This window comes from Shewanella sp. 5S214, from assembly GCF_041439795.1.
Taxonomy (GTDB): domain Bacteria; phylum Pseudomonadota; class Gammaproteobacteria; order Enterobacterales; family Shewanellaceae; genus Shewanella; species Shewanella vesiculosa.
In genome coordinates, this window is record NZ_JBGOOV010000023.1 from 1 (window position 1) to 57,671 (window position 57,671).

The following is a 57,671-nucleotide window of genomic DNA, read 5'->3' on the forward strand; positions in this document are numbered from 1 at the left end:
AACCGATGACCTATACCTTGGCAAGGTATCGCTCTACCAACTGAGCTAATGTCGCATTTGTATCTCTTTACCGCTCTATTTAAAACTAGAACGTTGCAGCAAGAGGATGTTTCCCCTGACTGCGGAATGGCATTCTACCGTTTTAGCTCTGATAGTCAATCAATAAAAACAGATTTATTGCAACAAAATGACTGTTTGATGCATAAATCATCATTCTGATTAAATATATTACAAGGCGGATAAAAAAGCATCTCCAAAGAGATGCTTTCAAGACTACATACCTGGGTAAGTACTCAATAAACAGCGATATTAACTTTGCAAACCTTGTTAAACATCCACTGTCAGCAAACTTGGTACTGATTAAATATTAGTTTTTAGGTAGTGATAATGTGGTTAAGCCAAGCATTTTTTGCATAACGCCAACAACCTGGCAGCTATAACCAAATTCGTTGTCGTACCATACGTACAAAATGGCACGTTTACCCTCTGCAATCGTTGCTTGTGAATCGACAACACCTGCATAACGTGAACCCACTAAGTCACTTGAAACAATTTCAGTCGATTCAGTAAAATCGATTTGATTTTGTAACCCAGATTGCAATGCGACATCTTTTAAGTATTCATTCAGTTCATCACGATTAGTTTCGTGTTGTAAATTAACACTGATGATAGCCATAGAGACGTTAGGCGTTGGAACGCGAATCGCGTTACCGGTTAGTTTACCCGCTAATATAGGCAATGCTTTAGCAACAGCTTTAGCCGCGCCTGTTTCGGTAATGACCATGTTAAGCGGAGCGCTACGTCCACGGCGATCTGCACTGTGATAGTTATCAATTAAATTTTGATCGTTGGTATATGAGTGAATCGTTTCTACGTGACCATTTTCAATCACATATTTGTCATTAACCGCTTTTAACACTGGTGTGATGGCATTAGTTGTACAACTTGCCGCTGACACTATGGTGTCTAAATCAAGGATATCGTTTTCATTAACGCCGTAAACGATATTTTTAATCGCACCTTTGGCTGGAGCTGTTAATAATACTTTTGCTGCTCCAGGGCTCTTAAGGTGTAAACCTAAACCAGCTTCATCTTTCCAAATACCTGTGTTATCAACAATTAACGCGTTGTTAATATCATACTTAGTGTAATCAACTTCATCTGGTGAGTTAGCGTAAATGACTTGAATGTAAGTTCCATTGGCAATAATTGCGTTGTTTTCTTCGTCAACTTCAACCGAACCATTAAATGGTCCGTGTACTGAGTCACGACGTAATAAACTGGCACGCTTTTCTAAATCACCTTTTTTACCACCACGCAATACAATGGCACGAAGGCGCATTTTATTACTTTTACCAGTACGCTCAATGAGTAATCGAGCTAACAAACGCCCTATTCGACCGAAGCCATAAAGTACAACATCACGAGCTGGGGTGTCATCACCATGATTAACAGCTTCTGACAACTCCTGTGCCATATAAGCTTCGATACCACTTGCATCCTTGTTATCACGCCAGTAATTAATCGCTAATTTACCAATATCGACTCGGCAATGCTTGATGGCTAATTTGCTAAGTGCTACAACAAATGGGAAACTTTCACGAAGACGTAATTTTTCACCGACATGACGACGTACTAAACGGTGTGACTTAATGATTTCGATGGTTGATGCATTGAGTAGTGGTTTACCATATACCATAACCTCAATACCTTGGTTACGATACAACTTGCCAAGCAACGGTTGCATTGCTTCTGCCATTTCGAAACGTTCTTGCCAGCTTTGTAAATGTTTATCTGCGCTCATGTAGGGATCCTTTATCTCACTTTTCTCGTTTTTTCAGAAAGGTTTGAGTAACAAAAAGAAAAGACCAATAATTTAGTATATTGTATGGGGGTGGCCCCCTGTTGGTCGCCGACATTGTAAAGAAATACAGCCGATTTCGCTAGTAACAAATTTTCGGTAAATGTGTAATTTTATTAGACAATTTACCGCTCGGAGACGCTTTTGAGCCATAATTTTGTATTAATTACATCATTTACAGTTATCGGGGCCTGTTTTGGCCTTTTTGGCTGCGATAATGACCGAAACAGCGACCTTATTTGTAAAAATAATCCTGAACTTTGTAGTGATTTACACAAAGATAGTTGGTGCCGATTTGAGAAAGGTGACCTGATCCGCCACAGATATGCGTTAAAACAGAGCTCATCGCCTACAGGTAAACAACTTTACCAGCAACTTATTTACTTAGAGAAATACAGTAAATGCATCGAATTGGCTGCTGGTGTACAACATAAAATTAATACTGACCGAACCCGTGATCGAGAACGCGCTTTTGCGGTAAGCACTCAGACACTCAGCGAACTTCAAGAAACCACCCGTGCAAATAACGAAGTGCATTTAGCATTTTATCGTTGGATGCGTTTTAACGATCAAGCAGGATTGGCGATTGTAGAAAACACTTATAAGCAAGGATTGCTTGTCGATAACGATATCATTACTCAACTAGCAGCCTATTATGTGAGAGTTTCGCCTAATGATGCCAAAACGCTTTATTTGCATTTGCTTGCTACCACCAAGCCAGCAGATATTGATCCTGACTGGTTTTTAGCTCTCGCTTCTATTTACCGCCAACAACAAGATAGTGAAAAAGAATACCTGTTGACCAGAGCCAACTTATTGATCAGTGAAAACCAAGCTGATGAACAACAGTTATTAGCTATCATTAAGGGGGATCAAGCGCTTGCATCGACATTAGACAGTCAAGCCATTGAACTCGTCTCAGTGGTAATGAGCGAACAATTTGCCAATAGTCACAGTGAAGCATTATTAAAATAAGCTAGGATTGTGAACTTTGAATCCATTTTGTGGCTTATTAAATTTATTATTACTTACAAAACTGTGCTTAAAATATCTTCAAAATGTGCTAAATGTAAAAAAAATACGAATATTATTGGCTTAATTCGGCATATTTGGGTGATTTAACTTGATTATTACGGCCAATTTGGTAATTTTACAACCAGGCGAATGATATGCCACCAAATTATTTTAACTTGAGGGATATGAGATGACTATCCGTGTAGCAATTAACGGCTATGGCCGTATCGGTAGAAACGTTCTACGTGCACTGTACGAAAGCGACAAAGATTACCCAATCGAAATCGTTGCGTTAAACGATTTAGGTGATGCTTCTATTAATGCTCATTTAACTAAGTACGATACTGTACATGGTCGTTTCAACGCGAAAGTTGATCATGACGATGAAGCTATCTATGTTAATGGCGACAAAATTTTAACTTTCCAAGAACGTGACCCATCAAAGTTACCTTGGGCAGAATTAAAAATTGATGTTGTCTTTGAATGTACGGGTATTTTCACATCTAAAGAATCTGTGCAACCACACCTTACTGCTGGTGCTAAGAAAGTTATTATTTCAGCTCCTGGTAAGAATGTTGATGCCACAATCGTATATGGTGTGAATAACGATATATTAACTTCAGACATGACAGTCATTTCTGGTGCATCATGTACCACTAACTGCCTTGCACCTATTGCTAAGCCGTTAAATGATGAAATTGGTATTGAGTCTGGTTTGATGACCACTATCCACTCTTACACCAATGATCAACGTCTATCTGATGTTTACCACACAGATTTACGCCGTGCTCGCGCTGCGGCAATGTCGATGATCCCAACTAAAACCGGTGCAGCTGCTGCAGTAGGTTTAGTGGTTCCTGAGCTTATGGGTAAATTTGACGGTTTAGCGGTACGAGTGCCAACAATCAACGTGTCTTTAGTTGATTTAACATTCTTAGCCTCTAGAGATACCACTGTTGAAGAAGTGAATGCCATCATTACCCGTGCTTCACTAACATCACCAATGTCTGAAGTATTAGCGATTAATGAAGAGCCATTAGTGTCTATCGACTTCAACCATAATCCTTTCTCTTCTAATTTCGACGCTACACAAACTCGTGTTAACGGTCGATTAGTGAAAGTAATGTCATGGTATGACAACGAATGGGGTTTCAGTAACCGCATGTTAGACAACGCTGTTGCGTTAATGAACGCTAAGTAATTAAACTATAAATTAGCTCGTTAAGATCTAATTTAAAGTAAACTTAATAGCCTCGCATTTGCGGGGCTTTTTTATTTATTAAAAAGTTAGTTCATCGCTCGGGGATCCAAATAATACTGCAATTTTCTATTATCATTAAATTCATCGCCTACAATTTTATCAACACGCTAAAATCATACATACACTGTTAGCTTTTATATCCTATTACCCAATATCTATTGCTTATAAGTGACGAAGTCGAGTAGTACTAAATAAAGTAAGACAGATTCGACTCCCCTTCTATTTCAATTCGTTCACTAGTCTATTAATCGTACAAAATGGAATGAGAGTAATGAAATGAATTTAATTATGAGTAAAGATAAGTTATTACAACATAGAGCACAAAATTCGACCAATAGAGCCTTGTTTATTTTCTGTTTATAGCTGATATTTTAAATCATTAAATATTATTCATTTACAAAAAGTCAAAGGAATTAAAAATGGCGAGCAAATTTAATTTAACTATCGGCAACCGTATTATCTTAGGTATTGCCATTGTATTGTTTTTAGTCATGGGTACCGTTATTCCTTTCGTACTATCTGAATTCTCAGCCACTATCGATAGCGCCGAGCAACGCGAGCTACACAAGCTATATGAAACGGCTACAGCTGATATTGAATCAACAGGGAAATTGGCTCAAGCTTTAGCAACTGTCATTGCTAGCGATAGAGAATTACAAAAGCTATTCAGTGAGGGCAATAGAAATGAATTAGCGGCTAGAACTATTCCGCTTTTCGACTCATTAAAAACTAGTTATGGCGTTCGTCAATTCCAGTTCCACTTACCTCCTGCGACGTCCTTTTTAAGGGTTCACAAGCCAGAGGAGTTTGGGGATGATTTATCCTCTTTTAGACAAACCATCGTTGTCGCAAATCGAGACAAAAAAGCGGTTAAAGGACTAGAAAAAGGAGTCGCTGGGATAGGCATTCGCGGAATTATGCCGATAAATTATCAAAACAAACATATTGGCTCTGTTGAGTTTGGTATGTCTTTTGGACAAACATTTTTTGACGAATTTAAAAAAGATTATAACGTCGATATTGCTCTCTACACTGAGAAAAATGGACGATTTGAAGCTTTTGGAACCACAACAAAACCTAATAGTTTTTCAAATAATGCCGATTTAACGCAAGCATTTAATGGTGAAGTGCTTAATAGCCAGTCAACATTAAACGACACCCCCTATGCTATATACTTACGTCAAATAAAAGATTTTTCTGGTCAACCTATTGGCGTCCTAGAAATCGCAATGGATCGTACTCATAATACGAGTGCACTAAAGACAGTATCTTTAACTATGATTTTTGTAGGTATTATTGCGTTATTATTAGGGATAGCCATTGCTTGGGTGGTAAGTAGAAGTATTACAAAGCCAATTAATACTACCACTAACACGATGAATAATATTGCAGATGGCGATGGCGACTTAACCCTGCGTTTAACCGTTATCGGCAACGATGAAATTACTCAGCTATCCAAAGCATTCAACCAATTTGCTACCAAGGTTCATAGCACAATTACCCAAGTGATGTCAGCTACTCAGCTGCTTAATAACTCTGCTGAACGCTTATCTAATATTACACTTGAAACACGAGCTGATACCGTACAACAGCAACAGGAAACTGAGCAGGTTGCGACCGCGATGAATGAAATGAGTGCAACCGTTCAAGAGGTTGCACAAAATGCTACTCAAGCAGCTGATGCTGCCCAAAAAGCCAATGAAGCAACAGAAACGGGAAAACTTGTCGTCAGCGCAGTGTCATCAGAAATTAATCAATTAGCATCAGAAATCAACATTGCGACAGAAACTGTTTCACATTTACAAAGCCAAACAACAGCCATTGATAGTGTACTGGAAGTAATCCGCAATATTTCTGATCAAACTAATTTGTTAGCTCTGAATGCCGCAATCGAAGCTGCTCGCGCTGGCGAACAAGGCAGAGGCTTTGCTGTTGTTGCAGATGAAGTTCGAACCTTAGCAAGCCGAACACAGGCCTCAACCCAAGACATTCAAGCCATGATAGAACAATTACAAAGTGGTGCAGCGAAAGCAGTTCAAGTCATGAAAGAAAGTAGTAAGGTCACAGATTCTTGTGTAGCACAGGCAAATAATGCCGACCGAGCGCTCGATGACATTTTTGCAGCGGTCAATACTATCACTGAGATGAATATTCAAATCGCCAGTGCAGCAAATGAACAATGTGCGGTATCAAATGAGATTAATAAAAACATCAATAACATCAACTATATCGTTACTAAGACTACGGATGGTGCAATGCAAACAGCCAAGGCAAGCGAGGACCTTGCTGATTTGTCTAAGCAACTTAATACCTTAGTTGGGCAATTTAAAATTTAACAGAATACCGCATCACAACAATAACAATTGAGAATAAAAAAACCGACATGGAGTCGGTTTTTATCAGGCTAGTCATTGATTCGCAAACTTAGCTATTTACTTATGCGTTGCCCTTCACTTTCATATTCAATTCTTTGGCAAAATCGAGCATGCGAGTTAGTGGGATGAGTGCTTTGATGCGCAGTTCATCATCAACAAATATTTCATGATTAGTTTTATCGCTATCAACTAGTGAAGCTTCGATAGCTTGCAAGCCGTTCATGGCCATCCACGGGCAATGGGCACAACTCTTACAGGTGGCACCGTTGCCGCCGGTTGGGGCTTCGAGCAAGGTTTTACCTGGAGCAGCCTGCTGCATTTTATAAAAAATACCGCGATCCGTGGCAACAATAAAGGTGTCGTTGGCCATGGTTTGCGCCGCTTTAATCAACTGACTGGTAGAACCTACAGCATCAGCAAGCTCAACCACACTAGCTGGTGACTCTGGGTGAACCAAAATGGCTGCACCAGGATGCTGCTTTTTAAGCTCGCGCAATGCTTTAGCTTGAAACTCATCATGCACAATACACTCGCCTTGCCATAACAACATGTCGGCGCCAGTTTGTGTATTGATGTAGGAGCCTAAGTGGCGATCGGGTGCCCAGATAATTTTTTTATCTTGGCTATCGAGATGCTCAACAATTTCTAAAGCAATGCTTGAGGTGACCACCCAATCTGCACGAGCTTTTACTGCTGCAGAGGTGTTGGCATACACCACAACAGTATGATCTGGATGGGCATCGCAAAACTCATTAAATTGCTCAATCGGACAACCTAGATCTAACGAACAGGTTGCTTCCAGAGTGGGCATTAAAATGGTTTTTTCAGGGCTTAAGATTTTAGCGGTTTCGCCCATAAACTTAACCCCAGCAACAATTAATGTCTTTGCTGGGTGATCGCGACCAAAGCGAGCCATTTCTAAAGAATCTGACACACAACCACCAGTTTCTTCAGCTAATGCTTGAATTTCAGGATCGGTATAATAATGGGCAACAAGGACTGCATTTTGATCAATCAATAACTGTTTGATACGTGCTTTATATTGTGCTTTTTCAGCGTCAGACAACACGGCAGGTTTTGGCGGAAACGGATATTCAATAGTTTCAATTTTAGGTGCCGACAGACTCATACAAAGTTCCAATCGATTTACATTGTTTGTGTATTATACGAAAAAGCCACTTAAAACAAAAGGACGCGTTAGCGTCCTTTTGCATAAGATAGCTTAATCATTATTAACGCATGGCTAAGAGCATTTCTTGTGGTTGCTCTAGGTAGTGTTTCCATAAATTACAGAAGCGAGCTATGGTGCCACCGTCAATAACGCGGTGATCGCCAGACCAGCTAACTTGCATAATCTTACGTGCTTCAACTTCACCTTTGGCGTTAAATCGAGGCAGTATCTGTAACTTACCTAATGCCACAATCGCCACTTCAGGTTTATTAATGATAGGTGTTGCTATCGTGCCGCCTAATGCACCGATATTAGAAATTGAAATAGTCCCATCTTTTAAATCAGCTGGTGACACACGGCCGCTGCGTGCAGCTGTGGTTAAGCGTGAAATGTCAGCGGCAATATCTAAAATAGACTTATTTTGCACATCTTTAACATTCGGAACCAATAAACCCACTTTTGAGTCAACTGCCATACCAATATTATGGCGCGACTTATATGTGAGTTCAGTGCAATCAGCGTTTACTTGACTGTTCAAGATCGGAAATTCATTGATAGCTAACGACATGGCCTTCATAAAGAATGGCATCATAGTGAGCTTCACTTCGTCGGTTGAGTAGCGCTGCTTCATACTTTCACGCAAAGCAACCAATTCAGTTAAATCAAATTCTTCGCAATAGGTAAAATGTGGAATTGTCGATACTGACTCAACCATCATTTTAGCCATAATAGCTTTGACGCCTTTGATAGGTTCAACACGATCACTTGCTGAAGCAGGGCTAACTAATTGACCACTGACAGGACTTGTAACTTGATCAGCAGACGATGAAGCAGCATTTGTATTTGCAGCGGGTTGAGAGGCACTTGCACCTTGCTGATGACGTTCAATATCTTCTTTGTAAACACGGCCATTTTTGCCCGTACCCACTACAGTTGCGATATTTATATCGAGTGTCCGCGCCATACGGCGAACAGCTGGGCTGGCTAACGCTTTACCTTGGGCAACGGGCTCTAGATTAACATGTGGTGCAGCGGCTTGAGCTTGTTGAACCACGTCAACGCTAGCAGATGCACTATCAGTATCGGCTTCGACTTCGATGGAAAATAGAGGCGAATGCACTTTAGCAAGCTGACCCTTACGGTAATGCAGTTTAACTATTTTTCCGGCTTTCATCGCCGGAATTTGCACTAACGCTTTATCTGTCATCACATCAGCAATCGGTTGGTCTTCGACCACCATATCGCCTTCTTCTACCAACCAGTCAACTAGTTCACATTCAACAATTCCTTCACCAATATCGGGTAGTAAGAATTCTTCAATATTTGATGAACTTTTTGTTGTTGCAGCGACAGAATTACCCCGGTCAACAGGAGCGTGATTAGCCGATGTATCGTTAACAGCTTCTTTAACCGGAGTGACAGCAGCTACAGGAGTCTCAGACACACTAGAGGTGTCATCACCGTCCATCTCAACCGCATATAATGGCTGATGCACTATGGCTATTTCGCCTTTAGCGTAATAAAGCTTAGTGATTTTTCCGGCATGTGGCGCAGGAATTTGTACTAAGGCTTTGTCAGTCATTACATCAGCAATCGGTTGGTCTTCGGTAACCATGTCACCTTCACTGACTAACCAATCGACTAATTCACATTCCACTACACCTTCGCCGATGTCAGGTAAAATAAAATCTTTAATCATATCTTACTCCTAATAAGCAACTGTGGCCTTGATAGCTTCGAAGGTCTTTAACTCATCTGGCATGTATTCTTTTTCATGCACTAATGGATAAGGCGTATCTAAGCCGCACACTCGACAAATTGGTGACTCAAGCGATAAGAAACATTCTTGTTGGATCGTTGCGGCAATCTCGCCAGCAAAACCACCGGTTAAAGGGGCTTCATGGTTAATCAGTAAACGACCGGTTTTGGTGACTGATTTAGCGATGGTTTCAACATCCCATGGTGCGATAGTACGTAAGTCGATAATTTCACATGAAATACCTTCTTTTTCCGCTCGCTCACAGGCTTTTTCAACGATTTCCATCTGTGCGCCCCAAGCCAGGACTGTAATATCACTGCCCTGCTTAACCACTTGTGCTTTACCTAATTCGATAACGTAGTCACCGGCTGGCACTTCGCCAACAGATGCGCGGTATAAACGCTTAGGTTCAAAGAAAATAACCGGGTTTGGATCGCGAATAGATGCCAACAACAATCCTTTTGCTTGTTCTGGATTGCGTGGAATCACCACTTTTAGGCCTGGTGTTTGGGTAAAATAGGCTTCAGGAGATTGTGAGTGATAATGACCACCTGCTATCCCACCGCCATAAGGGGTTCGGAAGGTTAATCCACCCACATCAAATTGATTACCACTACGGTATCTAAATTTTGCTGATTCATTAACAATTTGATCGAATGCTGGAAAAATATAATCAGCGAACTGAATTTCAGCAACCGCAGTCATACCATAAGATGCTAAGCCATTAGCAAAACCTGCAATGCCTTGCTCTGTTAGCGGTGTGTTGAAACAACGATCACGACCAAACTGTTCTTGCAGACCAGAAGTCGCACGAAAAACGCCACCGAAGTGACCCACATCTTCACCAAAAATCACCATGCGCTCATCGGCAGTCATGGCTATTGATAACGCCTCATTGATGGCGTGTAACATATTCATTTGAGCCACGATTTAGAGTCTCCCTGCGCTTTTTGGATAGGCTTTTGGATACTTAGCGATATGCTCTTTCAACTCTTTAAGCTGTTTTCTAAGCGCTGGAGTTGGTTTATCAAGCACATCTTCGATAATTTCGTCGAGTTTCGGCACCGGCAACTTTTCAGCCACTTTAACTGCCGCTAACACTTCTTCGCGATAACGTTCAAATAACTTGGCTTCATCGGCTTCAGTAAGCCAATCTTTGTTGATCATCCACAATTTAAAACGTTTGACTGGGTCGTGCTGTTGCCATTTTGCTTCTTCTTCTTTTGAACGATATCCAGATGGATCGTCTGATGAAGAATGCGCACCCAAACGATATGTCATCGCTTCAATCAATACCGGAGCATTGTGCTCTAATGCGTGAGCTCGAGCTTGTTGCGTAGCGGCTAGCACTGCGAGCATGTCGTTACCGTCTACACGTATGGTATGCATACCGTAACCTACGCCGCGACTGGCAATACCGTTACCGGCAAATTGCTCTTCAGTTGGGGTAGAAATAGCATAACCATTGTTGCGACAGAAAAAGATGGTAGGAGACTTGAGTACTGCGGCCATATTCAAACCAGCATGGAAGTCACCTTCTGATGCAGCGCCTTCACCAAAATAACAAATGGCAACATTACGCTTGCCTTGTAACTTCATTCCATAAGCAACACCAGTCGCCTGCGGAATTTGCGTTGCCAGTGGTGACGAAATGGTTTGGTAATTGAGTTCACGGCTGCCGTAATGGATCGGCATTTGGCGACCTTTACCTAAATCTTTCTCGTTACTGAACATTTGATTCATAAATTGTTCAGTACTAAATCCACGATAACGCAATGAGGCGTGTTCGCGATATTGAGCCAAAATGACGTCGTCTTTATCCAGCGCTGCTGTGCTGCCGATAATTGAGGCTTCTTCACCGGTACAGGTCATGTAAAAACTAATTCGTCCTTGACGTTGCGCACCCAACATACGCTCGTCTAATACTCGTGTAAAAACACAGGTATCAAATATTTTTTCGGCCAGAGCCTTGTCGATTACTGGTAAAACCGCATTTTCATATGTGGTGCCATCAGCTTGCAAAATACGCAAAATGGGGATGTGCAATGACGCTTTGTCTAAGAAGCTGACACGGTGCACTGTTTCATTGGTCAGTGGTGCGTTGCTCATATTATGCTCTTGTTATTGTTAAGCCATGTTCAACATAAACATGGCTTTATTTATACTATGCGAGTAGACATTACGTTAACGTAAACTACCTATCAATACTTACTCTCACTGTAAACGTATTTTACTCACGATTGACATGTATATATTGCTTTACGACTATAAGATTGACTCGTTCGGTGCAGGTACTAAACATAGCACTGTACGCTGTCCAATGGGTACATTTGCATTCGGAAATACAATGGCCTCTTGTGGCTGTTCGACGGTGATCGCTTTACCACCTTCTGTCGCTAACACAGCCCCCAGAGTAAAGGCACTGAAGTTTTCTGCATCACCAGCAAAGCTAAATTCAAAGTCATCGAAATGTTTATTAATCGACCTAGACACCTTATACAAGTTGACCTTACTTGCGTCAAACTCAACAGGCGCTAACTGAGGCTCAGTAATCAGTTTTTCAAGCATAGTATGAGTTTGGTCAAAACGACTCATGTCGTTTTGACCAAATGGCATCACTTTTCCTAATTCAACGGTAAATGCATCTGCTTGAAATTGCTCTGAGGAGTAGTAGCTAAACGTAGTTGTCGGTTCATGATGGAATAATATGGTATCAACACCACATGCCGCCAAAAACATAATTTGCTCGCCGCTAAAAGCACGACCTGGACGGTATGGGTAAATGGCAAACTTTTCATGCTTTGAAGCACGGATTGCAGTATGTAAGTCGTAATGAATGCGTTGATTGTCGCTATTGGCATTGAAAAAGTCAGCCACGTATTGCTCTAACGCTTTAGCTCGATGGCGCTCTGGGTGAGTTAAACCCTCGCCCTTTGAATGCGCACCGCTAAATAGGCGATTCATGTTTTCATCAATAAAACGGGTTTTATTAATGATCGCAGCGGGATTACCGATTAAAAACATTACACGCTGCTTGGCCACTATACGTTGAGTCAGCAAATCTTTAATCAGTTGATTGCATATTTCAATTGGCGCAGTTTCATTACCGTGCACGGCACATGACAACACTATGTCTTTAGCGGCAGTTGTTGGCGTAAATACAATCACCCCAGTATCTAATACATCAACCCGAGTATGTTGGGCTAACATAAAGTCATACGCTGCTGGTAGTCGAGTCGGATTGGCTAAGGTATAGGCTAAAAAATCGTGGTTTATCATCAGGTCAGATAACACTATCAACTCCTTGTCTCATTATTATATGGCGTAGTTAAACTTGACGTAAACGGCTGTTAACTAAGATGCCTATTGCCACAGATTCTATCATAGCCAAAGACTATTTTATTGCAGGCATATGTTAGTTTTATTTATTAATAAAAGTTTGCTTGCAAAACATCACAATATTCAACACAATTACAGCCATCTAGACTTCTATAATATATTTTAAGGGTATGTCATGGCGTTAGCAACATTTGGTGCAGGCTGTTTTTGGGGTGTTGAATATTTTTTCCGTGAAATTGACGGCGTCAGTAACGCAACGTGTGGCTACATGGGTGGTAAAGACACTGCAACAACTTATAAAGAAGTGAAGACGGGTTCCACTGGCCATGCTGAAGTTGTCCAAGTTGAATTTGATCCTGAAGTGATCAGTTTTAACGACCTACTGGATGTGTTTTGGAAAAACCATAACCCGACCATGTTAAACATGCAGGGTGGCGACATTGGCACTCAATATCGCAGTACGATATTTTTTCACGATAAAGAGCAAAAAGCCCAAGCTGAAACCTCAAAGCTGGCATTAGCACGCAGCGGTAAATGGGGACAGCGTCATATTGTGACTGAAATTGTACCGATACAAACATTCCACATAGCCGAGGAATATCACCAGAATTATTTAGAAAAAAATAACCTACCAACTTGTCACTTGGTTTACTAATAGCATCGAGACAAATAGTACTTTGCTTATTATGTGATCAATCAAAATCACTGATATTTTTGAGTTTACGACACATTGTTGAAATAAGAGGGATGTCCTTATTTCAACAATGAAACAAAAATACACTATTCGAACAACGGCAGAGGATAGATTTTTTTGTTAGCATGTACATAATATTACTCATCGATGTTAAATCAATAACCCAGTCACACTATTAACTCTTATAGATATATAAATAGTAAATAAATAATCCAAGAGTAAAAATACTGACCGAAGAAATAATGTAGAACCACGCAAGTATTTTGTCTTTGCTTCGACTAAAGCGTTTTGTTGCTTCAATATTAACAAGAGAAGCATGACGTTTGAGGTTAGGCCAAGCGATAACCCCAGCGTATGCAACCATTCGTACACCTATACCTTTATCCCAAGCTGGGAGCTCTATCCCTTCTTTCAACATTTCTTGCTCAAGATGTTTAATAGTAATGCGGCCAAATAAAAATATGGCAATACCCCATATAAGCAATACAATAAAAAATAATACCGCCATCCAGCTTTCTGTGGATAGTTCTGCCATGAGTCCCCCTCACCCCTCACTCTTAGTCCTACAAATTCAGTGCTTGCGGCATAATTTTAACCAATTGAATCAAATAATAAACTTTCGCAATTAAAGCTCAGATAAAATTTAGAAACTTAACCATCAGATGTTGTTAACAGAGCTATTGCTAATCAAGACAAATGGGAGCTAAATGGTTAACTGTTACTTAGCGTAGTATTTTGTCGGGTTCAAGAAATAAATAAAAAACTATTAATACAATAAAAAAGCTAGCCACGGAAATAATATACAACCATGCAAGTTTTTTATCTTTTTCCCGGGTAAAGCGTTTAGTTGCCTCTATATTAACAAGAGAAGCATGTCGCTTGAGGTTAGGGAAAGCAATTATCCCTGCATAAGCCACAATTCGCGAACCAATACCTTTATCCCATGTAGGTGGATCTATTCCTTCTTTTGCCATTGCACGTTCAATATGCTTAACAGTAATGCGGCCAAACAAGAATGTTGATATACCCGAGATAAAAATATTGAAACACCAATAATAGCCATCCAATTTTCAACAGAAAGTTCAGACATCAATATCTCACTTATAAATTATTCAACCATGAACCTATGCAGTCCATTGATCAAATTAATCACCACTTTAGCTGCAAGATATCCAGTAGTACCAGTAGTACAAGAATAATTTTCAAATTAGTCTTCTGAACCATATAGAAAATAGGCTGTAAACATAATAGTAAAAAAAATAGCGCTAGAAACCTGAACGAATACAGCCAAGTACCAATCAAGTTTTCGACTTAAACGTCTAGTCGCCTCGATGTCGACAGTGGAAGCGTTTCTTTTTGCATTAGGGCGCATAATGATACTGGCGTATGCAGGATATCTCATACCGATACCTTTATCCCATTCAGGAGGTAATATCCCCTCTTTCGCCATCTCGCGTTCAATATATTTAACGGTAATTTGACCAAATAATAATATGGCGATCCCCCATATAAGAAATGACAGTCCGCCAATAATAGCCATCAAACTTTCTGTGGATAGTTCATCCATGAAAACCTCGATTATAAACTGCTTAAACAGTCACCTATATGATAGGACTCATTGGCTCCGAATTTCCAAGCCATAACCCATTTAGCCCCCCTCCAACCTCAATGGATGAACCAATAATAATCACTCAATCAAATCGGCTAGCTATCAGAGATGTATGAATAATAGATTGTTACCCCAATAATAAAAATAATAGCACTGGAAGCAACGTATAATGATGCGAGTTTTTTATCCTTTTTCCGCGTATGTCGTCTAACAGCTTCAAAATCGATAATTATTGGATTCAACTTTGGGAACACCATAATTAAGGAGTAAGTAACGATAATAGTACCTATTCCTTTATCCCAAACAGGCAGTGCTATACCTTCTTTCGCCATTTCGCTCTGAATATGCTTAACGCTAATGCGGCCAAATAAAAAAGTTGTAATACACCATATACAAAGAGCAATAAAAAATAATATTGCCATCCAACTTTCAGTTGATAGTTCTAACATAAATCCCTCGCAATAGGCCATTTAACCTGTCACCTAAATTAAAGGCTTTATTAGCTCCGAATATCCCAATCCCATTACCAGCCTTAGTCACCACAATACCAATTGTTATCGTCGTATCTAAATATTAACGCAACCAATTTTGCTAGCTATCAGGGCCGTATAGATAAGCAACAGTGAACATAAGAGTAAAAAACACAACACTAGAAATCTGTACAAATACAGCCAAATACCAGTCGACTTTTCGACTAAAGCGCTTGGTAGCTTCTATGTCAACAATAGAAGCATGCCTTTTAGCGTTAGGGCGCATGATAATACTCGCATAAGCGGGGTATCTCATACCTATGCCTTTATCCCATTCTGCCGGCAATATGTCCTCTTTTGCCATTTCGCGCTCAATATGCTTAACGGTAATTCGGCCAAACAAAAGTACAGCAATACTCCACATACAGAAGGTAATAAAAAAAAATATACCCATCCAGTCTTCAGTTAATAGTTCTGACATGAATACCTCCTTTACAGGCTATTAAGCCAATCTCCGATATTATAGGCTTTATTGGCAGCCCATTTCCCAGCAATATCTCCACCTTTAGCCGCTTCAACTCCAACCGTTATGGCAGCAGCGATAATAATGACCCATCCAACTGGCGTAGCTAGCATAGCAACACCTAGGCCTGCCGCTACGACTTGACCTCCCCCCCATAAACCTGCTGCAGTACCCATACCAAAACCGGCTGTTTCAACCGCGGCACGTTTTTGCCAATTAGCTCCAGCTAAATAATCAACATGTACATTGCCCGCACGGATCCCAGCATCAAGCACAATTAATCCTTTACCGAGAAGATTTGCTCCCATTTCAAAAGCGCGTAAATTTTGAAAATCAACTGTAGAGGTAAATTGAATCGGTTTTATGGACCTACCGCTTTTTGCTTTATTGATACCACGATCAGCATTATTGTAAACAGTACCTCTTTTGCTTTTGACCCGACCAATGTATTTATTGATTTCTGTCTGGAATTTTTGATTGAAGTCTTTCCCAAGTTCCCTTGCGTTTTGTTCTAACATCATCATTTGGGCTTTAGGATATTTTGCTTGTGCGCCTATTCTAACTTTCTCTAATGCATCTTGAAGTTTATGAGCGGCTTTAGCAAAGCTACTTAATCTTGTATCTAAAGCTGTTGATGCTGCACCTATGGCTCCGATGCTTTCATTGCGCACCATAGGTGCTAATTCAGCTTGATAAAAATCAGCGAGGGCTTGTAGGTTTTCGCCTCCAAACATATCATCCATCAAAGCAAGATTTCGTTTTGCTTGTTGCGGTAAAGATTGTATTTGACTAAGCGTGCAAACTAATTCAGGGCGTTCTTTTCGCCAATTAGAACCATTGCTAGCGCCATTACGCATAATAAATGGGGTGCCCGCAGAGACAAAGGCACTAATAATATGTGGGTTGTCTTGTTGAAACGTAGCAAAAGCTGGCTCGTTATTTGGGTTTACTGGATAGGTATTACTTTTGCTATAGCATAGCTCTATATCATTTGACATAGTTTAGTCCTTTAAAAAATCAATCCTATTGAAGCTACGATGAATCGTTTGAACTTCATTCCGTGAGTAATGTTTATATTATCATTAAAAAAAAACGATGTATAATTCTTTAAGTAATATAAGGCCTTAGCTATTAGCAATGTCGTTTCATTGGAATAAATGTTATTTTTCTGTTCCAAGATATGCTTTAAGTACAGCAATTATTCAGGCGCTATTTCAAAAAACGATTTTTTGAACACCAGTTATAATTTGTTCATAATAAAAATTTTTCATATCACTTATATTATTCGTCATTACTCATTTGGTGTATTTTCTCGTTGTGGTTACTTCTACCTAAGCAAATTATAACGATTGATTATTATATCGAATGAAGTTCAACAGGTGCTGGGTAGTTTTGATTTATGTCAGGTAAGTTCGTTCACTTGAAACGGAATATTTACATAATAGATAACCCCAATCGATTTCCTACACTCAACTTCACTTTACCCGCCGCAGTAAATTCCATACAATCCCATGCAAATTGCTTAAGGCATGTTATCGGAGATCAAAATCATGAGTGAAGCTCGTCACGTTAACCTACTAATTTTAGGTTCTGGCCCTGCCGGCTATACCGCTGCTGTTTATGCTGCGCGTGCAAATTTAAATCCTGTGATGATCACAGGTATGCAACAAGGTGGCCAATTAACGACCACTACTGAAGTAGAAAATTGGCCAGGCGATGCGGAAGACTTAACTGGTCCAGCATTAATGGAACGCATGCAAAAGCACGCTGAAAAGTTTGATACTGAAATTATTTTCGATCATATCAATGAAGTGACCCTAACTGAGCGCCCTTTCCGCTTAAAAGGTGACAACGGCGAGTTTACTTGTGATGCATTAATTATTGCGACCGGTGCATCGGCTAAATATTTAGGCCTTCCGTCTGAAGAAGCGTTCATGGGCCGTGGTGTTTCTGCCTGCGCAACATGTGATGGTTTCTTCTACCGTAACCAAAAAGTTGCGGTTATCGGTGGCGGTAACACTGCTGTTGAAGAAGCACTTTATTTAAGCAACATCGCGTCTGAAGTTCACTTAATTCACCGTCGTGATAGTTTCCGTTCAGAAAAGATTTTGATTAACCGCTTAATGGATAAAGTCGCTAACGGTAATATCATTTTACACCTAGACCAAACACTGGAAGAAGTGACGGGTAATGACATGGGTGTGACAGGTCTTAAGAAAAAGAGCACTAAAGATGGTTCAGTTACCGACCTAGAAGTCGCTGGTGTGTTTGTTGCGATCGGCCACAGCCCAAATACTGGCATTTTTGCTGATCAGCTAGAAATGAATCACGGTTACTTAAAAGTTAACAGTGGCTTACAAGGCAATGCAACACAAACTAGCATCGAAGGTGTTTATGCATGTGGTGACGTAATGGATCAACATTATCGTCAAGCCATCACTTCTGCCGGAACGGGTTGTATGGCAGCACTTGATGCTGAACGTTACCTAGACGCAAAAAAGTAATTGATTGCATTTAATTAAAAAGAGCAGCTCAGGCTGCTCTTTTTTTATAGCTGTTATTAAAATGAATCGAATGAGTATTACACCATTTTTTGGTAGAACACCGCTTCGGTATCACCTAAAGGATCGCGGTGAATACTCTTATGCTGAAAAGTCATACCGAGTTTTTTCATTATTGCAATTGAAGCTAGATTGTCTTCTACTGCAATAGCACTGACATGGGTTACTTCAGCTGAGGCACTCACAGCCTCCATTACCGCTTTCGCTGCTTCGGTAGCATAGCCTTTACCCCAACTGATATGTTTAAACCGCCAACCTAATTCCAAGTTATGTGGCTGTGCTTGGGTAAAAAAGTGCATCGGTCTAACTAATACCCAGCCTAAATACTCACCGCTTAAGCCGTGTTGCTCATTTTCAGGACAATCAAGCGCATGGACTTTCCATAACCCCCAACCTTTAGCAGGATGTAAATATTGAGCTAATCTTGGCATCATCACCGTATCAATCTGCTGCTGTGTGGTTTTAATTCCACCATTGAGAAAATGCATGACTCGCTCGTCCTGGTCGAGTTCAAATAATAATGCACTGTCATCAAGGGTTATTAATGATAATTGTAATCTAGATGTATTGGCGACTTGCATTGTTTTCTCCTTGGGTTGACACACAAGTTTACACAATGAAACACCAAAGATTAAACATTTCGATTAACATATAAATGACAAAAAAGACTATTGGCAGTATTGACTTGGCTTACTGCAAAAATAACGCATTATTTTATAAGGAAAGATCGTGGCAACTAAAAAACAAATCATACTACCGATAATAGTATTAGCAATTGGAATAGCTGGTTTAGTTGGGATTTCTGCGTTAAAAAAGCCCCCAGAGGAAAAGCCTGTCGTTGATACTACTCCTCTGGTATCAGTGGAAGCCATCGAGTACAAACCCATGACCTTTTCGGTCAGTTCATACGGTGTCGTCGCAGCCAAGTACGATACCGAATTGGTTGCACAAGTCAGTGGTGAAATCATTTATCTAGCGGATAAATTCGTCAAAGGTGGCTTTGTTAAAAAAGGCGATATTTTAGCTAAGATTGATCCCAGTGATTACGAAGCTGGCTTATTAGATTCTCAGGCTAATGTGGCATCAGCAAAAGCTAACATGGTTCAAGAACGCGCTAATGGTGAAGTTGCCTTACGTGAATGGGCAGAAATTACCAATAGTAAGCCTACCGCTCTCAGTTTGCGTAAACCACAACTCGCTCAAGAATTAGCTAAGCTAAAAAGTGCAGAAGCCGATTTACTCCGATCACATCGAGATCTAGAACGGACTGTGATCCGCGCCCCTTATGATGCACTTATTTCTAGCCGTGAAATTGGTTTAGGTGCTTATGTCACCACAGGAAGTAAAATCGGACACATTTATAATACCGATACGGCTGAAATCCGCTTACCTCTCGCCGATAAAGAAATGCAATATTTGGATCAAAAAGGCACTCATTCTGAAGTGACATTAATGGGTAACTTCGCCGGAAGTAAACAACAGTGGCAAGGGAAAATAGTTCGCAGTGAAGGAGTTGTTGACAGTAAAAGTCGCATGACCTATCTGGTTGCTGAAATCGAAGACCCATATGGACTGAAAACCGATAAAAATGAATTACGTTTCGGCACCTATGTTACTGCAAACATACAAGGTAGTAATGCTGGCAATGTCGCCGTTATTCCACGTCATTTAATTGTAAATGGCTTAGTCGCAATAATGGATAGCGACAACACCTTACGCTATAAACCCGTAAAGATTATTCGCCAAGAAGGCGCCAATGTGGTTATTTCTGAAGGTCTGGATCCTGGAATGGAAGTCATCACATCAGCGCTTGATTACCCATTAGAAGGCATGAAGCTGGCGTTACCAGCAGATAAAATCCTTCAAGACGAGCCGATAGAAACCGATAAAACTGAAATCGCTATGGAAGGTAAATAAACATCATGGACGATACGAATAAAGGAATCATCGCTTGGTTTGCCCGTAATAGTGTCGCGGCAAACTTGCTGATGATCATTATTTTACTCGGCGGTCTGTTGACTGCTAATACTATCCGCAAGCAATTCTTCCCAGCGGTTGAAATTAACTGGATCCAATTCAGCGCAGTCTACCCAGGCACTGCACCACAAGAAGTGGAAGAAGGCATTACCATTAAAATTGAACAAGCTTTAGAGAGTGTTCAAGGATTAAAACGGGTCATTACCTATTCAAACCGTAATATGGCTCAAGGGTATTTTCAAGTTGAGGAATCATATGATCCTCAAGTAGTACTTGAAGAAGTTAAAGCCGAAATTGGCTCTATTTCAACCTTTCCAGGTGGTATGGAACCACCTAAAGTTGAACGGATTAAATTCAGACAAGAGGTGATGTATTTAAGTCTGTATGGCGATTTAGACCAAATACAGCTCAAAGATTTAGGCGAGCGAATTAACGATGAGATAATGCAACTGCCTGGTGTCAATATTAGCGAATACTATAGCGGTCTTGGATATGAAATCGGTATTGAAGTCAGCAAAGATCGCTTACGTGAATATGGTTTAACCTTTGACGATGTTGCTAGTGCGGTGCGTGGTTATTCACGAAATATGTCTGCAGGACAAATTAAAGCAGAAAATGGTTACATTAATTTACGAGTCCAGAACCAAGCCTATGTAGGTTATGAGTTTGAACAGCTACCATTATTAACATTAGATGATGGCACTAAGATCTTATTGGGTGATATCGCCACCGTCAATGATGGCTTTCAAGAAGGTATTCAATACTCAAAATTTAATGGCAAGAATTCGGTTACCTTCTTTATTGGTGCGGCTAAAAATCAGAGTATTACCGATGTAGCGAAAACTATTAATAATTTTGTCGAAAAACAGCAAAAAATATTACCCCAAGGAGTTAAGCTTGAGCCTTGGGTTGACATGACTTACTACTTAGATGGGCGTTTACAGCTGATGCTCGACAGTATGAAAAGTGGTGCCGTACTAGTATTTATTATGCTAGCGCTATTCTTAAGGGTGCGATTAGCATTTTGGGTAATGATGGGACTACCAGTATGCTTCTTAGGTACCCTACTGTTTATGCCAATGGCATTTATTGATGTCACCATCAACGTTATTAGCTTGTTTGCGTTTATCTTGGTGCTGGGGATCGTGGTCGACGATGCGATTGTCATGGGCGAAAGTGCCCACAGCGAATCTGAAGAACACGGCCAAAGTATCGACAGTGTTATCCGTGGGGTCAAAAAAGTTGCCATGCCAGCAACCTTTGGGGTACTGACGACTATTGCTGCTTTCCTCCCCATCACTATGGACGATGGCCCGTCATCAGCATTTGGTCAGGCTATTGGTTATATCGTTATTTTATGTTTGTTGTTTTCATTAATAGAATCAAAGCTGATTTTACCCGCGCATTTGGCGCACATGAAAAAACCTAAAATCGTTAAACCCGGTTCAAAAAATCCATTAGATTGGTTGCGTAACGGGGTCAATTTTATTCAAGGCAAAATTGATCGTGGCTTGAATATATTCATTACTTCTATGTATCGCCCTTCGCTTGAATTAGCGGTTCAGTATCGCTATGCCGTGATCATGTTGTTCATCAGCTTGATCCTGATCTGTGTTGGTCTGTATATGGGTGGTTTGGTGCGCTTTATTGGTCAACCCAAAATACCTCATGACTTCCCTAGAGTCACAGTTGAAATGAACGTAGATGCCTCAGAGAAGTCGACACTTGCGGCGGCATTGGCGATTGAGCAAACCTTATACGATGTCGATAAAAAAATAGAGCGACAATACGGCCAAAAAATGATTTCTGATATGCAGGTTGATCTTAAAGATCAAACGACTGCAGAAGTGATGACTAAACTAGTCGATCCGTCACTCAGACCAATGGATACATTTGCTTTAGCTGATTTATGGCGTAAAGCGATGCCGCAAATTCCTGGGGTAAAATCATTTAGCATTCAAGACAGTTTAATGGGTGGCGGTCGTGAAGACGGCGACATTAGCTTTAGACTTGAGGGAAAAGATGAGAGCCAATTAGTTGCTGCATCACTAGAGCTTAAACAAAAGCTTAATTCACTTAAGGGTGTCAGTGACGTTAATGACAGTCGCCAATCAAGTGTTAAAGAAGTGCAATTCCAATTAAAACCGTTAGCCAATGCATTAGGCTTAACACTGGCCAATATTGCCTCGCAAGTGGGTAACAGTTTTTACGGTTTAGAAGCACAGCGAATTATTCGAAATGGTGAAGAAATTAAAGTAATGCTTCGCTATCCAGAAGAACAGCGAAATTCTATTGCACTGGTACAAGATGTGATGATTAACACTCCACAAGGGACAGAGTTACCTTTATCCGAAGTGGCAGACATTAAAGTGGTTCAAGGGGTTAACAGCATCCGCCGTGAAAATGGAAACCGTACGATTAACGTATGGGCCAGTGTGGATGCCGATCAAACTGAACCCTTTAAATTGGCTAAAGATATCCGTGATAACTTTATGCCAGAGTTGCTAATTAAGTATCCGCGGGTGCACAGTGAAGTATCAGGTAGTATTCAAGAGCAATTAGACAGCGCAGATACTCAAATGCGTGACTTTATTTTATCGTTATTACTGATTTATAGCTTATTGGCAATTCCACTACGCTCATACATTCAACCGATTATGATCATGTCTGTGATCCCGTTTGGTGTCATTGGATCGGTAATGGGACACATTATCCTGGGTATCGATTTAAGTGTGCTATCGATGTTTGGTATTATCGCTGCTGCGGGTGTGGTTGTGAATGATTCGTTAGTGATGGTCGATTATGTCAATACTTCGCGAAAATCAGGGGTGCCAATAAAAGAGGCTGTCTTAAATGCAGGTTGCCGCCGCTTTAGAGCCATCATGCTAACCTCGCTGACTACATTCATTGGTTTAGTACCGATTATGGCCGAGACCAGTATGCAAGCTCAAATGGTGATCCCAATGGCGGTATCATTGGCCTTTGGGGTACTGTTCGCAACTGTGGTGACCTTGTGTCTCATCCCTTGCTTATACATTGCAATTGAAGACGGTAAAGACATGATGCGCAAGCTTATCAATATTTATGCACCTAAATCCTCGTCTGCAACAACAGTCACCGAGCAACACTAGTCACGGGCAACTTCGACTTGCAATGATGAGTATCAACCATAAAAAAGGGCCTTAATGGCCCTTTTACTTTGATGCATTACAGAGCCTTGTCTATTATTCATTCAACATTGATTTTTAGTCTAAAGTGTAAGCCAGTATACAATTTTAAGATGTGACAATTAATTGTCAAAAAACTTTCTGAGTAATTGGTTTTATTCATAAAATATCTCATCAAGTAAAATAGATTGTTTATCGTTATTTGATAAAAGTTTATGCTAATCTAAGCATAATCACAGTGTTTATTGCCAGCCAGCTAAGGTCAAATTCTATGAGTCAACGCAGCATTAATGCGCTATTTAAGCCCACGTCAGTGGCGGTTATCGGCGCATCTAACGGCAATAAACGTGCAGGAAAAGCGGTGATGAAGAACCTACTTTCGGGTGGTTTTTCGGGCCCAATTATGCCGGTAACACCTAAATATACCGCAGTGATGGGAGTCTTAGCTTACCCGAACATTGAAGCCTTACCCATCAAACCTGATTTAGCCATTATATGCACCAATGCGCTAAAGGTTCCCAGTATTGTCGAACGCTTAGCTCAATTTGGCTGCAAAGTGGCGATTATTATGGCCTCTGGGATGGCATCGCAAACCGACGAGCAAGGTAACAATTTACTCGAAATTACCAAGCAATATGCTAAACGCTACGGCATGCGTTTGTTAGGCCCTAACAGCCTAGGGATGATATTACCGCCAATGGGATTGAATGCCAGCTTAGCGCATGCAGGAGCTAACATAGGTAAAATTGCTTTTGTATCGCAATCAGCTGCAATTTGTACCACGGTTCTTGATTGGGCGAACAACAAGGGAATTGGCTTTTCATCGTTTATTTCACTAGGTGATGCCACCGATATCGATTTTGATGAATTACTCGATTACTTAGGCCGTGACAGTAAAACCAGCGCTATTATGTTGTACATTGATTCCATTAATGAAAAGCGCCATTTTTTGTCTGCCGCCCGAGCGGCCTCAAGAAACAAACCTATCTTTGTGATCAAATCAGGCCGCAGCCGAGAAGGCATTCAAGCGGCAATGCTGCATACTGGCGGAATTGGTGGCAATGATGCCGTTTATGAAGCCGCTTTTAGACGTGCAGGTATGCTTAGGGTAAATGATCTCATTGAATTATTTGCTGCAGTTGAAAGTCTGGCGCATTCCACTCCGCTTAAAGGGGAACGTTTAGTGATAATGAGCAATGGCGGCGGTCCTGCGGTACTGGCTGCGGATGAGTTAATTATCAAAGGCGGTAAACTAGCTCAATTATCCGAAAAAACAGTCACACAACTTAACGCTATTTTACCCAGTACCTGGTCGAAACAAAATCCTATTGACATGATTGGTGATGCCGACAGTCAACGCTACGCTGATACATTAAAAGTGCTTATGAGCAGTAACGACACTGACACTATTTTAGTGCTGCATTCGCCGTCTATATTGGGTGAAAGTGTCGAAATTGCCAATAGTATTATTGATACGGTTAACCAACATCCCAACCGACATCGAATTAATATGCTCACCAATTGGAGCGGTGAAGATTCAGCCTACCTCGGTCGTAAACGCTTTACCACGGCGGGTCTTCCGACCTATCGAACCCCAGAAGGTGCTGTAAGAGCCTTTATGCACATGGTTGAGTTTCGACGTAACCAAAAGCTACTCCAAGAAGTACCACAATCAATACCTGATAACATCCCCACTGACAGCAAGGCAGCACGGGCATTATTGCAACGCAGCTTAGAAAACGGTCAAACGGTACTGGAAACTCATCAAGCGGTTGATATTTTAAGGGCTTACGGGTTAAACACCATTGAAACTTGGTTTGTAAAAGATGTTGATGAAGCGGTTAATGTCGCGAATCAAGCAGGTTATCCGGTTGCGCTGAAAGTGCAATCACCCGACATACTTTACAAATCAGATGTACATGGCGTGGTATTAAATTTAACCTCAGACGAAGAAGTTAGCCATGCAGCCCACTCTATTATTGAACGGGTTCATCAAATTAATCCTACAGCCAAAATAGACGGATTAATCATTCAAAAAATGGCCTTAACGGCAGGCGCACAAGAAATTAGAGTCTCGGTGATTAATGACCCAGTATTTGGCCCTGCGATCTGTTTAGGTGAAGGTGGTTCTGAATGGGATCCCACTCGCGATGCTGCTGTGGCACTGCCACCATTAAATATGGCGTTGGCACGCTATATGGTCATTCAAGCACTTAAAACGCATAAATTGCGTGACCGTCATTTACCCCTAGGGCTAGACATGAATGCCTTGTGTGTGATGCTGACTCAAATTTCACACTTAATTATAGATTGTCCAGAAATCGCCGAAATCGATATAAACCCCGTGTTGGCTGCGGGCGAAAGAATCACCTTATTAGACGTCAATATCCGTCTGCATGACACCCCACAAGATAATCTTAACAGATTAGCTATTTTGCCCTACCCTAAGGAATTAGAACAAACCACCACCTTAAAAAATGGTCTACACGTCATGTTGCGACCTATTTTGCCAGAAGATGAACCCAGGCATTTAGAGTTTGATAATTCATTAAGTGATGAAGACAGATATAAACGCTATTTTGGGGTGCGCTCGCGCATGACCCACGAAGAGATGGCGGTATTAACTCAAATTGATTATTCGCGAGAAATGGCGTTTATTGCAACCACAATGACTGCAGACGGTGAAGAGCTCACCTTAGGCGCCGTCAGAGCCTCTATAGACCCAGATAATACCGAAGCTGAGTTTGCAATGGCTGTGCGCAGTAACTATCAAGGGATAGGTTTAGGGAAGTTATTACTCGAAAAACTGATTGCCTATTACAAAACCAATAACACGCCTTTCTTAATGGGCTTTACCATGTTTGAAAACCGTAACATGGCCAACTTGGCTAAATCACTTGGATTTACTGTGTCATTTGATATGGAAGAACACCTGATAAAAATGCACATGGATTTACGCACTAAGGCTGAAGATAAATAACATTCTAATGATTAAAGGGTAATGATTAACGGCAGCTAAACACAACCTAAAGTAATTCATGATAATTTGAGTACTAGGCTAAAAGCGTATAGCCATAAATCAGGGAATAAATATATTCGAGAATAAAGCGGTTTGGCATTAACCGAACTTAACGCAATTTTTGCCTGCTGCTTTAGCCTTGTAAAGTTGTTCATCTGCTCGCGATAATAAAGTATCAACATCATCGCCAGTGTTAATGGTTGCCACACCAATAGAAACGGTAATATGGCCCAGATTTTGTTTTTTCTCTTTACCGATAGAAAGCTGCTTTAATGAAATTCGCTCGCGGATTTTTTCGGCGACTTTCACAGCATCATTAAGTTTGGCATTAGGTAACATCACGACAAACTCTTCACCGCCATACCGAGCGACTAAATCGTCACCTTTAACCGTATTCTTCATTGCTAAAGCGACATAGGCCAACACTTTATCGCCAATTAAATGACCAAAGGTGTCATTAAATTGCTTAAAATCATCTATATCAATCATTAACAGACTGCATACGGTTTGAGTATCAACAAACTTAGTCACCTGCTCTGCAGCAAACAGCTCATATGAACGGCGATTTTTTAATGAGGTGAGTTCATCCATCATGGCGACTTTACTTAAGTTGTCCATTTCATCTTTAAGATGAAGGATCTCTGTCGACAACGACTCTAGACTCGCCGACATTTGCCGGTTTTTGGCAATGACTTGTTCAACTTCAGCCGCTATACTCATCACAATAAGATTAAGATCATCGACATTAGGGTTGGTTTGCAGTTTTTCACCGTACTGATTGAGATTACTTGAGAATTTTTCTGTACCTTCATTAAGCTGCTCTATCTTACTCAGCAAACTATTGATCAAAATATGCGTTTCAATTTGCACATTTTCAATAATTTCTGGAGAGCGCTCTTCGATAAAGCGATTATATAAGCCTAAATTAACTTCGGGTGTGAATTTAACACCATTAGCAATTAAGCCATCAATAGAGCGCTTTAAATTAAGGTTCGTCTCAGCAAAATATTCAAACCAAATAGCATAATTTTCTGGCGTTACAGGAATAGCTAAAGACGCCATTTTAGGTAACGCTAAATTCAGAATATGCGCAGTTTGCTCAAGATTTTGGGTATTATGCATCGACGACGATACCTTTTTGATAAATACAATGTGTTAAAGGTTATCAGTATGTTATGTCATACTTATGAACTAAACTCAATTATTGTTCGTTATGTTAACCATTAAACATGGGAAAATTATCTTTATTTATTTAACCCTTTTTCAGTTACAGCACGTTTAATGTAAATAGATAAGCCAACCAGCCAGTCATTATTGGCAATATTTACTCCATAAGGAAACAAGATGAACCAGCAAACATTTGCTTATGCAAAGAAAATATCCCTCACACTTACCGTTGTCATAGCGAGTGCATTATCATTTAGCTCTTGTGCGACCAACCCAGTTGACAACAATCACTTAAACGGCATAAACATCAGTAGCAGCGTGATGGATACCCGTGACTATCAAGCGCAAGAGTCCACAAAAATGTATCCAGCACCCACTTCTGGAATGGTGCAACATATCCTGACATTGCCTGCTCTGACAAATGAACAAGATTACATGCTTGAAGTGCAAATAGGCCAAAATAAAGTCGTTGACTGTAATAAAACTCAACTGATGGGCGATATTAACACCCTATCATTACCTGGTTGGGGATATGTCTATTATCAAGTCGATCAGGTCATGCAGGGGCCGACGACCAGAATGATGTGTACTGAAGCGAAAAAAGCCAAATTTATTGTTCTCAATCAAGCCCTGACACTCAGCTATGACAGTCGTCAACCAAAGGTGTTTTATTTGCCGCAAGGAACAGAATTACGCTATAGATTATGGAAAACCGCGAACGAGTTTGTGTTTAGTGGTCAGTAAGCTCTTGGTATAAAGGACTTAAGTAATTCTTGAGTCTTTAATCATCGACTATTGATTGACTTTGTGGGGGGCATCTCATTCAAGCAGCCAATAACGCTGCAGATAGAGATGATAAACATACTGGGGGGTTCAAGTTCTCAAGCTGTCTGATATTGCGCTCAGCACACCGAAAGCTTGGTGAGCTGAGCTTAATATAGGTTTTAGTAACGGCGCACCCTTACTACTTGCATTATTTCAATTTCAAAGCCGCCAATGACCTCTTTCGATGGGTAATAAATCAAATTGACTTTATGATCTAATAAGCTCTTGAAACGTTGAGGTCGCTTGTATTTAAATGGCACATCACAATCTTTAATCATTAACGTCTGTACCACCCAGTCTCCAACTTGACGTTGAATATGGGACACGACTGTCACACCTTCACTTTGTATTAACTCACCGTGTCGCTCTAACAATATTTTAGGAACCGGTTTCATGAATTTACCTTCTTAACAGTATCCAGGATATCTTGATATCGATAAGCACTAAAACGTCCAAAGCCCTCTAATTGTTTAACTTTCAAACGACTAAACATTGGCATTATCATACCAGCAAGGAATTTAGCTTGCGTAGCAATGGTTGGAGTGGGTAACGATTTTGCTTGAGCCACTGAGATTAACGGTTCAAGCAATGTTGTCACTGTGGCCGAGTCTGGTAACGGAGCCACAGCTTGTTTGGATAAGATGGCAATTTGCCCACGACAAACGCTGCAGTGACCGCAATTTTGTGGCACTGAGTGGTCATCAAAATATTGAGCTAAATTCGCACTTAAACAACGATCAAGTTCAAAAAATTCGACTAGCTTACCAATCCGCACAATCTCTTTATGTTCATTGTCACTAAAATATTGACCCAGTTGCTGAGTCAAATGGTGCAATTGTTGCGGTGTCGCTAATGCCTGCTCTTGTACATCATACACTTGAGTGATTTTTTTTGTCTCAAGAATAATCAAATTTTGCTCTGCTAAATAATCTAGTGCAGCCACAATACGCTGCCGTTCACAGCCATGTTGTTGATATAAAGTATCAAAATCCAACTGTCCCCAAATCTTTTTAAACTGTGTATGAGCAAACACTTGGCGAAGAAACTGCTGACGTTGTTGGTTAAATCGGCTGAGAATGGCTTCCTGCTCTTCAACAAAGCGGTATTTAAATTCTGCAAAATAAGCATAACTTGGACGGATCACGCCCAATAGCTCTAATTGGACAAATAAAGTTTTTAGCGGCAATGAGCGAATATTGCATGCGGTTGATAAAGGGTATTCTTGTACTTCCCAGCGACCATTGTCAGTTTCTGAGGCAATAGTCTCTAATAACTGGCCAATGCTTTGAAGTTCAGGAGTATCACCGTAAACGAAATTTTCAACAGTATTTAAGCCGTCTAAGTTAGCGAGTGTCACACAATGGGATAATTTACCATCACGCCCTGCTCGGCCAATTTCCTGACTGTAGTTTTCAATCGATTTAGGCAAATCAAAATGGATAACGAAACGAATATCGGATTTATCAATGCCCATGCCAAAGGCAATGGTTGCCACAATTACTTGGATTTGATTATCCATAAATTGCTGTTGAATTTGTTGACGTCGTATTTGATCCATTCCAGCATGATAAGCCGCGGCATTGATACCCTCAGCGATTAGGTGCTGGGCTACATCTTCAGCAGTTTGCTGCAAGGTGACATAAACAATACCGCTACCGGAATAGTCTTTTACGGTACGTGTAAGCTGAGTAAGTTTTTGTTGCTGACTCACTGCAACAACTGCCAAATCTAAATTGGCTCGGTAAAACCCGGTTTGTACTATGTGTTGCGCGGACAAACCAAAACGCTTAGCCATATCTAATTTAACTTGTTCAGTGGCTGTCGCGGTTAATAATAAACTTTGTGGTATGGAAAACTCTTGGCAGTACTGAGGGATTTTCAGATAATCGGGGCGAAAATTATGTCCCCACTCCGAAATACAATGCGCCTCATCAACCACCAGCAAAGAAATGGGAACCGACTTGAGAAATTGCCTAAAGCGCTCATTTTTAAAACGCTCAACCGATACCATCAAAATCCGCGTACGTTGCTCACGAATATCGCGCATCACTTGCTGAGTTTGATCATAAGTTAAACTTGAATCAATACTCGCTGCAGCTATGCCTTTACTCGCTAAAAAGGCCAATTGATCTTTCATTAACGCTAATAACGGTGAAATAACCAAAGTCAGCTTAGGTAACTGTTGAGCGCAAAATTGATAACACAAGGATTTACCCGAACCGGTAGGAAATATGGCTAGCGCAGAATGGCCCGCTAAAATGGTTTCGATAACCGCCTGTTGGCCTTCTCTGAACTGAGTAAAACCAAATTGCTGTTGTAATTGTTGGTGCAATATCTGAGTTTCGGAAGATGTTGGGCTGGCTTCAGCGGCGGCTGAATCTATAAAGGGAGTCATAATAAATCCTATTATTAACCCCAAATAACATAGGATTAAACTGTTAACGATATGAGATCGAGCATCAGTCGCATGGAGGAAAAGCTAAAGCACGCCATGCTCAATCTAACGTTTACGGGCGATATACTGATTGATCAATTGAGTCAGTTTATCTTCAAAGCGTTCTTCTATGACATCAAGGTCTTGTTCAAAAGAGCTGATAAACTTAATTGCTTTATCACGAGATAAGACTTTTCCTGCAAGGCTGTATTGTATTTCAATCAAACTTTTATCTAAGCGAGGCGCAAGACACCAATGACATATATCGGCATTAAAATTCACTAATGCACGTTCTGCAACTTGGCAAAAAGCGTCAATATGATCGATGCCATCAGGGCCTAAACAACCCGGTTCAAGACGACACAACACAACCAATTTCTTCGCATTTAGCGCTTTAGCACTGTTGATCAACTCTTCCATAACGTATAAAACAGTCCTTAATGAAAACCTGACATTAGCGTAAAGCCTTAGCTTCGCTCATTTGTTAGCAATATATCTCAAGTAATAAACGTCTGTTAGCATCTCGTAATTAGTCACAATATGCAACCGTTTGGCGTCGATTAAGCCGCCTAAATACTGCGTTTTATGTGCTCATGACTGACTTTTAATGCGAGTTTGAACGCATCAATATACACAGCAATTGGGGTTAAGGTTTCTTTTGCGCGGCGATTACGCCCCAGCAATGAAGATTCTACGAATAAATCAAACCAGGTCGATAGTGCCAAACCATTTTGAGGCTCTTGAGCAGCGCTTAATGCCAGCGCCGCAACTTCAGCTGTGCCTAACTGAAAATCATGACTGCCTTTACGTAGTGCATAAGTCGCTAAGGTTTCTGGCGCAAATGATAATACCGGCATTTGATGTAAATACGGGCTTTTACGATACATTTTGATTGCTTCGCGCCAACTGCCATCAAGCATTACCAACAAAGGAATTTTAGCTTGCCCCTGCTCCGAAGTTAGCAAGGCTGGGGTTATTTGCTCAACAATAATTTGCTCACTCTGCACATATTGTTGTGGAAACACTAAAAAGGGTTGGTATTGAGGATTATCGAGTAAGGCTAACATTGCGCAGTCGGTATCTGTTCGAGTCCATAAAAATGCATGGGTATCTGGAATTAAATCTGCAATTAACCTGCCGCTATTAGTGGGCTTTAAGACTTCGTCGTTATACATCACCAACATAAAGCTAACGTTAGTGGTTAAATATTGCCGATGTTCACAGGTACAAAATAATTCACCTAAGAGACAAAGATTACACCTAATCAGCTTCTTACCGCGGGCACCAAACGGCTTAGTCGATAATGACTTTCGGTATTCATGTAAGCGATGGACTGCATGAATAGGCGGTTTAATTGATTTTATTGATAACTCTGACATTAAAGAACTCTGAGGTGAAAAAAATTCATCACCAAATTTGGTGATGAACGGATATGACACTGATGAGGTAATTATAAGATACGCCGCAATAAAAAGTCTGCTTTTAAACGGCGAATTCGATTCATAATTTTTTTCACTGGTTTTGGGTACTTCTGCAAGGTATCAATTTGGCTATAATGAAATAATCGTTCAGTGTGGAGTAAAATATAGTGCTGCTCTTTGATGAACGACTCTTTCCAACTCCCCGACTCATCATGCAACAATAAACCATTTTCTAAATCTAACGCCCAAGCTCGCGGGTTTAAGTTAGAGCCGGTGATCAGATGCTTGCGATTATCGGCACTAATGCCTTTCAAATGAAAGCTGTTAATCCCATCTTTCCATAAATGAATATTAAGTTGTCCATTCTCGATCGCCCACTGCTGGTTCTTGGCAAATTTACGCAGTGATTGTTCATACATGTAAGGCAATGCACCAATGGTTGAAAAATCCTGATCCGGTGGAATATAAAAGTCATTGGCGGTTTTATCACCCACAACGATGTCTATTTTCTTCCCTTCACGCAGGTGTCTAGCTAATGCGCGAGTCAAAATCGTTGGTGGATTGAAATAAGGGGTACAAATAAACAGCTCTTTTGTAGAGGAATCGACCAGGTTTATCACAGTGTCGTTTAATTGGTTGTTCTTTCTGCCAAGGCCAACTAACGGTGTAATACGGTTACCGACTGTGGTTGACTTGTACTGATAGCGCACCTGAGATAAACGATGTTTAAAACTTTTGATGTCGTTCTTTTCAGGGTTTTCTTCAATATCGCCAGATTGACTTAATATGCTTACAGCAGGATCACTGACGATATCTTGTTTGATCATGTCACGCATGCTGCGAGCAAGCTCTGGACAGTCAATAACATGATATCTATCGAAACGGTATTTTTCTTGTTGCTGTAAATAAATATTGTTAATGCTCGCGCCACTGTAAATCACGGCGTCGTCAATAATAAAACCTTTAAGATGCAACACGCCCATAAATTCTCGCGACTTTACTGGCACGCCCACTATATCAAATGGGTGTGACGCTTCAGCCATTAATTTACGGTATAAAATATAGTTGCCACTGTCGCCCTTTTGACCAATTAAGCCGCGGCGTGCACGGTGGTAATCAACTAATACCTTAATATCTATTTGTGGATTTTGGGCTTTGACGTCTAATAACGCCTGCAATACTTCACGACCTGCTTCATCATCTTCAACATATAATGCCGCGATGTAAATTGAAGATGTTGCCGCTGCGATTTTAGTTAGCAAGGCTTGCTTAAAATCTTTCGGGTTAAGCAACCAAGACACAGCATCTGCATTTAGGGCAATACCACCTAGCTTATCCAGCAAGGCATCCTCCTTAAAATGGGTGACCATTACGCTTATCAGTAATGGGATCAAATTCAAAAACATCACAGCGATATATTGTAATTGTGAGTACGCTGTTCAATTGTTTAACAATCATAAGGTTGCATGTTTAAGCACACGCTATGTTTGCCTCGACATAAAGGCCGTTTTTATAACCAACCTCAACTGATGATGTTTCTTACAACGCGATTGCGATAATATTGACAAAATAACATCTCAGTAAAAACAATACTGTTTAACGATAAATTATCGCCAGTCTATCAAACTCAAATCTGCTTTTGCTAAGACACAATATGCAATCAAATACTGCTGTTGCAGCACTGTAGCATTGATATTTGGCAGATAGTTGAGATTGGCGTCCTCTTAAGCTGATAGAAATTACCGATTAACAAGGTGATGAGCAAGATTTTTCTTACTTAGCAGCCGTTTTAGTGTGTTTTTTTGCCGATAATTAATACTTTAATGCCATATTGCTTGCGAACTAGCCAGCCTATGGTCAGCTGTAGAAACATGATAATCACACTAAAGGGATAAGCATGTCATCAAAAAGGACGAAACATTATCAAATTCGTATCAGCCAAGGTTAGCATCAGCTACCATAACCTATCGTTAGTGATACCTAGATGTAGACTTATATGACTTCAATACTATTCCATCTCCCACGGCCACAATCATCTCATAGGCAACAACCTTTATGGCTGAGGCGTGCTTTATCTCTATTAGGGTCTTTGATGATCATCTGCCTGAATACCGTCAGCGCGGTCGAGCCGCTTACTCAACCAGCGGTGGTGCAACCACAGATACCTTCTTCACCCCTAGAGAATATTAATCAACAACCCACAGCCCTGTATCTGGATAATATGTTGCAACTATTAAAGCCGATACATTCACAACTGGGCATTACCGTGTGGGATATGACCAGTCAAAAAACAGTATTTCAATATAATAATCAATCATTAATGCAACCTGCTAGTGTTCAAAAACTGTTAACCGCATTGGCAGCAACCAAGCAACTCGGTAAACAATTTAGCTATCAAACCCAACTCATAACCTTAGCCGAACAACCGCTGGATAAAACTCAGATTAGCAATGGGGTTTATTCTGGTGACATTTATATCGAATTCAGTGGCGATCCAACCTTAACATTCCAAGATTTACATCAACTTCTTGGATCCTTAAGCACGTTGGGGATCACAAAACTTACCGGGAATATTATGTTGGCGAGCGAACAAGACAGCCAATTACAGGCTCCTGGCTGGGTATGGGACGATTTAGGGATTTGCTACGCTGCGCCAATCTCACCTTTTATCATTAATAAAAATTGCGTCTATGGTCGATTATCCACCAATGGTTACAATAAAGTGGCGAAAATCACCATGATGGGAAACCGCCCAATTGACATCACTAATGACGCATATTTTGTTTCACCTACCATAGACAACCCAGTGGTAAAGCCCGCCGTTACATTACCAGTGGCCAATACTCTGCCTGCATACCTCACTGAGTCAGTACCCCAGTGTCAGTTAACCTTAAGTCGTTTCGATAATAATCGCTATCACCTAAGCGGTTGTCATGTCGGAGCTAAGTCATTACCTTTAGCAATAGCCATTAGCGATCCGCAAATTTACGCTCAGCACATCATAGCTAAACAACTCGAATCTTTAGGAATTAGCTATAACCACCCCATTACGACAATTAAGATGAACAAGCAGCCCAAGTTTATGGCTCAACGACAAGTTATTGCCAGCCATCAATCTGATGCTTTACCGCAATTGCTAGAAACCATGTTACTCGAATCGGATAATTTAATTGCCGACAGTTTATTAAAAAAACTCGGTGAGGTGTATTATCAAACCCCAAGCGACTTTTCTCGCAGTGGCCAGGCATTGAAAACCATTCTGTACTCGATAGGTATCGACTTATCGACGGCAAACATTGCCGATGGTTCAGGTTTATCACGCTATAACTTGCTCACACCAGAACACGTATTAAGTGTACTCACCGTCATATATCAACAACCAGAATACCGATTCTTGCTCGATTTACTTCCAGAGTCAGGTGTCAGTGGCACCTTACGCTACAAACGTTATTTTAATAAATCACCACTCAAACATCATGTATTTGCAAAAACCGGCAGTATGCTAGGAATTGCAAACTTGGCCGGTAGAGTGAATGTGAGTAATGGTCATAACTATTTATTTGTGTTGTTTGAAAATGGCTTAAGTCCTCAAATTAAAAAACAGCAAAAAGCCCCCTTTTCTGCGGTATTTTTACAAACCATGATGGATGTACCTAGATAATAAAGTTATAAAGCCGCAACGTGTATGGTTGCGGCAATCATGCTATTAACGCGCTCCTCACGGTTGACGATGATCAAAAGTGTCGCAATAAACATCTATAAGCTATTCAAAAAGGTTAAATTATTAATTTATCGCCACAAATATCCTTTCAGCACTAGCGGATATTTTAACTTGCTATAACATTGTTAGCAGTAATCTTAAGATACCAATGTTTTATCGTGTGGAGATATTATGGATAAGCAAGTCAGTTCCCGTGGCACAAAAGAAAAAGCTCTTCGTTTAAACCTAGACGAGAAAAAGTACGGCACTATAGTTGAAATTGGTGCAGGACAAGAAGTCGCACGTAACTTTTTTGTCGCTGGTGCTGCTGCGGGTACGATAGCGAAAACCATGTCGGCCTATGATATGAAATTTTCTGACGCTATTTACGGTGTTCAAGAAGATGGTCGTTATGTCAGTAAAGCACGCGTATTGGCAATGATGGAGCAAGAATTTGATCTCGTTGTTGACCGTGTAGGAGCTATTCGCTCTAAGTCTTCGCGTTATTTTACCTACGCAGCAACTGTCTCAGCCAAGAGCTTTAATCGTAAAAATGAATGTCATGCATGGTGTGGTGTGCGAATTCAAATGTACCCGGGGGCAGAGCCGTCTAATATTGTTGTTCATGTGCGTATGTTTGACGATACCGCTGAAGCACAACAACAAGCATTAGGGATTTTAGGGGTCAACCTCATTTACGCCAGTTATTACTATTTTGAAGATCCTAAAATGATTATCGATTCATTAACCGATAACATGAAAGCTAATCGAATTGAGATTGATTGTATCGACTTTCAAGGGCCCTACTTTGAAGATGTCGACAATCAAGCCAAGAATATTCATCTTATTCGCAGTTGGAAAACGCGCGCCATTATGTTTAAAGCGGATGGCAGTGTCGCAGTTCCTGCTGACATGCTTTACAAAAAGAACGTATTAACCATTCGAGGTTCATTTAAGCCAGTAACAAAACTTAATGTCGATATGATCGAACAAGGCTATAAAGCCTTTTCCTTACTCGATGGTGTAACAGATAAAAGTACCGTATTGATTGCTGAAATATCCTTAAATGACTTGAGCGGTAAAGATGCCAACATGTCTGAAAAAGACATTATGGAACGGGTCAAGTTACTTAATTTACTCGGCTACAATGTCATGGTGTCCGACTATACCCGATATTTCTCGTTACGAGCCTATTTCCGCCAATACACCCAATTACAAATCGGCATTGTGGTCGGTATGGTTAATATTAAACAAATTTTTGATGAAGAATATTATCGCGGTATGGAAGGCGGAATACTCGAAGCATTCGGTAAATTATTCCCCGATAACACGCGCTTATTCGTTTACCCTGAACGAGATGAAAAAGGTGATCTGAATAACTTAACGACCATTAGTGTCCCCAATAATCTGCGCTATTTATTCCGTCATGTTCTCGATAATGGCTTTATCACCAGTATTGAGTCGAGCAACCCTGATTTATTTAATATTTTCTCGCGAGAAATTTTACAACAAATTTGCCGCGGTCAAGGCGATTGGATTAACGCCGTTCCGGAAGCCGTAAGCAAAGCAATCATGGAACAAAAATTATTTGGTTATCGTGGATAAAATCCTACCAAAAGTCACCCTTAAGTATTTGATTTAAAGATTATTGATCACTCTAAAGCAACAACCTTTTGGCACAACTGCTATAGTGTATTATCGCTTCAATGGCTAACCTGTATTGGGTTAGCCATTTTTATGTGTATCACCTAGACAATGCGCTAGCCGTTAATAAAACTCATCTATTTTTACTTCCTCAATGCAATAAGAACTGGTTCTACATCCAGATAGTTGCCTCAACAATGCTTATCGTTAAGGCTAATGATGTATTTAAACCTAACCCGCTAAATGGCATTGGCATAAAACATGTCAGTCACAGCGGCTTTAAAAGGTTAATGGTGTTGAATCTTGGCTCTCATTAGGGCCTGTTGATAAACAGTGTAAACATTATGACTTGGCAAAACCGACGGTATATTTCCATCATGATGTTATTTACTGGCGCATTTATGGTATTGATAACTAGACTGAGTTTATTACGTTAGCGCAAACTTGAATCAACGGCTTACTTTTATGTATCAATAAAAGCGATTAACTGAACCGGAAAAAGTCGCTTTAATTAGTAACCACAGTCAGTTAGCCTGAGCTTGTCATCCAATGATATATCAAAATTAAGCTACTCTAGTGATAAAGGGAAATCTCATGGACAAAGTACAACATAGTCAAGGTAAGTGCCCTGTTATGCATGGCAGCAATACTTCAAACGATAGCCATAACATGGATTGGTGGCCTAAAGCGATCAATCTCGATATTCTCCATCAGCATGACAAAAAGACGGATCCAATGGATCCGACGTTTAATTACAGCGAAGCATTCAAAAGCCTCGATCTCGCTGCTGTAAAACACGATTTAACCACTTTAATGACAGACAGTAAGGATTGGTGGCCAGCAGATTGGGGCCATTATGGTGGATTAATGATCCGCATGGCTTGGCATTCTGCAGGCACATATCGAATTGCTGATGGTCGCGGTGGCGCAGGGACTGGCAATCAACGCTTTGCACCAATCAATAGCTGGCCTGATAACGTTAACCTCGATAAAGCGCGCAGACTACTTTGGCCGATCAAAAAGAAATATGGCAATAAACTCTCTTGGGCTGATTTGATCATTTTATCCGGTAACGTAGCTTATGAGTCGATGGGGCTAAAAACATTTGGTTTTGCTGGCGGCCGCGCCGATATATGGCATCCAGAAACAGATATTTATTGGGGATCTGAAAAAAAATGGCTTGCCCCAAGCGGTTCAGAGCACAGCCGCTATTCTGGTGAAAGAGATCTTGAAAATCCATTAGCAGCCGTAATGATGGGATTAATTTACGTCAACCCTGAAGGTGTTGATGGTAATCCTGATCCATTAAAAACCGCCCATGATATTCGCACTACTTTTGAACGTATGGCAATGAATGACGAAGAAACCGTCGCATTAACCGCTGGTGGACATACTGTTGGTAAATGTCACGGTAATGGCAATGTCGACAATTTACAAGCCGAACCTGAAGGTGCTGAATTAGAAGACCAAGGCTTTGGTTGGTTAAATAAAACCAGTCGAGGCATAGGCCGAGATACCGTTTCCAGTGGAATCGAAGGTGCCTGGACAACCCATCCTACTCAATGGGATAACGGCTACTTTGAATTACTGCTTAACTACGAGTGGGAACTGAAAAAGAGTCCGGCTGGTGCATGGCAATGGCAACCTATCGACATCAAGGAAGAACATAAACCGGTTGATGTTGAAGACCCATCTATTCGCTTAAGTCCAATTATGACCGATGCTGATATGGCGATGAAAATGGATCCTGAATATCGCAAAATTTCAGACCGTTTTTATCAAGACCCTGCCTATTTCTCAGAGGTGTTTGCCCGCGCGTGGTTTAAACTGACTCACCGTGATTTAGGTCCTAAAAGTCGTTACCTTGGAACTGATGTGCCTGCGGAAGATCTTATTTGGCAAGACCCTATTCCACAAGTCGATTACAGCTTAAGTGAACAAGAAATCACTGAGCTTAAAGCTAAAATTTTATCCAGTGAATTAAGCATTGCTGAACTCGTGGCGACAGCTTGGGACAGTGCCCGAACTTTCCGAGGTTCAGATTATCGCGGTGGAGCCAATGGGGCGCGTATTCGTTTAGCGCCGCAAAAAGACTGGCAAGGCAATGAACCCACAAGATTAAATAAAGTGTTAGATACCCTAACTGACATTCAAGCTGGACTAACAAAACCTGTGAGTATGGCCGACTTAATCGTCCTAGGCGGAACCGCTGCGGTTGAAAAAGCAGCTCACGCAGCAGGGGTTAAGATTACTGTGCCATTTGCTCCTGGTCGTGGTGACGCCACTGCAGAGCAAACCGATATTGAGTCGTTTGAAGTGTTAGAGCCATTACACGATGCTTATCGTAATTGGCAAAAGAAGGACTACATTGTTCAGCCTGAAGAAATGATGCTCGATCGTACTCAATTAATGGGCCTAACCGCTCATGAAATGACGGTCTTGGTCGGCGGTATGCGAGTACTAGGTACTAACTATGACAATACTAAACACGGCGTATTTACCGATAATGTAGGCGTATTATCGAATGACTTTTTTGTAAATTTAACCGATATGTCATACACATGGAAACCTGCCGACGATAACCTGTATTACATCATCGATCGCAAAACAGGCAAGATGAAGTGGTCTGCGACGCGTGTTGATTTGGTCTTCGGCTCAAACTCTATTTTACGCTCTTATGCAGAAGTCTATGCTCAAGATGACGCAAAAGAAAAGTTTGTTAAAGACTTTGTTAAAGCATGGACTAAAGTCATGAATGCTGATCGATTTGACTTAGCGTAGTGACTATCGTCAGTAATAATGTTTAGTTTGTAAAATAACAACAGGGCAGAATGTATTATTCTGCCCTGTTGTTATTTTGGGTTAAATCGCTCAATACAGGTTAAGTAACCTCAAGATCAATTCATTCGCTTTACTTCAAAATCCATTTTCACTTTCACTGGTACTCGCTTAATATTCGATGCCGCTGGCACATACTGACAAAAAAACGCATCAATAGAAGCAAAAAAAGCACTGAAAATCAGTGCTTTTTATATTTATTAAACAACTAACAGTAAACTTAGCCTTTTAAGGCTTGGTCAATCATAGTCTGTGCTTGAGTAATAATGTCATCCAAATGCTGCTGACTAATAAAGCTTTCGGCGTAGATTTTAAACAAGGCTTCAGTACCTGATGGACGCGCAGCAAACCAGCCATTTTCGGTAGTGACTTTAATGCCACCAATGGCGGCATTATTGCCAGGTGCGTGGCTTAAAATAGCCGTAATGGGTTCACCCGCTAATTGAGTGTCAGTGAAACTATCACGATTTAATTGCTCAAACTTGGCCTTTTTCTTAAGGCTAATAGGGCTATCAATACGAGTATAAAAACTCTCGCCAAACTTGGTCGTTAACTCTTGATAACGCTGAGCGGGTGTTTTACCGGTTACTGCTAAAATCTCCGCCGCAAGCAAGGCTAAAATAAAACCATCTTTATCGGTACACCAAGTACTGCCATCACGCTTTAAAAAAGCGGCACCGGCACTTTCTTCACCGCCAAATGCTATGGTGCTTTGGGCTAAGCCATCAACAAACCATTTAAAACCAACTGGTACTTCTAAACAATGACGGCCTAAGGCATTACAAACCCTGTCGATCATCGCGCTTGATACTAAGGTTTTACCAACAGCTAACGACTCTGACCATTGCGGACGATGGGTCATTAAATAATCTATCGCAACAGCTAGGTAATGATTCGGGTTCATCAAACCAAATCCCGGGCACACAATACCGTGGCGGTCATAATCTGGGTCATTACCAACACATAAATCATAATCTTCGCTGAAGGCTAATAAGCCTGCCATCGCATAAGGAGAGGAGCAATCCATGCGGATTTTGCCGTCTTTATCTAATGGCATAAAGCCAAAAGTAGGATCAACTTTGTCATTAACTAAGGTGATATCAAGACCATATTGTGTCGCAATGTGTTGCCAATAATAAATACCTGACCCACCTAAAGGATCAACACCTATTCGAATGTTGGCTTTTTTAATCGCCTCCATATCAATCACTTCAGCAAGAGATTCAACATAAGGTGCAATAAAATCGACTTCATCAATCCAGCCGGATTTAACCGCGACACCGTAATTGACTTTTTTAACGCCTGACAGCTGATTGGCTAGATATTCATTAGCTTTTGTTTCGATGATTTTAGTAATTTCACCTTCAGCAGGTCCACCATGAGGTGGATTGTACTTAATGCCACCATCTTGTGGAGGATTGTGCGAAGGTGTAATGATTAAGCCATCGATTAAGGCAGCAGGTGCAGACGAATTGGCACGAACAATTGCTTGAGATACGACAGGTGTCGGGGTAAAACCGTCATCTTGTTGAATTAATACTTTGACTTGGTTAGCCGTTAATACTTCAATGACGGACATAAACGCCGCATAAGACAGTGCATGAGTGTCAAAACCAACAATCATTGGCCCGGTAATATTGGCTGAAATACGATAATCAACCACAGCTTGGGTGATAGCCCATATGTGGTTTTGATTAAAACTAGCGGTATAGGCACAACCACGATGGCCTGAAGTGCCAAACGTCACTTTTTGCTGCACGTCTTCCACGTTTGGAATAATGCGATAATAATGACTCATTAATTTAGGAATATTCACTAAATCCGTTTGTAAAGCTTGCTGCCCTGCGCGTGTGTGAATGGCCACGAATGGTCTCCTGTTAGTAAATGAAAAATATAATTCTCAACAAAATTCAAACATTAAATGTGTTCAGCGATACTCTTGGCTCGTTCACTATCGCAACCTAAATGCTCTAATACTTCAGTTAATATCGTTTGTTTTTTGGCAGTATTGTTATTGGTTGTCACCCAGAACCCGCTAGCAGCGATTTCTTTTGGATTAGAAGATTGACTAGAATTGAGTAGCGCTTGTTTAGAACGAGCAAAATACAAGCGCCCTTTCCCTTGTACATTCAGTACTTTATCAAAGTCACTGCGAGCTGTGGTTTCAAGACTGGCTAATAAGTGCATAAAACGCCCTACTGCACCTTTTTGCTGGCTCAACAAATGCTGACTAACAATAGCATCAAAATCAATCGTTGCTGGCGACGATGTTTGTTCATCTGCAAGATTGTATTGGCCAGTGCTATTTTGTTCAGCAATGATTTTTTCAACAGCAGCTTTTGCTTGGTTAAAAACCGGATGATGACTAGCTGCTGATTCAGATTCTAAACTAGGCTGACTGATGGAAGCGGGTAAACTTATATCGACATTTTCAACTGACAAGTTCAGTAAACGACGTAAAATATCCGAAGCGCTTTCGCCAATGCGTTCAGTCTTACTGGCAATAAAGCGATAAAGTTCTTCGTCAATCTCAATGTATTTCATCAGAGTCATCCTTTTTCTATCGGTCTTTGTACTACTGTCGCCATTATTTGACTGGCGCTTGGTAATTCGGGAGCGCAGATCGCCTATTACTAATGCGATCAAAAATTATGGCTTCAGTGTAAGCCAAGCTTAACCAACTAATAAAGTCACAAAATCATTAAATGGCCTATATTCTTAAAAATTTATCAAAAGGCGGGTAAAATATCATCAACAATGGTCACTATCGTTATGATGACTTGATTTGATTGGCTCATTACAGCAAAATCTGCCGTACAAATTGTCCCAATGAGCTTATTGCGTTATGCATTTCGTATCTTCTGGTCAAGGTGAAGCCGTCCTACTTATTCACGGGCTATTTGGCAATCTTGATAATCTAAAAAATCTCGGTAGTGTACTTGAACAACAACATCAAGTTATTCGGGTTGACGTCCCCAATCATGGCTTAAGTGAGCATTGGGATCAGATGGACTACCCACAGTTGGCTGATGCCATGATAGATGTTCTCGATGAATTACATCTTACACAAGCCCATGTGGTTGGCCACTCAATGGGTGGTAAAATTGCCATGGCAATGGCACTGCTACATCCTGAGCGAGTTATAAGCTTGGTTGTTGCCGATATCGCACCTGTTGCTTACAGCCCAAGACATCAAATCGTGTTTGCAGGCCTAACCAGTTTAGAATTAAACGCCAATACCACGCGCAAATCTGCCTTAGTACATTTAACGTCTGCCGGTATTGATGAACCAACATCGCAGTTTCTACTTAAGAATCTGCAACGCACTGATAGCGGTTTTGAATGGAAAATGAATTTAACTGGGCTAATTGAATCTTATGATCGTATTATTGGCTGGACATTACCGTTAACAGACGACAATCATTTCGATAAACCTGCATTATTTATCCGTGGCGGTGAGTCAAATTATGTCACGGCTGAACATCGCGATGAGATCATGCGTCAATTTCCACATGCCAGCGCGAAAACATTAAATGGCACAGGTCATTGGTTACATGCTCAAAAGCCAGAGATATTTAACCGTATCGTGTCTGAGTTTATTGAACAAAACCAAGGGTAAATTTTTAATATTTCCCTTTTTGTACATAGCCGATCGTATCCTGATGTGATATATTCGCGCCCTCTTTTCGCCAGACACTTAATCGCGAAGGTAGAAGTATGTTAAACCAATACATGGATCAAATTGAAGCGGTTGGCTTAAACCTGTTTTTTGCATCGATATTCTTTTTTATCGGCATGGCTATCCATGATGTGCTTAAACAGGGTGACGTCCCCAAATTTGGTCGATATATTGTTTGGGCAGTGTTATTCCTCGGCTGCGCCGGGTTTATTGCAAAAGGTATTATTCAGATGACCTGGGAAGGCTCTGGGATCGGTTAAAGAGTACAATGGCAAAAGAAACAACAGATAGAACGACTATTGACCTTTTTGCCGCAGAAACTCGCCGTGGGCGTCCGAGAAGTAACCCACTGTCTCGTGAGCAGCAATTAAAGATCAATAAGCGTAACCAAATTCAGCGTGATCGCGCTAACGGTTTAAAACGAATAGAGTTAAAGGTGTCACAAGATTTATATGATGCCTTGAACCAACAAGCTTTGAACAGTAACATCAGCCGTAGCCAGTTAATCGAATTTATTCTGCAACAGCAACTCGACAACTGAGACGTTTTTAGAACATCGCACAACGCGAACTAGATATTTAAAGGATAGACAATGGCAACTGTAGGTCTTTTTTTCGGTAGCGACACTGGCAACACCGAAGCTGTAGCCAAAATGATCCAGAAAAAACTGGGTAAAAGCATGTTAGATGTCAAAGACATCGCCAAGAGTACTAAAGAGCAAATTGCTGAATACGATTTGCTTATGTTTGGTATTCCAACTTGGTATTACGGCGAAGCACAGTGTGATTGGGATGATTTTTTCCCGGAACTTGAGCAAATCGACTTCACCGATAAACTAGTCGCTATTTTTGGTTGTGGTGACCAAGAAGATTATGCTGAATACTTCCTTGATGCTATGGGCATGATACGAGACATCGTTGAAGCTCGTGGTGGCATTATTATTGGTAATTGGCCATCAGAAAGTTATAACTTTGAAGCATCTAAAGGCATGGCTGATGACAAGCACTTTGTTGGTTTAGGGATTGACGAGGATCGTCAGCCAGAACTTACCGAAGAACGTGTTGACGGTTGGGTTAAGCAGATATATGAAGAAATGTGTTTAGCTGAGTTAGAAGACTAACCCACATCATCAGATTAGTTTTGTGATTGAAAGCGGCTTTATTGCCGCTTTTTTATGCCTATAGTTTAGGTTTAACGATTAAGTAACTATTAATATGTCAGTCCATCATTCAAACCCATTACCCCCTCATTGGGATATCTTTTGTACCGTGGTTGATAACTACGGCGACATAGGTGTAACTTGGCGTTTAGCTAAACAATTGGCAAGCGAATATGGCATACCCATTAATTTATGGGTCGACGATCTATTGAGTTTTTCTCATATTTTACCCTTGCTCAATCCTGCAAAAAGCCAGCAAGAATTTAATGGTGTGAATATTTTTCACTGGGAAACTCCAATTAAAATAGAGTATGAAGCTGGTGCTGTGATAATAGAAGCCTTTGCTTGTGAATTACCATCACAGGTTAAATCTATTATTGGCCAGTTACATATTCAGCCAGATACTCAGATGCCTATTTGGTTAAACCTTGAATATTTAAGCGCTGAAAAATGGGTTGATGGCTGTCATGGACTACCATCAACACAGCCCAATGGTGTTAAGAAGTGGTTTTACTTTCCAGGATTTAGCCCTAAAACTGGCGGACTGATTTGTGAAACACAATTGTTCAAGCAACGAGATCAATGGCAAGCCGATCCGAAACATAAATTAGCATTATTCGAGCAACTAGGTTTGCAGGGTATTAATGCTCAAGATAGGGTAATCAGTGTTTTCAGTTATGAAACTCCCGCGTTAACTGCGCTGTGTGAATTATGGCAAGCATCGCCAACACCCATCCATGCGCTTATCCCTAAAGGCCGTAGTTTATATAGTTTATCCAGTTTATTGCCTTGCGCCATTGCAGATTTGATGCCCGGTCAACAATTTACTCTTGGCAACCTAACCATACATATATTGCCTATGACAGATCAAAATGACTTTGATCGCTTGCTATGGAGCTGTGATTTTAATATTGTGCGGGGTGAAGATTCGTTTTTACGTGCTCAATGGGCCGCAAAACCCTTTATATGGCACATTTATCCTCAAGAAGATGATTATCACCTGGTAAAATTACAAGCTTTTATGCAAATTTACTGCGATAATCTTGCTCCAGAAATTGCTACCACTTGGTCTGAGGTGAATTCGGCCTTCAACTGTGGTGATACAAACTCGGTAGTAATGCACTGGCAACAGTTAAATTCTGTTAGTTTGCCTTTAACGCACCATGCGATTAAATGGCCAATTAACGCGTTAAATGATGCAGATCTTGCGAGTCGACTCGTTCAATTCGTTAACAATTGCTAAGATACTGCTCTATAAATAAAAAAAGTCCAAATATATAGGAAATAGTGAAATGAAAACTGCTCATGAAATCCGTCCTGGTAACGTGATCATGTTAGATGGCAGCCCATGGGTTGTTCAGAAGACTGAAACAACTCGTTCTGGCCGTAACGCTGCAATCGTTAAGTTAAAATTAAAGAACGTATTGCTAGATTCTGGTACTGAACAAACCTTTAAAGGTGAAGACAAGTTAGACGATATCATTTTAGAACGTCTTGATTGTACTTACTCTTACTTTGCTGACCCTATGTATGTATTCATGGATGAAGAATACAACCAGTATGATGTAGAAGCTGATAACTTAGGTGATGCTGCTGACTATATCATTGATGGTATGGAAGACGTTTGCCAAGTGACTTTCTACAACGAGAAAGCAATTTCTGTTGAATTACCAGTTCACATTGTACGTGAAGTTATCTACACCGAGCCTTCTGCTCGTGGCGACACTTCAGGCAAAGTAATGAAGCCAGCTACCATCACTGGTGGTGGTACTATTACGGTAGCTGACTTTGTTAAAGTGGGTGACAAGATCGAAATTGATACTCGTACAGGCGAGTTCAAAAAGCGCGTTTAATCGCCAGTTAACTTGGGTTATTAGTAAAATAGTAATAACACAAGTCAACTCATTAAAAGCCAGCACTACGTGCTGGCTTTTTTGTTATTAAACCCTATATCACCGCTAAAAACAGCGTCATAAACAGCACAAAACACTGAAGCAAAGCCTAATTTAGCCCAAAAAACAGTATTTTTGACTGATATTATTATCATTTTTACCCATTTGCCCCTTTCACAATAACGATAAATTCGTTATGGTTCGCTAACTTAAGCCGTATTTAGTTATTGAGAGTAGTATGCGACCCATTATCAAATCCAATAAACTTGACTCTGTTTGCTACGATATCCGTGGACCAGTGCACAAAGAAGCCCGCCGTTTAGAAGACGAAGGTCATCGTATCTTAAAGCTTAATATCGGTAACCCGGCCCCGTTTGGATTTGAAGCGCCAGAAGAAATTGTGCGTGACGTTATTTTAAATCTGCCAAGTGCTCAAGGATATTGTGAGTCAAAAGGCTTATTTTCTGCCCGCAAAGCAATTGTGCAACATTATCAAGCACAGGGTATTTTTGGGGTTGATATTGAAGATATCTATATTGGTAATGGTGTGTCAGAACTTATCGTCATGGCTATGCAAGGATTGCTCAATACTGATGATGAAGTCCTTATCCCCTCACCTGATTACCCGTTATGGACAGCAGCTGCAAACCTCGCTGGCGGCAAAGCAGTGCATTATCGGTGTGATGAGGAAGCGGATTGGTTTCCTGACTTAGATGACATTAATAGTAAAATTAGTAGTCGCACCCGCGCGATAGTATTAATCAATCCAAACAACCCTACTGGTGCTGTGTACAGTAAAGAGTTGTTGTTGCAAGTTATTGAGCTATGTCGCCAGCACGATTTGATTTTATTTGCTGATGAAATTTACGATAAAATTCTCTATGACGAAGCTAAACATATTCCTGCAGCAGGCTTGTCTGATGATATTTTAACCATCACCTTTAATGGCTTATCGAAAGCATATCGCGCCGCAGGCTTTCGTGTGGGTTGGATGATGTTATCGGGTAATTTAAAAGCCGCTAAAAGCTACATTGAAGGTTTAGAAATGCTTGCTTCAATGCGCTTGTGCGCCAACGTACCCAATCAACATGCGATTCAAACCGCATTGGGCGGCTATCAGTCCATTAATGAGCTGATATTACCTAATGGCCGTTTAACGATTCAACGTGATGCTGTGTATGAATTGCTTAACCAAATTCCTGGTGTCAGTTGCAAAAAGCCTCAAGGTGCCTTGTACGCATTCCCGAAATTAGACATGAAAAAGTTTAATTTACGCGATGACGAACGCTTGGTATTAGATTTACTCAGAAATAAAAAGATTTTGCTAGTTCAAGGCACAGCCTTTAATTGGCCAGAGCCGGATCATTTACGCGTGGTTTTTTTACCGTATAAAGAAGATCTAACTAAAGCAATGACTGAATTTGGCAATTTCTTAGAAGATTATCGTCAATAGACACAATATCTCTGCCATAAAATACTAAGCGACTGAACAGTCGCTTTTTTTTATCGATAAGCTGCTGTAAGCTGAGACAAACTATTGAGCGCAGTAAGGAGTCTCATGAGTCATTTATTTGCCCATTTATCACGGATGAAACTGATCCAACGTTGGCCGTTAATGCATAACGTGCGCCGTGAAAACGTTCAAGAGCATTCGCTACAAGTGGCGATGGTCGCTCACGCTTTAGTGATCATCAGTAATAAAAAATTCGCCACTGACTTAGATGCTAATAGAGCGGCTGCGATTGCCATTTATCATGATGCCAGCGAAATTTTGACCGGCGACTTACCGACACCAGTAAAGTACTTCAATAAAGAAATCGAAGCTGAATATAAAAAAATAGAAGCTATAGCAGAACAGCGTATGCTGGAAATGGTCCCGGTTGAGTTTAGAGAAGATTATCGTAGTCTGTTTATCAGTGAAGAAGCCGACCCACAATATAAGGCCATTGTAAAAGCGGCGGATACACTTTGCGCATATTTAAAGTGCCTAGAAGAACAAAAAGCCGGTAATAGTGAATTTAATAGTGCCCGTAAACGTTTAGAACAAATGTTAGACGACAACCCTAACCCTGCTGTAGGTTATTTCCGTGAGTGTTTTATTCCAAGTTTCACATTGAATTTAGACGAAATTAATCAAATGCTGTAAAGGAATTTTATGCCTGATAACACCATCGAGTCCAGTGATACACAACAGAGCAGCCGTTGGCTACAGCGTTTACTCGGTGAAGATAAACAACGCCGAAATGATCATCGTAGTCCATTTCAGCGTGATCGCGCCCGTATTCTGCATTCAGCTGCATTTCGTCGGCTTCAAGCCAAAACACAAGTGCTTGGCGTTGGTATGAATGACTTTTATCGCACTCGGCTGACACATTCATTAGAAGTGTCACAAATTGGTACCGGCATTACTGCTCAACTACGGCGGAAATATCCAGAACTACGGTATTTGCTCAATTCAATGAGCCTTATTGAATCAATTTGTTTAGCCCATGACATAGGCCATCCTCCTTTCGGACATGGCGGTGAAGTGGCATTAAATTACATGATGCGCCATCATGGTGGCTTTGAAGGCAACGGGCAAACCTTTCGGATTTTAACTCGTTTAGAACCCTACACGCCTTCATGGGGAATGAACCTGACCCGCCGAACGTTACTCGGGGTAATGAAATATCCCGCAACTCATGGGCAGTTATTTGTGGATCAACAACGACCAGATATCGTTAATCACCGTCAATTAAAACCCTCAGAATGGCCGCCGGTGAAAGGATTGTTTAATGATGACAAGCCCATTATTGATTGGGTATTAGCGCCATTATCCGAGTCTGACAGGCAATTATTTATCAGCAGTGAACAAAGCCATACGCACCTTGATTATCCCCATTTAAAAACACGCTATAAATCATTTGATTGCTCGATTATGGAGTTGGCTGATGACATAGCTTACGCAGTACACGATCTCGAAGATGCCATTGTCATGGGGATTGTCAACCAACGTCAGTGGCAACGCGATGTGGTCGATCAATTAACTGAAATCAAAGATCAATGGCTGATATCGGAAATGGCTAGCATTGGTGGCAAACTGTTTTCCCATGAGCATCATTTACGTAAAGATGCTATCGGTACCTTAGTCAACGGTTTCGTCACCGCGATTGGTATTAGTGCCAATCCGCAGTTTGACGAAGACTTATTAAAATATAATGCCGAATTGGAGCCAGACTTTGCTGCAACATTACATGTACTGAAACAATTAGTATTCAAGTACGTTATTCGTAAACCGGAAATTCAAATGCTGGAATACAAAGGCCAACAAATTGTGATGGAATTATTTGAAGCGTTTGCCTCAGATCCTGAACGCCTTTTACCCGTCAATACTCGTGAGCGATGGTTAGCGGAGCTCAATGAAGGGAATAATTCAATGCGAGTGATTGCCGATTATATTTCTGGCATGACAGATGGATTTGCAAGTCGCTTACATCAGCAACTATTTGGTTCAAAAGCAGCGGGTATTATGGAGTTAAGCAGCGAGCAATAAAATTAATTGCCGCCGTTAAGTTTCCATAAAAAAGCGCTTGGTCATTACGACCAAGCGCTAACGGGTTAGATAAGGGGAAATAACCCACACTTCTCACACTTCACACAAAAAAACATCGGACTGTTTACTTTGGGTACATAAACGCTTGGATTTGATTTAACGTCAGCTGTGGCGTAGCCCCATGAGACTGAGCAACCATAGCACCCACTGCACAAGCAAAATCAATCGCATACTGTGGATTAGTATCAGTGCACAGTTGATACAGTAACGACCCTAAAAAAGAATCTCCGGCGCCAACGGTATCAACTACATTGACTAAATAACCTGAATTATAATACTTCTTCCCAGCAATACTCAGTAATGCACCATGACTGCCTTTGGTGACACATAAATAATCGGTATGGGTTTGGACAGCAATAAACTCGAGATTTTGCTCAAATGAGTTAAATGGCGAGCCCATGGCTTTAGCGATTTCGTAGAGTTCATCATCATTGAGCTTAATAAAATCTGCTTGCTTCATTAACTCGACAATACTCTCAAGTTGATAATGTGGCGCACGAAGATTGACATCAAACACACTAAATGTGGCTAAATCTACCAGCGCCGTTAATGTACCAAGTGACACCGCACTTCGACCGATTAAACTGCCAAATACCAACACATCTGAACAATGAACAAGATCGATGATAGCGTCAGTTAATGCGATATTGTCCCACGCAGTATCCGCGACGATGTCATAAGACGCCGAACCACTTTTATCTAAGCTCACTTGCACTGTACTGGTACTTTTTACGGTATCAATGGCGATACAATTCCGATTAACGCCGCGTTCATCAATGAAAGCCAATAATTCATGACCCAATTGATCGTCGCCAACCGCACTGATCATTGCCCCTTTAATCCCCAAGGCGTTGAGTCTGACACAGACATTTAACGGCGCGCCGCCAACGCGTTTACCGTCAGGAAAACAGTCCCATAATACCTCACCAAAACAGCTGATATTGATATCTTCGGTGGCTTTATGATTGATTAATATACTGTTCATCACTGTTCCTTAGCGTCTAATCTTGCTTGCATAATGGTTTTAATCTCACTTTCTGGTGCATATAAGGCCGCAATCGCTTGGCGATAATCTTGGCAAAAGCTTGCTTGATGACAAAGATCACCAAATAAATCGCTTAACTGTAAAAAAGCCAACGGATCTTGCGCCGTCTTGCTGGCAAAATCGTGTAATTGCGGTGCCATTTGGTCACTAATCGCTAATGTTTGCCCTTGCTGATCGACGCGCTTATCACTGTATAAACACCATGCCGCAATCACTAAAGTCGCCAATGAGCTATCGCGGCCTAAGGCGATATTTTCATTAATCGATGCAATGATAAATTTAGGCAATTTTGCCGAACTTTCTGAGCAAATACGCGCCAAACTGTCTTTAATGTTCGGATTGGCAAAACGTTCAATTAAGGTGTCTTTGTATTGGGTTAAATCAATCCCTTCAAGTTGTTCAATTAACGGCGTGACTTCATCGTCCATAAAGCGGCGTAAGTAGCCTGCAAATAGTGGATCAGATACTGACTCATCAATGGTGGCAAAGCCTTGGATAGATCCTAATAAACCTAATACTGAATGGCCAGCATTTAATAAGCGGATCTTCATTTTTTCAAACGGAGTAACATCAGCAACAAATTGTGCACCGACATTATCTAACGGCGGACGACCATCACTAAAATTATCTTCAATGACCCATTGGCTAAACGCTTCACACGTGATCGGCCATTGATCATTAATACCTAAGGTACTGGCAACATAATCAATGTCGGCTTTGGTGGTCACTGGGGTGATACGATCTACCATCGCATTAGGAAACGAGACATTATCTGCTATCCATTTGCCTAATTGAGTATCGTTTTTATTCACAAAGGCCAACAGCATTTTACGAGTCATATCACCGTTATGCTGAATATTGTCACAAGACTGCACCGTAAAAGGTTTCATCCCTTTGATTTTACGTTGCTTCAATGCGGCAGTTAGATAACCAAATGCGGTAATAGGATCTTCTGGATGACTCATGTCATGAATAATATCTGGGTTAGAGTAATCAAACTCACCCGTAGCAGGGTTAAAGTTATAGCCCCCTTCAGTAATTGTCAGTGATACAATTTTAGTATGTTGATGTATCAATCGATCAATCACGGCTTGCTTATTTTCTGGTGCGAACAGAAAATCAATCATAGCACCAATCACTTGATGATCAATCTGACCATTCGGATGACGCACGGTTAAACTGTATAAGTAGTCTTGTTTAACCAACACATCACGTAAACTACGATTGGCTTCTAATAAACCAACGCCACAAATAGCCCAAGATTCAGAGCCCGGCTGTTTTAATAACTCATTAATGTATACCGCTTGATGAGCACGGTGGAAACCGCCAACACCAATGTGAACGATACCTGCTGTTAACTTACTACGATCGTACCTAGGTACATCTACATCACTAGGTAAAGTGGATAAACATTGTTGATTTAAGGTCTTAAGTGGAACGTTTACTTGTTGAGCGTGATGCATATACATGCCTCATAAAATAATAAATGATGGAACTGAATGTTATTTCAATTAAATAACACTTCAGACTAAGACTCATTTGCCGTTGTTCGTATAAGTCTTGGTTCAGCAGTATGATAATTTAATTTTTTATGTCTTCTTAATGCGACATAAGAACAACTAAAATAAATAACAGTACAAACCAGGCAGATGGTTTCAAACAGTGATTTATTAACGGCATAGATCTCCATCGTTGGGCTATAAAACATCACTCTTGCCGCCAAAATGCTAATCATAACTAATGAGAAAAATGCAAAACCATTGAGTAATTTTGTTAATTTACTATTGTCTTCAACGTGAGGATTATCACCTTTGGCCATAGTATCCTGATACTGTGCAATTTGCTTTTGCTCTATTTCATCAGCTTTAATATGTTCAGAATAATCCAAACCTGCACCATATTTATTAGCTAATAAAGTATAAATAATAATGGTGAATATCCACGTAGGAATAAACAAATAATAAAATGAAATAATATCAAGCGTATTTAGGCCAAAACCAAACACGAGTGCTAATGCCCAAGATGTAATTGCCGGAGTGCTCTTGGTTAAATTTTGATATTTAGCCCAATAACGGGTTAAACCAATCTTAGGAAATAGCACGTGTTCAGCAAACACTATGCCTCCCACTGGAACGACTAATAAACCAGCGTAAGTCAATAAGGGTAACATCTGAGTAAATACAAACGGGAAACAGGCAATCACCATGGTCACAAGACCGACTATCGCAGTAGTACGTTCACGAGATTGTTTAACAAATATCGACTGTGCAGCTAATCCTGCGCGATAGAGATTGGCGTTAGCAGTAGTCCAACCGGCAATAATAATAATCACAAAGCCAGAAAAACCTAGAGCTTGATATGCCACATCACCGGGATCGAGTTGGCTAATAGTGGTCTTAAGTATGACGGCAGTCCCCGCCCCCATAATACCTGCGGAGATCCACGCTAAGTAATGACCAAAGAACATCCCGACACCTGATAACAAACCATAACTTTTACGTTTAGCGAAACGAAAAATTGCCATATCAATCAAACCAAAATGAGTAATTGAATTGGCGGCCCATGCAAAACCAATCACTTCGAGCAAGCCAATACCAGGCTCGCCTTTATCATTTAAGCCGGTCCAGATTGAACTATCACCTATCGTCATAAAATCTTGCCAGCTATTGAGAGTGGTGCTACCAATCACATGATTTGATAACGCTGGAAATAACGAAAAAGAACCCGCGATGAAGATAACAAATAACCAAGGCGCACAGATTTTAGAAAAATCTGCCACAGTCGAGAAACCATACATGGCGACCACAACAACAATTGAGCCAACGGCTAATACAATCATCACAAACCATAGACTACTGGGATACCAATTTAACTGTGCGGGAATATCAAACAAGAAGCGAACTGCAGTGGATGATACAGTGATCATTGCTGCCGATATCACCGAAAAGATCACCACGTTTGCCCAATTATAAAGCTTAGTCATCGAATCGCCGGCAATTTTATTTAAGTAATTATATAAACTTAAACGCGTTTCGACCGCAATTGGTGCAGTTAATAGCCACCATGAACACATGGCTAGTAGGTTACCAATAAGTAAGCCTAAAAGAATATCAATGGTCGATGCACCTAAAGCGACAAACGTTGCCCCAATAACAAATTCAGTTGCGGCAACATGCTCCCCAGCATACAAACCTGCAAAATGTTTCCAACCGTGCAATTTATTTTTGGCAACGGGAAGTTGCTCTTCATTCATCAGTTTGAATGAAGCCTCATGTTGACTTATTGTCATTATTTTTATTTCCTGTTTAGGAGATAAGTAAAACCCTCACCTAAAAACGATGATAAAGTGATACTGTATAACCTTTACTGACTATTTATTATTTCGCTTGAGTAGAAATAATAACCCCATTTATATTTTTATCGTCCTTATTAATGACTAAAGCATTAGTATTAGTATTAGTATTAGTAAGATTATAGATACTAACTTACTCGCTGAGTATTATTTAAATCTCAATATAAGTATTTTTATATTTTTTATAATTACTTTAGCTTAGCCAATAATCTTTCAGCAGTATATTCATTGGTAATTAATGAATTAATTAATCGGCCTTGTAATGCTGCAAATATCGCATCCACTTTTTGCTGCCCTGCCGCGATACCATAGACAGGATTGGTTAAGTCAATATTTAACGGTGAGCTCATCACCAGTTGATTGATTGAGTTATCAAGTAATTGTCCTTGTTGGTTATAAACCCAACTGATGATTTCACCGATAGCATCATTATTAACTAATGCATCTAACTGAGACTGATTAATGAAACCGTCAAGTAGTAATGGTGGCTCTATGCCCATGTGGCCTATTCCGACAAAAGTCGCATCAGCTTGTCTGACTAATTCAAAAATACTTTTTACCGGCGCCAAGTCATGCAAAAGCTGTTTCTCAGCTACCGAGCTGGCAATAACGGGCAACGGCATTGGGTAGTGCTTAGCTTGTACTCTATTGGCCATACTCACTACGATATCAAAAGCAGATGCTGAACCGTCGAGCATCATATTGCCCAATAACGATACTATTTTATGCTGTGGGCACTGCATTGAAGGTAACTCATCGATACACGCTTTAAGTGCGCGGCCTGTGCCAAAAGCTAACGTTTTTGGCTGTTCGGACTTTAAATAACGCTCTAATACACTCGCGCCACCTTGTGCTAATCCATGAACCGAACTGCTGTCAGCGGGATCGCTTGGTACAATTTCGCATTCTAGCAAGTTAAAGGCCTGAGTCAGTTGATGTCCCAATTCCATGCATTTAGCAATTGGATGGTCTAAACGGACTTGAATTAGGCCCTCACTCACGGCTAAAGCAACTAAACGCTGTGCAGACTGTCTTGATACTTCTAATTTTTGAGCGATTTCATCTTGAGTATTTTTAGCAACATAATATAGCCAGGCAGCACGTGCAGCTTGCTCTAGTCTTGCGAGTTCAGAGTTTGATTTGGTATCCATGCTATCCCTTTTATGCACTATCAACGCACTAATGCTGGCATTAAACGATCAAAATTCTGCCAATGACTTAATACTGGCACTGTTGGAAATACTTGTGATACTCGGTGTAATTCATTATCAAGGCGATCGATAATATGACCACCACCAACATAATGAATCACGTTCATATTGGCTGTAATTGCAGCACTTACACCAAAATAACTGTCTTCTATGACTAAACAATGCTGAGGCTCTACGCCCATTGCGTCTGCTGCAAATAAAAATAAATCGGGAGCAGGTTTGCCTTGTTTAACTTGGCTTGCAGTAAAGATATGACTGCCAAACACCTCGGTTAATCCCACCACCTGTAATGCTCTCGTTGTTCGGGGTAAACTGCTACTGGTTGCAATACAATATGGTACTTTCAAGCTAGACAATACTGATTTGATGCCATCTGTTACCGTTAAATTTTTTTCAAATTCTACAAGTAATTGCTGTCGATACTCTTCCTCAAAATGTTGAGGTAAGCTGGTAGACAATAAACGCTTCACCTTGTCTGCTACAGTTGTAAATTGACAACCTAAAAAGTGTTCTTGTACAAACGCCATGTCAATGGTGCAGCCCAACTCGGCGAGTTTGTCGATTAACACTTTGGCACTAATGACTTCACTGTCGATAATCACGCCATCACAGTCAAAAATAATCAATTGTGTATCAGTGTTCATATAACCGCCTTAACGCTATAAATCAGAACTATAAATCCATTTTACAGCTTGTTGGACATCAAATAACAATCATTTATCCAATATCGCCATAGTTGATAGGCCCACTAATGCTACATAAGGCGTGTATAGATCACTAAAGCTATTCAATTGCTCTAAAAACACCAAGTCGAGCAAATGCCCTTCTGTTGAGCATATTCCCTTTTATAAATATTGATGTCAATCACAAATCTTTAATTAAATAAGCTAAACAAACTTTAGGCATTGCTTA

At 40.7% G+C, this 57,671-nt stretch carries 49 protein-coding genes; 22 read left to right on the forward strand and 27 right to left on the reverse strand.

The window, feature by feature from the left end:
- Positions 1–367: 367 nt before the first annotated feature.
- Positions 368–1,804: a glyceraldehyde-3-phosphate dehydrogenase gene (locus ACED29_RS15030; protein ID WP_182697410.1), complete on the reverse strand. Its 1,437-nt coding sequence runs from the start codon at positions 1,802–1,804 to the stop codon at positions 368–370.
- Between the two features lie 201 nt (positions 1,805–2,005).
- On the opposite strand from ACED29_RS15030, the gene ACED29_RS15035 reads away from it, so the two are divergent.
- From ACED29_RS15035 to ACED29_RS15045, 3 genes are all read left to right on the forward strand, one after another.
- Entirely contained in the window at positions 2,006–2,836 is an 831-nt protein-coding gene (locus tag ACED29_RS15035; protein ID WP_182723773.1) for a DUF2989 domain-containing protein, read from the forward strand.
- A gap of 229 nt (positions 2,837–3,065) precedes the next feature.
- The gene (gap, locus tag ACED29_RS15040) at positions 3,066–4,076 is read left to right on the forward strand and encodes a type I glyceraldehyde-3-phosphate dehydrogenase (RefSeq protein WP_124014931.1); all 1,011 of its coding nucleotides are present in this window, start codon (positions 3,066–3,068) and stop codon (positions 4,074–4,076) included.
- Between the two features lie 479 nt (positions 4,077–4,555).
- Positions 4,556–6,472: a methyl-accepting chemotaxis protein gene (locus tag ACED29_RS15045; protein WP_273057357.1), complete on the forward strand. Its 1,917-nt coding sequence runs from the start codon at positions 4,556–4,558 to the stop codon at positions 6,470–6,472.
- 100 nt (positions 6,473–6,572) lie between these two features.
- On the opposite strand, the gene nadA is transcribed toward ACED29_RS15045, so the two are convergent.
- The 5 genes from nadA to astE form a co-directional block, all read right to left on the reverse strand.
- Positions 6,573–7,640, reverse strand: a complete 1,068-nt coding sequence (gene nadA / locus ACED29_RS15050; RefSeq protein ID WP_124014933.1) for a quinolinate synthase NadA — start codon at positions 7,638–7,640, stop codon at positions 6,573–6,575.
- A gap of 103 nt (positions 7,641–7,743) precedes the next feature.
- Positions 7,744–9,381, reverse strand: a complete 1,638-nt coding sequence (locus ACED29_RS15055) for a dihydrolipoyllysine-residue acetyltransferase (RefSeq protein WP_371697995.1) — start codon at positions 9,379–9,381, stop codon at positions 7,744–7,746.
- 9 nt (positions 9,382–9,390) lie between these two features.
- Positions 9,391–10,368 carry an alpha-ketoacid dehydrogenase subunit beta gene (locus ACED29_RS15060; RefSeq protein ID WP_124014935.1) on the reverse strand — a complete coding sequence of 326 codons (978 nt, stop codon included), beginning with the start codon at positions 10,366–10,368 and terminating at the stop codon, positions 9,391–9,393.
- 3 nt (positions 10,369–10,371) lie between these two features.
- Entirely contained in the window at positions 10,372–11,550 is a 1,179-nt protein-coding gene (locus ACED29_RS15065) for a thiamine pyrophosphate-dependent dehydrogenase E1 component subunit alpha (RefSeq protein WP_124014936.1), read from the reverse strand.
- A gap of 156 nt (positions 11,551–11,706) precedes the next feature.
- A complete protein-coding gene (gene astE / locus ACED29_RS15070) occupies positions 11,707–12,735 on the reverse strand; it encodes a succinylglutamate desuccinylase (protein WP_371697996.1) in 1,029 nt (342 codons plus the stop codon).
- A gap of 220 nt (positions 12,736–12,955) precedes the next feature.
- Between astE and msrA the strand changes: the two genes are divergently transcribed.
- Positions 12,956–13,435, forward strand: a complete 480-nt coding sequence (msrA, locus tag ACED29_RS15075) for a peptide-methionine (S)-S-oxide reductase MsrA (protein WP_371697997.1) — start codon at positions 12,956–12,958, stop codon at positions 13,433–13,435.
- Between the two features lie 214 nt (positions 13,436–13,649).
- On the opposite strand, the gene ACED29_RS15080 is transcribed toward msrA, so the two are convergent.
- The 7 genes from ACED29_RS15080 to ACED29_RS15110 all read right to left on the reverse strand — a co-directional run bounded on the left by ACED29_RS15080 (position 13,650) and on the right by ACED29_RS15110 (position 17,074).
- On the reverse strand, positions 13,650–14,009 hold the full coding sequence (locus ACED29_RS15080; protein WP_371697998.1) for a hypothetical protein: 360 nt from the start codon (positions 14,007–14,009) through the stop codon (positions 13,650–13,652).
- Positions 14,010–14,196: 187 nt separating this feature from the next.
- The gene (locus ACED29_RS15085) at positions 14,197–14,448 is read right to left on the reverse strand and encodes a hypothetical protein (RefSeq protein WP_371697999.1); all 252 of its coding nucleotides are present in this window, start codon (positions 14,446–14,448) and stop codon (positions 14,197–14,199) included.
- Positions 14,430–14,564, reverse strand: coding sequence for a hypothetical protein (locus ACED29_RS15090; protein ID WP_371698000.1), 135 nt, complete (start codon positions 14,562–14,564; stop codon positions 14,430–14,432). Before ACED29_RS15090 ends, ACED29_RS15085 begins: the two co-directional genes overlap by 19 nt.
- Positions 14,565–14,681: 117 nt before the next feature.
- Positions 14,682–15,041, reverse strand: coding sequence for a hypothetical protein (locus ACED29_RS15095; protein WP_182756421.1), 360 nt, complete (start codon positions 15,039–15,041; stop codon positions 14,682–14,684).
- Between the two features lie 137 nt (positions 15,042–15,178).
- A complete protein-coding gene (locus ACED29_RS15100) occupies positions 15,179–15,532 on the reverse strand; it encodes a hypothetical protein (RefSeq protein ID WP_371698001.1) in 354 nt (117 codons plus the stop codon).
- Between the two features lie 142 nt (positions 15,533–15,674).
- Positions 15,675–16,034: a hypothetical protein gene (locus tag ACED29_RS15105; RefSeq protein ID WP_371698002.1), complete on the reverse strand. Its 360-nt coding sequence runs from the start codon at positions 16,032–16,034 to the stop codon at positions 15,675–15,677.
- A gap of 11 nt (positions 16,035–16,045) precedes the next feature.
- Positions 16,046–17,074 carry a hypothetical protein gene (locus ACED29_RS15110; RefSeq protein ID WP_371698003.1) on the reverse strand — a complete coding sequence of 343 codons (1,029 nt, stop codon included), beginning with the start codon at positions 17,072–17,074 and terminating at the stop codon, positions 16,046–16,048.
- 552 nt (positions 17,075–17,626) lie between these two features.
- Here ACED29_RS15110 and trxB point away from each other — a divergent pair.
- Entirely contained in the window at positions 17,627–18,580 is a 954-nt protein-coding gene (trxB, locus tag ACED29_RS15115) for a thioredoxin-disulfide reductase (protein ID WP_124014941.1), read from the forward strand.
- A gap of 77 nt (positions 18,581–18,657) precedes the next feature.
- Here trxB and ACED29_RS15120 read toward each other — a convergent pair whose 3' ends face one another.
- Positions 18,658–19,218: a GNAT family N-acetyltransferase gene (locus ACED29_RS15120; RefSeq protein ID WP_371698004.1), complete on the reverse strand. Its 561-nt coding sequence runs from the start codon at positions 19,216–19,218 to the stop codon at positions 18,658–18,660.
- A gap of 148 nt (positions 19,219–19,366) precedes the next feature.
- On the opposite strand from ACED29_RS15120, the gene ACED29_RS15125 reads away from it, so the two are divergent.
- The 3 genes from ACED29_RS15125 (at position 19,367) to ACED29_RS15135 (ending at position 26,761) form a co-directional block, all read left to right on the forward strand.
- Positions 19,367–20,554, forward strand: coding sequence for an efflux RND transporter periplasmic adaptor subunit (locus ACED29_RS15125; RefSeq protein ID WP_124014943.1), 1,188 nt, complete (start codon positions 19,367–19,369; stop codon positions 20,552–20,554).
- Positions 20,555–20,559: 5 nt separating this feature from the next.
- On the forward strand, positions 20,560–23,745 hold the full coding sequence (locus ACED29_RS15130; RefSeq protein WP_182697418.1) for an efflux RND transporter permease subunit: 3,186 nt from the start codon (positions 20,560–20,562) through the stop codon (positions 23,743–23,745).
- A 307-nt stretch (positions 23,746–24,052) separates the two neighbouring features.
- Positions 24,053–26,761, forward strand: coding sequence for an acetate--CoA ligase family protein (locus ACED29_RS15135; protein WP_347689881.1), 2,709 nt, complete (start codon positions 24,053–24,055; stop codon positions 26,759–26,761).
- A gap of 138 nt (positions 26,762–26,899) precedes the next feature.
- Here the strand turns inward: ACED29_RS15135 and ACED29_RS15140 are convergent, their stop codons facing one another.
- A complete protein-coding gene (locus tag ACED29_RS15140; RefSeq protein WP_182756432.1) occupies positions 26,900–27,922 on the reverse strand; it encodes a GGDEF domain-containing protein in 1,023 nt (340 codons plus the stop codon).
- Between the two features lie 222 nt (positions 27,923–28,144).
- Here ACED29_RS15140 and eco point away from each other — a divergent pair, with 222 nt between their 5' ends.
- Positions 28,145–28,711 carry a serine protease inhibitor ecotin gene (gene eco / locus ACED29_RS15145; RefSeq protein ID WP_371698005.1) on the forward strand — a complete coding sequence of 189 codons (567 nt, stop codon included), beginning with the start codon at positions 28,145–28,147 and terminating at the stop codon, positions 28,709–28,711.
- Positions 28,712–28,911: 200 nt separating this feature from the next.
- Here eco and ACED29_RS15150 read toward each other — a convergent pair whose 3' ends face one another.
- The 5 genes from ACED29_RS15150 to pssA all read right to left on the reverse strand — a co-directional run bounded on the left by ACED29_RS15150 (position 28,912) and on the right by pssA (position 34,017).
- A complete protein-coding gene (locus ACED29_RS15150) occupies positions 28,912–29,187 on the reverse strand; it encodes a hypothetical protein (RefSeq protein WP_124014948.1) in 276 nt (91 codons plus the stop codon).
- A complete protein-coding gene (locus tag ACED29_RS15155; protein ID WP_371698006.1) occupies positions 29,184–31,187 on the reverse strand; it encodes an ATP-dependent DNA helicase RecQ in 2,004 nt (667 codons plus the stop codon). Before ACED29_RS15155 ends, ACED29_RS15150 begins: the two co-directional genes overlap by 4 nt.
- A gap of 105 nt (positions 31,188–31,292) precedes the next feature.
- On the reverse strand, positions 31,293–31,646 hold the full coding sequence (locus tag ACED29_RS15160; RefSeq protein ID WP_124014950.1) for a hypothetical protein: 354 nt from the start codon (positions 31,644–31,646) through the stop codon (positions 31,293–31,295).
- 149 nt (positions 31,647–31,795) lie between these two features.
- Positions 31,796–32,605 carry a tRNA-uridine aminocarboxypropyltransferase gene (locus ACED29_RS15165; RefSeq protein WP_371698007.1) on the reverse strand — a complete coding sequence of 270 codons (810 nt, stop codon included), beginning with the start codon at positions 32,603–32,605 and terminating at the stop codon, positions 31,796–31,798.
- A gap of 71 nt (positions 32,606–32,676) precedes the next feature.
- Positions 32,677–34,017 (reverse strand): CDP-diacylglycerol--serine O-phosphatidyltransferase, encoded by a 1,341-nt coding sequence (gene pssA, locus ACED29_RS15170; protein WP_124014952.1) that lies wholly within the window; start codon positions 34,015–34,017, stop codon positions 32,677–32,679.
- A 685-nt stretch (positions 34,018–34,702) separates the two neighbouring features.
- On the opposite strand from pssA, the gene ACED29_RS15175 reads away from it, so the two are divergent.
- The 4 genes from ACED29_RS15175 (at position 34,703) to katG (ending at position 40,772) form a co-directional block, all read left to right on the forward strand.
- On the forward strand, positions 34,703–34,837 hold the full coding sequence (locus ACED29_RS15175) for a hypothetical protein (RefSeq protein WP_371698008.1): 135 nt from the start codon (positions 34,703–34,705) through the stop codon (positions 34,835–34,837).
- 31 nt (positions 34,838–34,868) lie between these two features.
- Positions 34,869–36,308 carry a D-alanyl-D-alanine carboxypeptidase/D-alanyl-D-alanine-endopeptidase gene (gene dacB / locus ACED29_RS15180; RefSeq protein WP_371698009.1) on the forward strand — a complete coding sequence of 480 codons (1,440 nt, stop codon included), beginning with the start codon at positions 34,869–34,871 and terminating at the stop codon, positions 36,306–36,308.
- 231 nt (positions 36,309–36,539) lie between these two features.
- Positions 36,540–37,952, forward strand: coding sequence for a TonB-dependent receptor (locus ACED29_RS15185; protein WP_124014954.1), 1,413 nt, complete (start codon positions 36,540–36,542; stop codon positions 37,950–37,952).
- A 633-nt stretch (positions 37,953–38,585) separates the two neighbouring features.
- Positions 38,586–40,772 (forward strand): catalase/peroxidase HPI, encoded by a 2,187-nt coding sequence (gene katG, locus ACED29_RS15190; protein WP_371698010.1) that lies wholly within the window; start codon positions 38,586–38,588, stop codon positions 40,770–40,772.
- 277 nt (positions 40,773–41,049) lie between these two features.
- Here the strand turns inward: katG and pgm are convergent, their stop codons facing one another.
- Entirely contained in the window at positions 41,050–42,693 is a 1,644-nt protein-coding gene (pgm, locus tag ACED29_RS15195) for a phosphoglucomutase (alpha-D-glucose-1,6-bisphosphate-dependent) (RefSeq protein ID WP_182723785.1), read from the reverse strand.
- Positions 42,694–42,746: 53 nt separating this feature from the next.
- Complete coding sequence (gene seqA / locus ACED29_RS15200; RefSeq protein WP_124014958.1) at positions 42,747–43,373, reverse strand: replication initiation negative regulator SeqA; 627 nt, start codon at positions 43,371–43,373, stop codon at positions 42,747–42,749.
- Between the two features lie 301 nt (positions 43,374–43,674).
- Between seqA and ACED29_RS15205 the strand changes: the two genes are divergently transcribed.
- The 9 genes from ACED29_RS15205 to ACED29_RS15245 all read left to right on the forward strand — a co-directional run bounded on the left by ACED29_RS15205 (position 43,675) and on the right by ACED29_RS15245 (position 51,091).
- A complete protein-coding gene (locus ACED29_RS15205) occupies positions 43,675–44,448 on the forward strand; it encodes an alpha/beta fold hydrolase (protein ID WP_182741804.1) in 774 nt (257 codons plus the stop codon).
- Positions 44,449–44,546: 98 nt separating this feature from the next.
- The gene (locus ACED29_RS15210) at positions 44,547–44,768 is read left to right on the forward strand and encodes a DUF2788 domain-containing protein (RefSeq protein WP_124014960.1); all 222 of its coding nucleotides are present in this window, start codon (positions 44,547–44,549) and stop codon (positions 44,766–44,768) included.
- An 8-nt stretch (positions 44,769–44,776) separates the two neighbouring features.
- Positions 44,777–45,049, forward strand: coding sequence for a LexA regulated protein (gene ybfE, locus ACED29_RS15215; protein WP_011637372.1), 273 nt, complete (start codon positions 44,777–44,779; stop codon positions 45,047–45,049).
- Positions 45,050–45,100: 51 nt separating this feature from the next.
- A complete protein-coding gene (gene fldA, locus ACED29_RS15220; protein ID WP_124014961.1) occupies positions 45,101–45,628 on the forward strand; it encodes a flavodoxin FldA in 528 nt (175 codons plus the stop codon).
- 94 nt (positions 45,629–45,722) lie between these two features.
- Positions 45,723–46,910, forward strand: a complete 1,188-nt coding sequence (earP, locus tag ACED29_RS15225) for an elongation factor P maturation arginine rhamnosyltransferase EarP (RefSeq protein ID WP_371698011.1) — start codon at positions 45,723–45,725, stop codon at positions 46,908–46,910.
- A 49-nt stretch (positions 46,911–46,959) separates the two neighbouring features.
- Positions 46,960–47,520 carry an elongation factor P gene (efp, locus tag ACED29_RS15230; RefSeq protein ID WP_124014963.1) on the forward strand — a complete coding sequence of 187 codons (561 nt, stop codon included), beginning with the start codon at positions 46,960–46,962 and terminating at the stop codon, positions 47,518–47,520.
- Positions 47,521–47,797: 277 nt separating this feature from the next.
- On the forward strand, positions 47,798–49,012 hold the full coding sequence (locus ACED29_RS15235; RefSeq protein WP_182697430.1) for a pyridoxal phosphate-dependent aminotransferase: 1,215 nt from the start codon (positions 47,798–47,800) through the stop codon (positions 49,010–49,012).
- A gap of 105 nt (positions 49,013–49,117) precedes the next feature.
- Positions 49,118–49,705 carry a 5'-deoxynucleotidase gene (gene yfbR, locus ACED29_RS15240; protein WP_347689874.1) on the forward strand — a complete coding sequence of 196 codons (588 nt, stop codon included), beginning with the start codon at positions 49,118–49,120 and terminating at the stop codon, positions 49,703–49,705.
- A 9-nt stretch (positions 49,706–49,714) separates the two neighbouring features.
- Entirely contained in the window at positions 49,715–51,091 is a 1,377-nt protein-coding gene (locus ACED29_RS15245; RefSeq protein ID WP_371698012.1) for an anti-phage deoxyguanosine triphosphatase, read from the forward strand.
- A 124-nt stretch (positions 51,092–51,215) separates the two neighbouring features.
- Here ACED29_RS15245 and ACED29_RS15250 read toward each other — a convergent pair whose 3' ends face one another.
- The 5 genes from ACED29_RS15250 to ACED29_RS15270 form a co-directional block, all read right to left on the reverse strand.
- Entirely contained in the window at positions 51,216–52,136 is a 921-nt protein-coding gene (locus tag ACED29_RS15250) for a carbohydrate kinase (RefSeq protein WP_371698013.1), read from the reverse strand.
- Positions 52,136–53,665, reverse strand: a complete 1,530-nt coding sequence (locus ACED29_RS15255; protein ID WP_371698014.1) for a mannitol dehydrogenase family protein — start codon at positions 53,663–53,665, stop codon at positions 52,136–52,138. Before ACED29_RS15255 ends, ACED29_RS15250 begins: the two co-directional genes overlap by 1 nt.
- 59 nt (positions 53,666–53,724) lie before the next feature.
- A complete protein-coding gene (locus ACED29_RS15260) occupies positions 53,725–55,485 on the reverse strand; it encodes a cytosine permease (protein ID WP_273057306.1) in 1,761 nt (586 codons plus the stop codon).
- A gap of 251 nt (positions 55,486–55,736) precedes the next feature.
- Positions 55,737–56,699, reverse strand: coding sequence for a sugar-binding transcriptional regulator (locus ACED29_RS15265; RefSeq protein ID WP_182756480.1), 963 nt, complete (start codon positions 56,697–56,699; stop codon positions 55,737–55,739).
- A 20-nt stretch (positions 56,700–56,719) separates the two neighbouring features.
- Positions 56,720–57,403, reverse strand: a complete 684-nt coding sequence (locus ACED29_RS15270; RefSeq protein WP_371698015.1) for an HAD family hydrolase — start codon at positions 57,401–57,403, stop codon at positions 56,720–56,722.
- Between the last annotated feature and the right edge of the window lie 268 nt (positions 57,404–57,671).

Excerpts from the sequence above, each read along its gene's own strand:
- ACED29_RS15030 (WP_182697410.1), bottom strand. The coding sequence starts at position 1,804 with ATGAGCGCAGATAAACATTTACAAAGCTGGCAAGAACGTTTCGAAATG.
- ACED29_RS15100 (WP_371698001.1), bottom strand. The coding sequence starts at position 15,532 with ATGTTAGAACTATCAACTGAAAGTTGGATGGCAATATTATTTTTTATT.
- ACED29_RS15205 (WP_182741804.1), top strand. The coding sequence starts at position 43,675 with ATGCATTTCGTATCTTCTGGTCAAGGTGAAGCCGTCCTACTTATTCAC.
- ACED29_RS15250 (WP_371698013.1), bottom strand. The coding sequence starts at position 52,136 with ATGAACAGTATATTAATCAATCATAAAGCCACCGAAGATATCAATATC.
- eco (WP_371698005.1), top strand. The coding sequence starts at position 28,145 with ATGAACCAGCAAACATTTGCTTATGCAAAGAAAATATCCCTCACACTT.
- msrA (WP_371697997.1), top strand. The coding sequence starts at position 12,956 with ATGGCGTTAGCAACATTTGGTGCAGGCTGTTTTTGGGGTGTTGAATAT.
- ACED29_RS15045 (WP_273057357.1), top strand. The coding sequence starts at position 4,556 with ATGGCGAGCAAATTTAATTTAACTATCGGCAACCGTATTATCTTAGGT.
- ACED29_RS15150 (WP_124014948.1), bottom strand. The coding sequence starts at position 29,187 with ATGAAACCGGTTCCTAAAATATTGTTAGAGCGACACGGTGAGTTAATA.
- ACED29_RS15085 (WP_371697999.1), bottom strand. The coding sequence starts at position 14,448 with ATGGCAAAAGAAGGAATAGATCCACCTACATGGGATAAAGGTATTGGT.
- seqA (WP_124014958.1), bottom strand. The coding sequence starts at position 43,373 with ATGAAATACATTGAGATTGACGAAGAACTTTATCGCTTTATTGCCAGT.
- pssA (WP_124014952.1), bottom strand. The coding sequence starts at position 34,017 with ATGGTCACCCATTTTAAGGAGGATGCCTTGCTGGATAAGCTAGGTGGT.
- efp (WP_124014963.1), top strand. The coding sequence starts at position 46,960 with ATGAAAACTGCTCATGAAATCCGTCCTGGTAACGTGATCATGTTAGAT.
- ACED29_RS15140 (WP_182756432.1), bottom strand. The coding sequence starts at position 27,922 with ATGCATAATACCCAAAATCTTGAGCAAACTGCGCATATTCTGAATTTA.
- nadA (WP_124014933.1), bottom strand. The coding sequence starts at position 7,640 with ATGAGTCTGTCGGCACCTAAAATTGAAACTATTGAATATCCGTTTCCG.
- ACED29_RS15090 (WP_371698000.1), bottom strand. The coding sequence starts at position 14,564 with ATGTCTGAACTTTCTGTTGAAAATTGGATGGCTATTATTGGTGTTTCA.
- ACED29_RS15080 (WP_371697998.1), bottom strand. The coding sequence starts at position 14,009 with ATGGCAGAACTATCCACAGAAAGCTGGATGGCGGTATTATTTTTTATT.
- ACED29_RS15265 (WP_182756480.1), bottom strand. The coding sequence starts at position 56,699 with ATGGATACCAAATCAAACTCTGAACTCGCAAGACTAGAGCAAGCTGCA.
- ACED29_RS15255 (WP_371698014.1), bottom strand. The coding sequence starts at position 53,665 with ATGTATATGCATCACGCTCAACAAGTAAACGTTCCACTTAAGACCTTA.
- ACED29_RS15245 (WP_371698012.1), top strand. The coding sequence starts at position 49,715 with ATGCCTGATAACACCATCGAGTCCAGTGATACACAACAGAGCAGCCGT.
- ACED29_RS15135 (WP_347689881.1), top strand. The coding sequence starts at position 24,053 with ATGAGTCAACGCAGCATTAATGCGCTATTTAAGCCCACGTCAGTGGCG.
- trxB (WP_124014941.1), top strand. The coding sequence starts at position 17,627 with ATGAGTGAAGCTCGTCACGTTAACCTACTAATTTTAGGTTCTGGCCCT.
- dacB (WP_371698009.1), top strand. The coding sequence starts at position 34,869 with ATGTTGCAACTATTAAAGCCGATACATTCACAACTGGGCATTACCGTG.
- ACED29_RS15095 (WP_182756421.1), bottom strand. The coding sequence starts at position 15,041 with ATGGATGAACTATCCACAGAAAGTTTGATGGCTATTATTGGCGGACTG.
- ACED29_RS15130 (WP_182697418.1), top strand. The coding sequence starts at position 20,560 with ATGGACGATACGAATAAAGGAATCATCGCTTGGTTTGCCCGTAATAGT.
- ACED29_RS15270 (WP_371698015.1), bottom strand. The coding sequence starts at position 57,403 with ATGAACACTGATACACAATTGATTATTTTTGACTGTGATGGCGTGATT.
- ACED29_RS15155 (WP_371698006.1), bottom strand. The coding sequence starts at position 31,187 with ATGACTCCCTTTATAGATTCAGCCGCCGCTGAAGCCAGCCCAACATCT.
- gap (WP_124014931.1), top strand. The coding sequence starts at position 3,066 with ATGACTATCCGTGTAGCAATTAACGGCTATGGCCGTATCGGTAGAAAC.
- ACED29_RS15210 (WP_124014960.1), top strand. The coding sequence starts at position 44,547 with ATGTTAAACCAATACATGGATCAAATTGAAGCGGTTGGCTTAAACCTG.
- ACED29_RS15175 (WP_371698008.1), top strand. The coding sequence starts at position 34,703 with ATGGCTGAGGCGTGCTTTATCTCTATTAGGGTCTTTGATGATCATCTG.
- ACED29_RS15160 (WP_124014950.1), bottom strand. The coding sequence starts at position 31,646 with ATGGAAGAGTTGATCAACAGTGCTAAAGCGCTAAATGCGAAGAAATTG.
- ACED29_RS15235 (WP_182697430.1), top strand. The coding sequence starts at position 47,798 with ATGCGACCCATTATCAAATCCAATAAACTTGACTCTGTTTGCTACGAT.
- ACED29_RS15165 (WP_371698007.1), bottom strand. The coding sequence starts at position 32,605 with ATGTCAGAGTTATCAATAAAATCAATTAAACCGCCTATTCATGCAGTC.
- yfbR (WP_347689874.1), top strand. The coding sequence starts at position 49,118 with ATGAGTCATTTATTTGCCCATTTATCACGGATGAAACTGATCCAACGT.
- ACED29_RS15055 (WP_371697995.1), bottom strand. The coding sequence starts at position 9,381 with ATGATTAAAGATTTTATTTTACCTGACATCGGCGAAGGTGTAGTGGAA.
- fldA (WP_124014961.1), top strand. The coding sequence starts at position 45,101 with ATGGCAACTGTAGGTCTTTTTTTCGGTAGCGACACTGGCAACACCGAA.
- ACED29_RS15260 (WP_273057306.1), bottom strand. The coding sequence starts at position 55,485 with ATGACAATAAGTCAACATGAGGCTTCATTCAAACTGATGAATGAAGAG.
- ACED29_RS15105 (WP_371698002.1), bottom strand. The coding sequence starts at position 16,034 with ATGTCAGAACTATTAACTGAAGACTGGATGGGTATATTTTTTTTTATT.
- ACED29_RS15120 (WP_371698004.1), bottom strand. The coding sequence starts at position 19,218 with ATGCAAGTCGCCAATACATCTAGATTACAATTATCATTAATAACCCTT.
- ACED29_RS15185 (WP_124014954.1), top strand. The coding sequence starts at position 36,540 with ATGGATAAGCAAGTCAGTTCCCGTGGCACAAAAGAAAAAGCTCTTCGT.
- ACED29_RS15065 (WP_124014936.1), bottom strand. The coding sequence starts at position 11,550 with ATGAGCAACGCACCACTGACCAATGAAACAGTGCACCGTGTCAGCTTC.
- ACED29_RS15110 (WP_371698003.1), bottom strand. The coding sequence starts at position 17,074 with ATGTCAAATGATATAGAGCTATGCTATAGCAAAAGTAATACCTATCCA.
- katG (WP_371698010.1), top strand. The coding sequence starts at position 38,586 with ATGGACAAAGTACAACATAGTCAAGGTAAGTGCCCTGTTATGCATGGC.
- ybfE (WP_011637372.1), top strand. The coding sequence starts at position 44,777 with ATGGCAAAAGAAACAACAGATAGAACGACTATTGACCTTTTTGCCGCA.
- earP (WP_371698011.1), top strand. The coding sequence starts at position 45,723 with ATGTCAGTCCATCATTCAAACCCATTACCCCCTCATTGGGATATCTTT.